Origin of the sequence: Novosphingobium sp. SG919, from assembly GCF_012932495.1 — a bacterium.
GTDB lineage: Bacteria > Pseudomonadota > Alphaproteobacteria > Sphingomonadales > Sphingomonadaceae > Novosphingobium > Novosphingobium rhizosphaerae.
Map to the genome: position 1 here is coordinate 337,675 of NZ_JABCNG010000006.1, position 56,298 is coordinate 393,972.

Below are 56,298 nucleotides of genomic sequence, written 5' to 3' on the forward strand. Positions count from 1 at the left end.
GATAAATTCTAGATTTCATTGCAACATCACCTTTAAGCTCATTTTCCTGGCAAGCAGACTCGCGCCGCAAGGTTCCAAACTGCATTCCGCCGTCATGCCCCCCGCAGAACCGGCACGGTCTGCCACCGCCTGTCTTGCGCGCGAGACTGCCCCTGGACACCGCCGCCCGTTCAGGATCGTGGGAAAGCAAGTTGGACTCTCAACAGAAATCGAGAACGGGCCGATTAGATGGCACCGTTTCAGTGCGATCCCACCATCCCCACGTATTTTCCCTTACTGGTCAATACGGTTACAGCAACGAAGACTGCCACGGCGTCAACCGCGTCTGGAGCGGGCATGTTAAAGGAAAACGGCAAGATTGTGCAGACCGGGCGGCGAATCCCTGCCGCCCTTTGCTGGCAACTTGCAGGACGGCCGCACATGGCGCTTTTTAAGAACACCCGTTTTCGCCAGTCACTGCTGGTCACGGCTGCCATTGTGGCCGCGCCGGCACTGGCGACAACGGTCATCCTCACTGCGGGGAAAGCACCGGCGTCTCAGTCCAGCCAGCCGGTTGCGGCGGTCACGCTTGCCGCCAGCACGGGCACCGCAACCACGGCGGTGGTGGCCGCTTCGGCAGCCGCCACCGCCGCCTCGACCGGGGGCAGCCCGCTGCTGTTGGGCGCGCAGACGCATTTCAGCCAGGGTTGGGCCACTGGAGTGGGCGATCTGGCCGCGCAGGCGCAAGCGCCGCTCTTGCGCGATTCACTGCCCTGGGCGGCGGGCGAGGTGACCAAGGGGCAATATGCGCTGGGCAGCGCAGCGGCGCAGAACCTGATGGCTGCGTGCCAGGCGGGGCGGCGGCTGATCCTGACGGAAATTCCGGTCAACCCGCTTTACGACAATGGCTTGTGGGTTTCGTCCGAACAGGGGCGGACGGCCTATGCCGCCTATCTTGGCGCTCTGAAGGACAAGTTCGGATCGTGCCTTGCCGCGATCGAGCTGGGCAATGAGATCAACGGCAGCCGGGCGATGGTCTTCGCCAGCGGGATCGACAGTGTGGCGGCCTACGTGCGCATTGCCGCCGCCGCGCGCGCGCGTTTGGGCGGCAATCCCGCGCTGCTGGGCGGATCGACCAACATGATCGGCACCGGCTTCCTGCGCCCGCTGTTTGCCGCCGGGCTGCTCTCACAGGTCGACGGCCTGGCCGTGCACCCCTATCGCAACCGGGGCGAAGGGTTGGACGTGGAAATGGCGCAGCTCTGGGCGGCCATGGATGCCTCGGGCCGGCGCGTGCCGGTCTGGGCCACGGAATTCGGACTCGCCACACCAGACCAGGGGCTGGCGGCCGGCGAACTGGTCAAGCAGGCCACGCTGCTGGCGGCAAACGGCGTGGGCCAGGCCAGCTGGTATGCGCTGATCGACCAGACCGGCTTTCCCACCATGGGGCTTTTTGCCGGCACCGCGATCAAGGACCAGGGTCGCGCGTTCCGTTTCCTGCAAGCAAGCGTGCTGCCCAAGGGGCGCCCGGTGCGGCTCGACCTGGGCGATCCGCTGCTGTTTGCCTATCGCTTTGGCAGCGATACCACGGTGGTGTGGGGAAGCCCGCGCGGGCTGGTACTGGGCAATGGCACGCGTGCCTATGGCCCCACCGGCGCCGCGCTCGCCGCGCCCTTGATCGGGGACCAGCCGATCGTGCTGGTGGGCAAGGGCTATACCATCGGGTCTTCGGCCGTGGTGGCCGATACGCTGCTTGGCTGGGGCACGCCGGCCTGGCGCTATTTCGTGCGGGGCAAGACCGGCGCCGATACCGCGCTCGATTGGGTGGACGATACCTGGACCGGCTATTTCGGCAACAAGTTCAGCAAGCCCTTGCGCATCAACGCGACAAGCGCAGCGCCTGCGGGCGATGCCAGCGCACCGCTGCGCGCGGTGTGGCGCTATACGGCACCGGCGGCCCAGGCGGTGGATGTGCGCGGCTGCTTTGCCAAGGCGGCCAACGGCGACGGGGTGGACCTGTCCGTGCTGCGCAATGGCAAGGTCTTGTGGCAAGGCACGGTCACCACCGCGCTCCAACCCGGCCCGGTGGCGGTGGACCTCGCCGCAGGTGACAAGCTCGACCTGGTGGCCGGGCCGAACCAGACCTTTGGCGGCGACGCGTTCTTCTATCGCGTGGTGCTGTTCCGCCGGGGCCAGAGCACGGCGGTACCATGCCCCAACTGATCAAGGCGTGGCTGGGACGGGGGCAGGCGCGGGAACCGTAGCGGGTTGCGGTGCCTGGTTGGGCACCCGGCGCGCGGTGATCACTTTCACCGGCTGGGCCAGCATCTGCCCGCGCATGGCCCCTTCGCCCAGCGTGGGGGAAATCGGCATGTCCCAGATCTTGCGCACCACATCCATGCCCGAAACCACGTGCCCGAACGCGGCATAGCCCAATTGGGTATCAGTAACGGCTTTGGCGGGATCGGCACTGGCCGGATCGGCATCAAGACTGGGAATATCCGACAACAGGATCGAAAAATCCGACGTCGCCGTGCCCGGTGCCAGCCGTGCCAGGGAAAGCGTGCCGGCCTTGTGCAGAATGCCTGTCTGGCTGGTGGGTTCGTGCGCCACCGGCTTGAACAGCTTGGCACCATCACGGATGCCGCCCTGCAAGAGCCCGTTGGGCTGCTGCCCCCATTCAAGGTGCATGGCGCGGTAGAACATCATCCCGTCATAGCGCTTGCTGTCCACGTAGTGCAGGAAATTGCCCACGCTGACCGGCGCATGCTTCCCGTCCAGTTCCACCACGATGGTGCCCTGGTCGGTCACCAGCGCAACGGTCGCGACATCGGGAACCGGGGCCGGTGCCGCTTCGACCGGCGCCTTGGCAGGTGCGGCGCGCAACGCGGGCTTGCGCACAGGGGCCGCACCGGCGGCGGCGAACATCAGGTGGGAAGCGGCCAGGGCCAAGGCCAGGCGAGGGATATGGAAAGCGAATCGCGTGATCATCGGGCAATCCTGCCCGAAGTTGACACGGCCGGACATCCCAAAGGCGCATCCCACGGTCAGGCTGCACACCATGGATCATGGTTAACGCCGGCCTAGCAATCAACCACGGGGGTATGGTTACCAATCCCTGAACGTGCGCAGCCTAGGTTTCCCGGCATATCTGCCCCATCGCCGGAGGCTGCCGCCATGCTTCGTTTGCGTATTTCCGCCAAGTTGATCTCTGCCTTTGCCGTGATGCTGATAACGATCGCGGCCGTCACCGTGGTGGGGGTCGATCGCATCGGCGCTGTCAACGGTGTCGCCACCGAACTGCGCCAACGCTGGCTGCCGGCCACGCAATCGCTGGGCGAGTTGCACAGCCAGCTTGCGCAATACCGCGTCCTGCAGGCCGAACTGGTCGACACGCCGGACCCAAGCACGGCCAAGCGGGCGCGCGATATGCAAGCGGCGGTGGACAAGACCCTGGCTGATTATCGCGCGGCCACCACCGCACCCGAGCAGCAGGCGCTGCTTGCCACGTTCGAGGCCGGGTGGCGCGACATGACGGCAGACACCGATCGCCTCATCGCCGCGTCGGAAAGCGATCCCGCCGCGGCGCGGGCTGCCTTGGGCGGGCCATCGGGCGAACACTACGCCATGCTTGAAGACCTGATGCAGCGCCTCAGCGATGGCCAGGCCAAAGGCATGGCAACGATTTCCGAACAGGGTGCGGCCATCCATACCACTGCCCAAAGCTGGATGGTGGGCACGGCGGTGGCGGCACTGGCCGCGTCGGCGATCCTGTTGACGGTGCTGATCGCCGGTAGGGCAAGCCCGGCCCGGCGCATCCGCCCAGCAGCGGACCGCCCCACCCCCGGCCAGATCGCCCGCGACAGACAGCGCGCGCAGGCGGATCAGGCGCATGGCGAGGCCGAAAACGGCGCCCGCGCGGTGGAAAAACTCGCCAGTGACGGCAATCCAGCACCAGGCGACGCCGGCGATGTGGTGGGCCGCATCATGGCAGGATGCCGCACGATCCAGCAGGGCATCGACGACGTTGCGGCCGCCTCGTCCGATCTGTCCCTGCAGTCCGACCAGCAGCGAAATGCCCTGGCAGACACCGCGCGGACGCTCACCGAATTCACCGGCACCGTCAGGATCACCGCCGAAAATGCCCGCCAGACCAGCGGCCGGCTGCGCGTGGCGCGCGACACTGCCGGCAAGGTGGAAACCATCGCCCACGATGCCGTGGCGGCGATGCGCTCGATCGAGAGCAGCTCGCGCCAGATGGCCGAGATCATTGCCGTGATCGACGGCATCGCGTTCCAGACCAACCTGCTGGCACTGAACGCCGGGGTAGAAGCCGCCCGTGCCGGGGAGGCCGGCAAGGGCTTTGCCGTGGTGGCTGGCGAGGTGCGCGGCCTGGCGCAGCGCAGCGCGAACGCGGCCAAGGACATCGAGAGCTTGATCAATGCCAGTTCTCAACAGATCACCGATGGGGTGGCGCTGGTGGAAAGCAGCGGCGACGCGCTGCGCCAGATCGTGGGCGAAGTGAACGCGGTGTCGGGCCTGGTCGAAGAGATTGCCGACGCGGCCCAGCGCCAGGCCGACGGCATCGGCGCCATTTCGCGCATGGTATCGGGCATGGATGCGGGCCCACGGCGCAAACCGGCCATGGCGGCTCACGATACCGCCGGCGCCCGCGTTCTACCGAGCGAAGCCGACAGCCTGATGGAGCAATTGGCTCGGTTCCGGCTGCATGGCGGCAATGCCTCTCCGGTGCAGGCACCGCGCGTGGCGCCGGCTGCCGAATCCGGCGATTTTGCCTGGACGCCGGTTGCAGGGCCGGCCAGGCCCGCCCTGGGCCTGGCTTCAGAGGCCCGGCGCGCGGCGCCGGCGCAAGGGTTTGCCCTTAAAGGCACCCCCCTGTTTGCGCGCGATCAGTAGCCTGCTTCCACCGCCATGCGGATGGCGTCGGCGCTGGTGCGCACGCCCAGGGTGCGGATCACCGAGGAGCGGTGCATCTTTACCGTGCGTTCCGACAGGCCCAGCTCATAGGCGATCTGTTTGTTGAGCTTGCCCGCGGCCATGTGCACCAGGATTTCGCGCTGCCGGGGCGAAAGCAGCGCCACCGCATCGCGCGCCGCCTGCGATCGCGCAGTGGCCACGTTGTGCCCTGCTTCCAGATCCGCCGCCTTGCTAACATCCACTTGGGAACCAAGGAAATATTCAAGCTCGCCTTGCGCATCGAAGATGGGGGCGACCATCACCGCGTTGCGGAATGGGGTGCCATCTTTCTTGTAGTTGATGATCTCCACCAGCACCGGGCGCCCTTCGCGGATGCCCGCGCGCAGTTCCTCGGTCAGGTCCGCTTCGGTACCGGGCCCGCGCAGGAATCGGCAGTTGCGGCCGATGATCTCGTCCCGCTCATAGCCGGTCAGCGCTTCGAACGCGGCATTGCATTCCACGATCGGGTTGTCGGGCAAGCGGGGGTTGCTGATGACCGCAGCGACCGGGCTTGCCGTTATCATCTCGGATATCAGCATGTTTCCTCATGTGGCACGGTGCGCGCTTCGCTCCAGTGTCCTTTCGGCCATGTTGTAGCTGCGCGCCGCCAACTGCAAGTCCCAAGTACATGCCCGGTCTTGCCCTGATGCGCATCTTCTGCGTGCAGCCTCCCCGGGCCGGAGACTTCCGCCATGAACCTTATCACCCTCGATTTCGCTGCCGACCAAGGCACTCACGATGGTTGCGACCACGCCGCCCATGATCATGTCGCGCATGACAACGCCGTGCGCCACCATGCACCTGCGGCCAAGCCCACGGTGCCCGAGCAGGTGCAGGAAGCAATCCGCACGCTGCTGCGCTTTGCCGGCGAGGATCCCAGCCGCGAGGGACTGATCGACACGCCGGCCCGCGTGGGCCGGGCCTGGCTGGAATATTGCCAGGGCTATCGCGAAGATCCCAGCGTGCACCTGACCCGCACGTTCGAGGAAGTGGGCGGCTATGATGAAATCGTGTTGCTGCGCGACATTCCGTTCCAATCGCACTGCGAGCACCACATGGCGCCGATCACCGGCAAGGCCTCGATCGCCTATCTGCCGCACAACCGCGTGGTGGGCATTTCCAAGCTGGCCCGCGTGCTGCACGGATATGCCCGCCGCCTGCAGGTGCAAGAGCGCCTGACCGCGCAAGTGGCGCAGTGCATCTGGGACCATCTTCAGCCCCAGGGCGTGGCCGTGGTGATCGAAGCGCAGCACGGCTGCATGACGGCACGCGGCGTATGCACGCCGGGCGTGGGCATGGTCACCAGCCGCATGCTCGGCTGCTTCCTCAACGATGCCAGCTCGCGCCGCGAAGTCATGTCCCTGATGGGCCGCAGCTGACGCGGCAGGGAGGGGAAGCGGTGCATTTCGGGATCATCGGGGCCGGGCTTGCCGGGTTGACCTGCGCGGCCAGGCTGGTGGGGGCCGGCCACGCGGTCAGCGCTTTTGACAAAGGGCGCGGACCGGGCGGGCGCATGTCCACGCGGCGGGTCGAAACGCCGCTGGGCCAGGCCCGGTTCGACCATGGCGCGCAGTTCTGTGCGGCCACCACCCCTGGCTTTGCCCGGCAACTGGCCGACTGGGCGGCACGCGGCGTCGCCGCCCCCTGGCCGGCAGCGGGGCCCGATGCCCACGTCGGCGTGCCGGGCATGAATGCCCTGGTGGCCGATCTGGCACAGCAGCACGACGTGACTTTTGGTTGCCTGGTCAAGGGCCTGGTCCACGATGGCCGGCAGTGGTGGCTGGTGCTGGACGGTGAGCGGCGCGGGCCATTTGATGCCGTGATCGTGGCAACGCCGGCCGAACAGGCGGCGCCACTGCTTTCGCTGCATGCCTTTCCGATGGCGCGCGCGGCGGCAGGCACTGCCTCGCAGGCCTGCTGGACCGCGATGTTGGCCTGGGCCGATCCGCTGCCGCTGGACTGGTCGGTGTGGCAGGCCAAGGACGCGAAGGGCAATGGCGCGCTGGCCTGGGCTGCACGCAATTCGGCCAAACCGGGGCGCGGCGGCCCCGCGCTGGGTGATCCCGAATGCTGGGTGGTTCACGCCGGGCCGGATTGGTCGCGTCGCCACCTGGAAATGGAGCCCGACGCCGTGATCGGGCTGATGGTCGAGGAATTCGCCGCGCTGGCCGGGATGGCCCTGCCCGAGCCGCTGGTGGCGCGCGCGCACCGCTGGCGCTTTGCACGCCCCGCCGGCACCGGCAACACCGCGTTGTGGGACCATACGCTGCGCCTGGGCGCTTGCGGCGATTGGTTGACCGAACCGACGATCGAAGGCGCATGGCTTTCGGGCACGGCACTGGCCGACCGCATCCTGGCGCCCGTCGCCGCCTGAAAACAGCGCAAAACTGGGCAGAACCGGACCGGGACGACAGCCCCGGCCCGGTTCTTGCGCTGGTTATTGCGGCAGCACGGGGTGCTTCACAATCGGTGGCGGCTTGGGGAACTGCTGCGGCGGATTGGCCTGGAGCAAGGTAAGCGCCTCGGCGACAGCCCGCTCCAGTTGCGGATCATGGCCCTGGCGGATCAGCGCAGGGTCCTGTTCCACCTCGATATCGGGCGGGATGCCGATCCCTTCCACTTCCCACTGCCCACTGGTGCCATAGATCGCCCAGCGCGGCGCCGTGACACTGCCGCCATCGATCAGCGGCGGGTAATTGCCGATGCCGACCAGGCCGCCCCAGGTGCGCTTGCCCACCAGCGGGCCCACCTTTTCCTTGTGGAACAACCAGGGTAGCGCATCCCCGCCAGACCCCGACATTTCATTGATGACCATCACCTTGGGGCCAAAGATGGCCGCCGCCGGCTCAATCTGGTCGGCCCCTTCCCTGGTCACGTTGACCATCTGCGGCGTGCGCTTCAACTGATCGACGATATAGTCTGCGATCTGCCCGCCATGGTTGAAGCGCTCGTCGATCACCGCGCCCTGCTTGCCCACTTGCGCAAAGTAATAGCGGTTGAAATTGGCAAAGCCACCCGCCGCCGTATCGGGCACATAGACATAGGCAAGCTTGCCGCCCGAAAGGCGATCGACGGTGCGGCGGTTGCCCTCCATCCAGCTGCGCAGGCGCAACTGCCCCTCGCTGGCGATCGGGACCACGGTGACCTTGCGCGCGCCAGCCCCGCTGGCCGTTGTGGCCACGGTCAAGACCGTCTGCTTGCCCGCCGTGCCATCGAGCGCGCGGTCGATCTCGGTATCGGTGGTCACGCTCTGGCCGTTTACCGCCAGGATGAACTCGCCGGCATGGACATTGACGCCGGGCTGGCTGAGCGGGGCTACCAGCTTGGGATTCCAGTTCTCGCCCAGCAGCACGCGGGCAATGCGCCAGCGCCCGTCCACCGCTTCATAATCGGCGCCGAGCAACCCGCCTTTGGCCGTCTGCTGCTCGGGCACGTCGCCGCCGTTGATGAACGTGTGGCCGATCGAGATATGGCCGGTCATCTCTTCCAGCAGCACATTGAGATCCTGCCGCGCGGCCAGGCCCGGCAGGAAGCGGGCATAGAGCGCTTCGGCCCGCGCCAAGTCCAGGCCATGGTGGTTGGGATCGTAGAGGAAGTCACGCTCGATGCGCCAGACCTCGTGGTAGATCTGCTTCCATTCCGCCTGGGGATCGACCCACACGCGCACGTCTTCGAACTTGACCGGCTTGGCGCTGTCGCCGTCCTTCACTTCCTTGTCGGCGTCGGCGACCAGCCAGGTGCCGCTCCGCTGCAGCAGAATCTTGCTGCCGTCGGCGGAAACCGAGAAACTGTCGGGCAGCACGCCTTGCGCCAGTTCCTTGTTCTTGCGTTCCTTCAACTCGAACCGGAACAGCGTGCGCGGCGGGCCGGCCTCGTCGCCTTCCAGGTAATCGGCATCGGTCGCGGCGGGGGGAATGGTCAGGGTGTAGACCACGCCCTCCTTGCCGGTTTCCAGTTGCACGATATTGGCGCGCGGGATCGGCAGGGCGAGGATGCGCTGGTCCAGCCCGTCGAAATCGATGCGCACCGGCGGTGGCGGGGCATCCTTTTCGGTCTTCTCGTCCTTATCGTTCTTGCTGTCCGCCTTTTCATCGGGCTTTTCGGCGGCAGAACTGGCACCGTCGTCCTTGGCGCGGGCCTTGCGCTTGGCCGGCTTGTCGCGGCCGGGCATCGTATCGGCCGCGCTTTCCTCGTCGCTTTCGGGCGCGATCGGCGAGGCGGTGTCCTTGCGCAAGACCATGACATAGGCTGCCCCGTCGATAGCGCGCCCCATGCTCGACATATCGAGCCAGCCCGTCGCCGGCCCGGTGGCGGTGGTGGCCGCGAAATAGAGGTACTTGCCGTTGCGATCGAACCGGGGGGAGATCACGTCGCTCAGCCCGTCGGTGACCTGGGTGTTCTTGCCCGTGGCCAGCGAATGCACCCAGGCGGCGTGCAAGTGGCTGGGCAACTGCCGGGTGTAGACGATCCACTGGCTGTCGGCCGACCAGGCCGCGTCGAAATTTGAACCGGGCGCGTCATACAGATTGGTGTCGATCTTTGCCGGCGCCGCGCCACTGGCGAGGTCGATCAACCACAGGTTGAGGCGCTTGTCCTCGAACACGATCTTCTTGCTGTCGGGCGACCAGCGCGGGTTGTAGAAGAACGACGGCGGCGTTCCCAAGGCGATCTTGCGCACTGGGCCCAGGCCGTCTGCGGCGCCGACATGCAGCGCATATTCGCCCGATTCATCGGAAAACCAGGCGATCTTGCTGCCATCGGGCGATGGCGCCGGATCGCGATCGGCAACGCCGGGCGAGTGGGTGATGTTGCGCACGTCACCCTTTTCGGCCGGCGCCGAAAGCACGTCGCCGCGCGCCTCAAGGATTACGCGCTTGCCCGTGCCGCTCAGCCGCGCATGCGTGACGCCATCAGGCTTGATCTCCACGAAATGGGCCCGCCGCTGCGGCAGATCGGCATCGATCGTCACCGGCACCGGGCTGACCTTGCCACTGGCAATGTCATAGATCTCAAGCCTGCCGAAATGGTCGATCACCACCCCCCCAGGCCCCGCGCCGATCGCCGCCATGTCGAAACCCTGGGCGTTGTCCACCAGCCGTGTTACCGCGCCATTGGCCGGATCATAGCTGTAGAGCGTGACCGGGCCATCGCGATCGGACAGGAAATAGACCTTGTCGCCGATCCATAGCGGGTGCGTGTCATTGCTGTTGGGGCGCGGGATCGGCGTGACCGCGGAATCGGAAAGGCGGGCAATCCAGATGCGAGCGGTCTGCCCGCCACGATATTGCTTCCACGCCGGCTGCCACCGCTCGATCGGGGAATAGGCGATGCGGCTGCCATCGGGGGAAAAGGCGCCTTCCTCGCCGCTGGGCAGCGGCACGGGCGTGGGCGCGCCGCCGCTGGCGGGCACCAGGAACATCTGGTGCGCATCGCGCACCGCCACGCGTGGGGAGCGGAACAGCACGCGGCTGCCATCGGCCGACCAGCCCAGTGCCACGTCGGCACCGGGGTGCCAGGTCAGGCGGCGCGGTTCCCCGCCAAGCGCGGGCACGACATAGACATCGGTATTGCCGTCATAGCGGCCGGTAAACGCGATCTGGCTGCCGTCGGGCGAAAACACCGGGCCCGACAGGGCGCCTTGGCCGCTCACCAATCGCACCGCGCGCCCGCCGCTGCGCGGCACAACCCAGATTTCACCGCCATAGACGAATGCGATCTGCGTGGCCGAAAGCGTGGGTTGTTGCAGCAACAGGGGATCGGTGGCGGCCCGCGCCGCCGGCAGGGCGAAAGTGGTGGTTGCCAGCAAGGCCGAGGCCAGCACAATGAGGTTGCGTCGCATGTTCCCCCCGGGGGCCGAAATGGCCAGCGCGCACGCTAGCGCAGGCAACAGCGGGCCACAATTGCCGAAAACCGGGGCAGCGCATGGTAAAGGATGCGACAAGGCCTAGGCGCCGCGCCTAAATCTTGAGCGCCCGCTGTAGTGCCACAATCGTACGCGTTATTGCAACGGGCGTCCCCACGGTGGGGCGCACCCAGTCGTCAAGCGGCGGGAAGGCCCGCGCAACCTGCATGCCGGCCTCGGCCGGTCTTGCCCGCAAGCCTGTGGCGGGAACCGGACTGGCAAAGAACATGAAATCCGCCTCGCTGGCACCATACCTAAACCCAGCCTGTCGAGCGCGGCACCAGAGCATAAGGCGCGGTCCTGCCGGTGTTCCGACGCACCGGCCTTACGCGCCCTTGCGTTTCGCCAGGTAGGCCGCGATCCGCTTGGCCGTGTCATCGTCGAGGGGGGCGCCATAGACGGTTCGCATCTTGGCGACTTCGGCAGTCCAGAATGCGGCGCCCATGCCCGGAGACTGGTTGACGATATAATCGAGCGAATGGCACGCGGCGCAATGCGCCTCGACCAGCTCGGCCTCGCTGCCGGTGCCCAGCCGCACCGTGGGTTCTGGCGGCGGGCGATAGGTGGCCGCGCAGAGCGTGGCCAGCGCCGCCACGGCCAGGGCTGCGATGCCCAGCCGCCGCATCATGCCCGTGCCTCGATATGCACGGTTTCGACCACATTGCGGCGATAGCCTGCGGGGTTCCATTGCGGCTCCAGCGGCTGGACCTCGCCGTTTTGGCTGGTGGCACGCGCGCCGATGGCATGAACGCCGGGCGGCAAGGCCACTTCTGCCTGCCAGCCGCGAAACGAATAGCGCCCGAGATCTTCACCAAGCTGCGCAGGTTGCCACGTGCTGCCGCCATCGCGGGTGATCGCCACGCTGGCAATGCCGCTGCCCCCGTCGAACGCGATCCCGCGCAGTCGCACCGGCACGTTGGCGCGCACCACCGCGCCATCGGCGTGGCTGGTCACGAAGGAGCGAACGTTGAGCCTGCCGATCGGGCGGGTGCGATCGGGCTTGGCGCCAGGGGCCACGCAGTCGCACGCGGTGTCCGGAATGCGATAGGCCTTGCTCATCCAATAGCCGTCGAACACGCTGTCGGTCACCGTGATGCGGGACAGGTGCTTGATCCAATAGGTGCCGTAATAGCCCGGCACGACCAGCCGCAGCGGATAGCCATTGAGAAAGGGCAGCGCCTGGCCGTTCATGCCCCAGGCGAGCAGCACATCCCCCTCGAGAACATGGTCGAGATCGAGGGCCTTGGCAAAATCGGGCACGGATTGCGCCGGCGGCTGGTCCAGGCCGTCGAACACCACCTGGCGGGCGCCGGCCTTGATCCCAGCGCGCGCCAGCACGTCGCGCAGCGGCACGCCGTGCCAGCGGGCATTGCCCATGGCCCCGTTGCCAAGCTGCCCACCCGCCACGCGTGGGGCAACAAGACCCCGCCCGTTGCCCGAGCACTGGTTCACCGCCACCAGTTCGACCGCCGGAAAATCGCGCTGCAGATCTGCCAGCGACAGCGACAGCGCGCGATCGACCAGGCCGCCCACGTCCACGCGATGGCTGCGCGCATCGAGATCGGTGGGCAGGTCGCTCAGGTGATAGCGCACGAAGAACGCGTCGTTGGGTGTCAGCAGCCCTTCGTCGAACACGGCGAAGGGCGTTTCCAGTTGCGGCGGGCGGCTGGTCTGCAGGATCAGCGGGCGTTTTTGCGGAAAGCGGGTGAGCGGCCGTTCACCATTGGCAAAGGGCAGGTGAGCAGTGCCGTGGGGCACGGCCGCGTGCCCATCCACAGCCATGGCGGCGCCGACAGCGGTTGCCAGCAGGCCAGTCGTCACCGCCCGGCGCGCGAGTGGAACGGCACCGCCCGCCTCTTCGCCATCTGCTTCGGATCGCACCATCGCCTGCTCTTCCCCCGACTATGCCGCAAGAGACTAGCGCGGTTGCCATGCGATGGAAATCGGCATGGCAATGTCCAATATACCATGCAGCAAAACTGGACGATCGCCGCTGCGCTTGGTCGACCAGCTGCATGACGTATCATGAACGCTGAAGCACCCACGTGCCGAACTCGTTTGTCCCGCCACGCCGGCAGCCATAGCCTTGGCCCCCTTGGCTAGGAGTGGTTTCCATGGGTCTATTCGAACCGGGTCGGCTTGGCCGGCTGACGGCGCCCAACCGTATCGTCATGGCGCCGCTCGGCCGTGCCCGCAACGATGCGGACACCCACGAAGCGGGTGACCTGTGGGTTGAATACTATGCCCAGCGCGCCAGCAGGGTGCTCAATCCGCAGGATGAAGCCACTTGGTATAGCGGCGGCGCCCACGGCTGCACCGACTATCCCACCCTGCGCGCAACGCACGGGCCCACGCTGCCCGAACCCGCCTGATCGCGGCACCAAACGCAAACCTGGAGCGAAAACATGCCCGTGCAGTTCATCGGCGCCATCGGCACCAGCGGCGGATCGGAAAGCCGCGCGCCACATGGCCCGGTCGTCGACAAAGTCTATCTGGGCGCGATCGCGCGGGCGCACGAATTGGCCGGTTTCGACCGCGTCCTGATCGGCTATTTCAGCAGCGCCCCGGACGGGTTCCAGATCGCAGCCTATGCCGCGCAGCAAACCGAGCGGCTCCAGTTCCTGCTCGCCCATCGCCCGGGCTTTGTTGCACCGACATTGGCCGCACGCCAACTGGCCACGCTGGACCAGTTCATCGATGGGCGGCTGGCGGTGCATATCATCACCGGCGGCTCTGATGCCGAGCAGCAGCGCGACGGCGATTTCCTGGGCAAGGCTGAACGCTATGCCCGCACCGACGATTATCTGGACGTGGTGAAGCGCACTTGGACCGCGACCGAGGCATTCGATCACGACGGTCCGTTTTACCAGGTCCGCCAAAGCTTTGCTGCAGTAAAGCCGGTGCAGCAACCGCATCTGCCGGTCTATTTCGGCGGCTCGTCGGACGAGGCCATCGCCGTGGCGGGCAAACATGCCGACGTTTTTGCACTGTGGGGCGAAACGCTGGAGCAGACCGCGCAAACCATCGCCCGCGTCCGCGCGGCAGCCGCGCGGCACGGGCGGTCAGACCAGATCGGCTTCAGCCTGTCGCTGCGCCCCGTGCTCGCCCGCACGGAAGACGAAGCCTGGGCGCGGGCCGATCGTATCCTGGCCGCAGCCAAGGCGCAGCGCGCCAAGGCCCAAGGCGCATATCCGGTGCAACTGTTCCGCAATGACGATGGCACAGTGCCCAATGTCGGATCCCAGCGCCTGCTGGACGCCGCCGCCGGCGGCCGTGTGCGCGACAAGCGGCTGTGGACCGAAATTGCCGCGCTGACCGGAGGCAGCGGGAATTCCACCGCGCTGGTCGGTACTGCCGAACAAGTCGCGGAAAGCCTGCTCGACTATTACGATCTGGGCATCGACACTTTCCTTATCCGCGGGTTCGACCCGCTGGAAGATGCCATCGAATATGGCCGCGATCTGCTGCCACTGGTCCGCGCCGCGGTGGCGGAGCGGGACATGGCCCGCGTCGCCGCAGAATGATGGCGGCGATTGGTCGATAACTGCCGATCGCGCCGGCCAGCACGCCCGAGTGCCTGGCACGGCAGGTCGTCCATGAGGCATGCCGCGATCCGATCCAAGCACCGCATGCCGCCGTGAAAACCTGGACATTCAACCACACCGCAGGGCAGATCGCATGAGCGAACAGATTGATCAGGAATGGGCCGACCGGTTGGCCCCAACGCGCCGCGCGGTGCTGGGCGCCGGAATTGCCGGGCTTGGCGCTGCGGCCGCCGGCACCATGCCACAGCAGGCGCAGGCTGCTTCGCCCGGTGGCCAGGCAATCACCGCAGGCAAGCTGCAACCGACCACGACGACAGGCGACAGCGAGTGGGGGTATGAGACCTTTGCCGAGCCTACCGATCGCCCCGGATCGACCCGGCCGGGAGAAGCGCAGTTGTCCGCAGCGCCCCGGCCCTACACCGCGATCAAAAGCTATCACGCGCACGTCTATTTCGACGAGGATACCTATCACAAGGCCGCCTTGCTGCGGAAATGGGCGGCAGAGCGCTTTGCCGTGGAACTGGGCAACTGGAACAAGGAACCTCGCGGGCCGCATGTCACCCCGTCGTTCTATTTCGGTTTTACCGTGGAACAGTTGCCGGTGATCATTCCATGGCTTCAGCTCAACAGCCTGGGCCTGACGATCCTGATCCATCCGAACACCGACAACCCGCGCGCCGATCATCTCGACTATGCGCTGTGGGTCAACCGGTCGCAGCCGGTCAATGCCTATGGCATGGAAACGTCGTTGACGCCGGGCAAGCGCAACGATCTGCCGGTCTATCCCAACACGCGGCCTTCGGTCATCCTCGAGGTCTGATCGCGCGGCACGCTGGAACCGGCCGGCACGATCGGCTTTATCAGTTGACGATCCGTGTCGCTGGTTTCAGGTATCCCGATGAAAAACTTTCTCTTTTCCGCCGCGACTTTGGCTGCTGCGTTTCTTGCCACGGCAAGCGCGCATGCGGGCGTGCAGAGCGCTGGGCAACAGGAAGACCAGGATCCTGCCCTGACGCCCCAGGCGCTGGGCGAGGCGCTGTCGTGCCGATCGCGCGAGGCGCTCGAAGCCTTTGCCGGCGCGCTGTTTCTCGGTGATACCTCGCCGGCCTGGATGCACGAGATCAAGGACGACGACAAACAGACGCAAGGTATGCTGGGCCTCTACGGCTATACGCTGTCGCGGCCGGTCCTGTTGTTGGAGGAGCCGGTCGACCGCGTCTATTTCCTCCAGAACTGGGTGGTCACGCTCTGGCCGCGCAAGAAGGCCAAAGCGTTCATCGCTGCCCAGAAAATGGCGCGGGCGCCGATCAAGGGCACCGAGCAGTATTATCGGTTCATCGATCCGGACAGCGGCCCGATGCTGGGCGCGTTCGAACCGACCGGCAATGCCACGGCCGCCATGCTTGCCAAGGCTTTCGGTGGCGAACTGCCGGACGCCGGGCCAAGCGACAGCCTGTTTGTGGGATGCAATTATACACCCGCATCGCAAGTGGACTTCCTGGAAGCGGCGCGCCAGTCGGATGCCACAGTCCGCGACACGGCCCAAAGCCTGGGCGAGGCGCTGCAGGAGAGAAAGCAGCCATAGCCACGGCAGCCCGGATCACGCGGCCAACGGCGATCCCGGTGCTGCCTGGCGGCGTTGCAAAGTGACCAGCAGAACCAGCGCCGCTGCCACCCCCATGATCCCGGCGGCCACGAAGGCAGGCGCATAGCTGCCGCTCTGTTCGCGGATGACACCGGCAGCAAAGGCCGCGCAGGCCGCGCCGAGTTGATGGCCGGTCTGGATCCAGCCGAACACGATCGGCGCTTCCTGTTCGCCGAAGGCCTGGTTGGCGAGCTTTACGGTGGGCGGCACCGTGGCGATCCAGTCCAGGCCATAGAACACTGCGAAGACGCCCAGGCTGGTGGCATCGAAGCTGAGGAAGGGCAGCGCCAGAAGCGAAAGGCCGCGCAGGCCATAATAGACGATCAGCAACACGCGCGGATTGTAGCGATCGGTCAGCCAACCCGAAGCGGTGGTTCCGAACAAGTCGAAGAAGCCCATGGTCGAAAGCAGGCCGGCCGCCGCCACCGGCGCGATGCCGTGATCACCGCAAAAGGCGATCATGTGCGTGCCGACCAGTCCATTGGTGGTCAAGCCGCAGACGAAGAATGTGCCGAACAGCAGCCAGAACATCGGCCGCCGGCCGGCACGCAACAACACGCTGATCGCCAGGCCGGCCGTGCGCGCCTGCCTGGGTGCAGGTGCCGGCGCACTGTCGGGGCCTTCGCCAAAGCGGCGCGTGCCGATATCGCCGGGATGCTCGGGCAAGACCAGCGCCACGATCGGCACCAAGGCGAGGCAGGCCAGGCTCACGGCCAAGACCACCGGCCGCCAGGCTCCCTCGCGCGATAGCCAGGCCAGCAGGGGCAGGAAGATCAAGGCGCCGGTCGCGGTGCTGGCGCTCAGCAGCCCCATGACCAGCCCCTGCCGCGTGGCGAACCAGCGATTGACCACTGCGGCGCCCAGCACCGATGCGACCGCACCGCTGCCGATGCCCGACAGCACGCCCCAAGTCAGCACATAGTGCCAAGGCTCCCGCATCCACAGGCTCGCGAAAGTGGATGCCGCCATGAGCACGAGGCCAGCCAGCATGGTTCGGCGAATGCCGAAGGACACCATCAGCGCTGCAGCGAACGGACCGACCAGGCCATAGAGGAAAATGCCGATCGCCGCCGACAGGGAAATGGTGGCCCGATCCCAGCCGAAGTGGGCCTGGAGCGGCACCATCAGCACGCCCGGAGTGGCGCGCAACCCTGCAGACACGAGCAACGCAAGGAACGTGGCCGCAACGACGAGGATGATATGCGCGCGGGCACGCACCAGCCCGGTCTTGTGGAGCAGACGGCTCATGCCCGGCCTCCTTGCGAGATTGCCACGAGATCCTGCAGGGCGGCCTCGACATCGGCCCAGCGCTGCAGGCCGAACTGGCCGATCAGCCGCTGCTGTGCCTGGTCCCAGGCATCCTTGGCAGCAGCGATCGCCTCATGGCCCGACGCTGTCAGCCTGGCCTGCTTGGCACGGCCCTTGCCCTCGTCGATGGCAACCCACCCTTCCCGCTCCAACGGTTTGAGCGTGCGATAAAGCGTCGTGCGATCCATCACCAGGATATGCGCGAGGTCCATCAGCGGGACGGGCTCGTGCCGGGCGATGTTTCGCAGGACGGCAAATTGCGCGAGGGAAAGCGCGGTGTCTTCCATCACCTCGTCATAGAAGCGGGTGACCGCGCGCGACGCCTTGCGCAGCGCATTGCACGCGCAGGCAAGGCCATCGATGGGGATCGAATCTTGATGCATATGCATCATATGCCGCCGACCATCAGGACCTGTCAACGCCGCACGCCACGGCGTGCGGCGCGGCGTGGCGCGGCGCGGCGCATCAGATAATAGAACGTGGTGGCCGGCCGGCGCGCACGCCTATCGAGCTTGGCCTGTCATGTGATGCCCTGCTTGCCGGGCGAGAGAATGTGGTTGGGATCGAGCGCCTGCTTGAGCCGGGCATTGAGCGCGCGGTTCGCCTCGCCATACTGGCTGGCCACCAAGTCCATCGTCGCCACGCCGGTGCGATAGGCCGCCCAACCGCGCTCGCCGAACGTCGTCACCATCTCGCGGATGCAGGCATCGGCCTTGCGCTCTTCCTCGGGCACCGATTTGTCATAGAGGATGAAGATCAGGTGGTGCAGTTCGCGCCCGCCGATTGCATAGGCCACGGAATAGTCGAGATCGTATTTGCCCAGAATCTGCTTGGCCAGTTCGGTCTGCGCGCTGGTTTCCTCGCCCTTGGCCGGGGCCACCGGGGCAAAGCAGGTCATCCCGCCGCCGCGCCAGCGCATGATGCCCTTTTCCTCCAGCGAGAGTTGGCCGCTCATCAGGTTCTTGTGGTGGTTGAACCACTTGTTGCCACCCATCTCCTGCTCGGTCAGCACTTCGCCACCCGAACTCTCGAACGCGTGGCGCACGATCGGTTCGACCGCAGCGATGATCTCTTCGGTGCCGTAGAGGGCAAAGTAGGTATTCCACATGCCCAGGCCTTGGCGGCGGGCGAAGTCATGGATCACCGCATCGGGCACCGAGCCGGGTTTGTCCCAGATTTCCTCGCGCCGGTGGAACATCGCCAGTTGATAGGCCGCGCCCATCATCAGCACGACATTGGGGATGAGATTGTTCATGCGGAACGGGCGCATGGCATCCACGATCCGGGCCACATCGCCCATTGCATCGTGGCGCACCATGAACGGCTTGAACGCCGGCGGCTTGGGCATCAGCCAGAAGCCCAGCTTCGTCACCACGCCAAAGTTCGACTGGGTGAAAATGCCATCGACATAAGGCCCATAGCCCCACTTGAACGCCTGCCAGGTGGTGGAGTTCTTGACCGAACCCATCCCGGTGCGCACCAGCGTGCCATCGGCCAGCACGACTTCCATCCCGCACTGCATGAAGAAGTGATCGCCATAGGGGGTATAGCCGACCCCGCGCTCCAGCGTATTGCCGAGCGGCGAGACGATCGGCCCAACCGTCGGCACGTCGATCCAGAACGGCAGGTCGTGCGCCACCAGGTAATCGTGCAGGTCCTGGTAGGTCACGCCCGGTTCGACCAGGGCGGTGCCAAGGTCTGCATCGATCGCGATGATCCGGTTCATCCGCTTGAGATCGAGGATCATCTGGCCGCTGCTGGCCGGCGTGGCACAGCCATAACCCATGTTCTTGCCGGTGCTGACCGTCCACAGCGGCAGCTTGTGGCGATTGGCCACTTTCAGGATCGCCTGGACCTGCTCGACCGATGCAGGCGCCACTGCCCCGCTCGGGATATGCTCGCCACGCGGATCGGGGGTAAAGCTCTTGGCATAGGGCAACGTGCTTTCGGGATCGGCAAAGACCCATTCCGCCCCCACGATCGCCCGCAATTCGGCCACGACCGAAGCAAAAGCCGCACGATCGAGATGGACTGGCAGCACCCGCGGCCCATCGAGCGGGGAGGCTATCGCCGGCGTTGCCAGCGCGGCGGCACCGGCCACGCCGGCACGCATCATGTCACGTCGGGACAGGCTGCTCATTGCGCCAACTCCTTGGGATCGGCTTTGGCCCGGCTCACCCAGACGGACAGCGCCCGCAATTCCGCGTCGGTGATTTCGGTGGGACGAAACGCGGGCATGGCACGCGGCCCGGAACGGACCATTTGCGCGATGTAGGACGCAGGCAGCTTGCGGCCCCGGATAATCGGGGCCACATGGGCGCCGTGGCAATAGCCGCAGGTCGTGGCATAGATTCGCTCGGGCGGACGCGGCGTTTCCTGTGCCGAGGCACTGGCGCCCGCTCCGCACAGGCCGGCCGCCACCATAGTCCTGACCATGAGCAAGGCTGCCCTGCGTGCAGCCCGCACGCAGGAACCCTCGCCGCTCCATTTCGGCATCATCCCGTCTCCCAATCGTCAGATTTTGTTCTGATCGCTGCCGCGCCAACTCAAATCAGACGCTTCGCAAGATTGGTGATGGCTAGGCACAATCTTTCATTGTGTCAAGTTTCAGTCTGCAGGACTGAGCGTCACGCAAAGGCGCGGCAGGGGGCGGCCGGCGATCTGTGCTGCCAGCACCTGATCAACCCCAAGAGATACAAGGATGATTTCAACGATCTGCTCGGGATAGTCAGGCAGCACGAGGCCGCGCAGCATCGATCCCATTGCCGCCAGCGAGGTTCCCAGGATGCAATCGCGCGCGATGGCGCTGCTGACCGGACGCAGCAGCCCCGCCTTGATTCCATCGATCGCGGTCAGTTCGGCCTGCTTGTAGGTTTCCGCACCGAAAATGATGCCGTTGGCGCTGAGATTGACCATCGACCAACCCCAGCGCGGATCCTCGCGCGTCTTGTGCAGATAGAAGCGAATGGCGGCGGCGGCCCGCTCGCGCGGATCTTCCAGCATGGAAACCGCGTTATTCACCGCCGTCAGGAAATCGTGCGTCACTTCATAAGTGACCGCCTCGCGCAGTTCCGCCATGCCGGTGAAATGATCGTAAAACGTGGCCCGGGTAATGCCGGCACGCTGCGAAACTTCCTCGACGCGAACCTGAAGGCCATCCTGGCTGCCGAACAGTTCGAAGGCGGCCGCGATGATGCGGGCGCGGGTCTTTGCCCGGCGCACTTGCCCGATTTCGATCCGCCGTTCGCTCGAATGCTTGGGGTCGGCCACGCTTGCTTCCTGTTGCTGATGCCCTTTTGCGTCTATCGCCGGCGCCGCCGGGGCGACAGGCGTAAAATGTGCCGCCACCCTTGGGCGAATAGGCTTCTATGCCGCCCTCGCCACCCGCTTCAGCAACGCTGGCATTGCCAATCCGAGTGCGATCGCGCGATAGGCATAGCTTGCCAGGAGCGCGAGCCAGATGCCCATGTCGCCAAGCGGTTTCAGCGCAAAATCGGTCAGCAGGTAAAGCACCAGCGCCACCAACGCAGCGTTGCGCAAGATGCTGCCCGCGACGGCGCCGATGAAGATGCCGTCAAGCAGCCAGCTGGCCACGCCGACCGTGGGGATCGCCGCGCACAACGGCAACATCGCCTCGGCCAATGCGCGGATGGCCGCGTCGGGGGTGAGGAATGCGATCGCATCGTTTCCGAAGATCAGGATCAACACCGAAAACAGCACGCCGCCAGCCAGCGAAAACTCGCCGGTCAACCGGATCGCGCGCAACAGGGCCGGCCGGGAGCCCGCGCCGATTGCAGCACCGACCCGCGCCTCGGCCGTGAAGGCGAATCCGTCAAGCACGAAGGCACTGATGCTGACGAACTGCATGAGCACGTGGTTGGCCGCCAGCGGAACCGGCCCCAACATGGCGGCCGACCGCGTGAACCATGTGAAGATGCCCAGCATGGCGAGCGTTCGCACCATGATGTCGGCATTGACCACGACCAGACGCCGGATTGCCGCTGCCTCGAGCAGTCGTGCCTGGCCAATGGCGCCCATCTGCCCCCGCCACGCCGGGCCAAGCACGAGGCGGATCGCAACGATGCCACCGCCCAGTGCGCTCCATTCGGCCAGCGTCGTACCGAGGCCAACGCCGCGCGCGCCCAGGCCCAGCCCGCCAACGAACAGCAGGTCGAGCCCGATGTTCACCCCGTTCATCACCGCCTGCACACCCAGCGCCAAGCGCGTGCGCCCAAGGCCCAGCAGCCAGCCGTTGATGGCGTAGAATCCCAGCGCTGCAGGCGCACCGAACAGGCGCATGGTGAGAAACGCCCGCGCCGCAGCGCCCACGCCGCCCGGCGGCGCCATGATTGACAGACTCATCGGCACGATCACCGGCGAGAGCGCCAGCACCACCGCGCCCAGCGCGAGGCCGAGGCCGAGCCCGCGCAGGATGGTGGCGAGGATTTCCGTTTCGTCACGCGCTCCGTGCGCCTGCGCGGTGATGCCCGTAACCCCCATCCTCAAGAATCCGAAGGTCCAGAACACGAGGTTGAGGATGGTCGCCCCGAGCGCGACGCCGCCGAGGTTGCGCGCATCACTGAGCCGGCCGATCACCGCCACATCAACGATGCCGACCAAGGGCACCAGCGCCTGTCCAACAATGATCGGCCAGGCCTGGGCAAAAATGGCGCGCCTGCTAATCGTGGTCATGGCGTCGATCGGATCATGCTGCCGTCGGTTCCCCAAATGGCGTTTACGGCCGCGCCCTTGGCAGCGCCGGGCCGGCCATGCTCATGAACCGACGCGAGCTCTTGAGCAATCTCCACCGCCTGCGCGGCGAGCGTCCGCCTTCAAACTTTACGACTGCGCAAAGACTTCCGCAGCATTTTCCAGGACGTCCGCTTCCCTGCTGCACCGCCAATCGTGCCTGGCTATTGCGGGTCTTCGAGGCTGAACTGGTCGTCGTCCTCGTGGTAGGTAAAGACTTCGGCATAGCGGCCCCAGTTGGTGACGGTCTTGAGCGTTTCGCTGGCGAAGTCGGGGCTCATGTGGTCTTCGAGCTCGTCGCGGAAGCGGCGGGCGGGCGCCTTGTGGCTGGCGCGTTCATCCAGGATGCGGCGGATGTGGCCGGCCAGCGGAACGTGGGCGAGCAGGGCTTCGCCGAACATCGCCTTGCGGTGATCGACATCGGCCTGGGCATAGCGGCGCGCGGCAGGGGTGAGCAGCAGTTGCGCGCCGCGCAGTTCGGCAAAGCGCAGCAGTTGCAGGGTTTCGGCCATGGGAAACAGATCGTCGATCTCGAAATTGAGCGAGTCGGCCAGTTCGGCCATGCTGGCTTGGCCATTGAACGGGGTGCCGTCCACTTCCTCGATCAACCCGGCGAGCGTGTTGGTGGAAACGTGCGGCAGCACCATGGCGATGCCGGTGCCGGGGAACACCCCTTCCCGCAAAGGCGCGGCATCAGACGGGCGCGCGGTCATGCGGGCATAGATATCGTCGACCAAGGCGCGGAACGGGGGATCGAGGCGGTCGCGCGGGCGCGGGATATCCACCTTGATTTCCGCCACGACCCGGCCGGGATTGGACGAGAACACCAGGATGCGGTCGCACATCTGGACCGCCTCCTCGATATTGTGGGTGACGATCAGGATCGACTGGATCGGCATGCGCCCTTCCGACCACAGATCGAGCAGATCGGTGCGCAGGGTTTCGGCGGTGAGCACGTCGAGCGCGGAAAACGGTTCGTCCATCAACAGCAGCGCGGGATTGACGACCAGCGCACGCGCAAGTCCGACGCGCTGCCGCATGCCGCCCGACAGTTCCTTGGGATAGGCGTTTTCAAAGCCGTCGAGGCCGATCAGGTCGATCGCGGCGAGCGCGCGGGTGCGGCGTTCGGGTGCGGGCACCTTTTGTGCTTCCAGCCCGAGTTCCACGTTTTGCAGCACGGTGAGCCAGGGGAACAGGGCGAAGGTCTGAAACACCATGGCCACGCTGGGATCGGGGCAATCCGGGCTGGCGATGCGCGTGACGGTGCCCTGGCGCGGCTGGATCAGGCCGGCGATGGAGCGCAAGAGCGTGGACTTGCCCGAGCCCGAGCGGCCGAGCAGGCCGACAACCTCGTTCTGATAAAGCGTGAGATCCACGTTTTCGAGCACGAGATGGCCGCCCGGTGGCGGACCGTAGAAATGGTTGAGGCCCTTGACCTCGATCAGCGGCTGAGCCGGCACGATGGTTGCCATGGCGGATACTCCGGAGAAAGTAGGGTCAGGAAAGGCGCAGGCGACGTTCGCCGAAGGCATAGAGCGGACGCCAGACCAGGCGGTTGAAGCCCAGCACGAACAGGCTCATCACGGCGATGCCCAAGGCCACCTGGCGATAGTTTCCGGCCGTGGTGGCATCGGCAATATAGGCACCCAGGCCATGGGCGCGAAGATGATGGTCGCCCCAGGTGACCACTTCGGCGACGATCGAGGCGTTCCACGAGCCGCCCGAGGCGGTGAGCGCACCGGTAACGTAATAGGGGAATACGCCCGGCAGCGCGACCTGGCGCCACCATTGCCAGCCTTTCACGCCGAACATGCCAGCCGCCTCGCGCAGGTCATTGGGGATGGCGCTGGCCCCGGCGATCACGTTGAACAGGATATACCACTGGGTACCCAGGATCATCAGCGGCGAAAGCCAGACATCGGGCGCGAGATCGAAGCGGACGATGGCGATGACCGCAAAGGGGAACAGGACGTTGGCCGGAAAGGCGGCCAAGAACTGCGCGACGGGCTGGACGCGCTCCGCCAGCCGCGGGCGCAGGCCGATCATGACGCCGAGCGGCACCCACACCAGGCTGGCAAGCGCGATCAGCACGATCACGCGCAGCATCGTGATCAGCGCATCGCCCAGGGCCTGCGTGAGATCGGCCATGGTCAACCAGCTGAGCAGGTAATGGCCGGTCCAGCCCAGCGCCACCGCCACGCCGAGCCAAACCCCGAGTTGCCAGGCCCGCTCTGCCCAATGGCCAGGCTGACGCACCCGCGCTGCCCCTGAACGACGCGGCCGCGGTTCGAGCGTGAGGAGCAGGCGGCCAAGCGCACCAAGCGGCGCCAGCACCACCGGCAGCAACCGGGTGCGGCGCAGCAGGCCATGGAACCAGCTGCGCGGGGCATCGGCACCGGCGGTCTGTTCGAACCGGAAGCGATCGGCCCAGGCCACGATGGGGCGGAAGAACAATTGGTCGTAGGCCAGGATCACCACCGCCATCGCCCCCACCGCCCAGCCGACTGCGCGGAAATCCTGCTGCTGGATCGCCAGGGCAAGGTAGGACCCGATCCCTGGCAGCGTGGCGGTGGTGTTGCCCACCGTGATGGCTTCGGATGCGACGACGAAGAACCAGCCACCCGACATCGACATCATCGCGTTCCACACCAATGCCGGCGTGGCATAGGGCAGATCGAGGCGCAGGAAGCGGCGCAGCGGTGACAGCCCAAAGCCGTAGCACACCTCTTCCAGGTCATCAGGCACGCTGCGCAGCGACTGATAGAAGCTGAACGCCATGTTCCACGCCTGCGAGGTAAAGATGGCAAAGACGCTGGCCAGTTCCACCCCCAGAACGCTGCCGGGAAACAGGTTCATGAAGAACGTGACCGTGAACGTGAGGAAGCCCAGGATCGGTACCGATTGCAGGATGTCGAGCGCAGGGACGATCAAGCGACCGGCATGCCGGCTGCGCGCGGCCAGCGTGGCCACCACCAGGGTGAACACGGTGGAGGCGAACAGCGCGGCGAACATGCGCAACACCGTGCGCAAGGCGTAATAGGGCAGATGCGCCGGATCGAGCGTGACCGGTTCGAGGTCCAGGCTGGAGAGCGGCGCCACCACGCCCTCGGCCGTGCGAAACACCAGCACGGCGAGCCCCGAAAGAATGGCGAAGGCAATCGCATCCTCCCGGTTGGGCCGGGAGAGACGCAACATGCGCGAAAAGCTGGGCAGGCGGGTGGACGTCATGATCCTGAGGCCCTTTTAGAAGCCGGCGTGGACGCGCAGGGCAAAGACATTGGCCGGGCCGCGATCGCGGTTGTAGCCCGGATTGGCGATGTGCTGGTAATCGAACGTCAATGAACCCCACCCGACCGGGCGGAACGCGTAATAGGCCTCCACGATCTGCTCGTTGCCGGGATCGGGCAGCGCGCCATCACCGACCAGCACACCCAGCCCGCCGGCGGCGAGCCAGCGCTGGTGCGCGGACGAGATGCCGTTGACCACGCCGGCCAGGGCCACGGTGTCCTGCGGGCGGCCCCAGGCCTTGCCCTGCAGCGCTGCACCCAACGCGACGGTGCGATCGATATCGGTGAAATCATACGTTTCGATGGTGCCGTCGCTGTATCCCGCGCGCAGGAACAGGCCGAGGTTGGCAGTAATTTCCTGTTCGGCATTCATGGCGATGCCGAGGCGATCGCGCATGGTGCGCACCGGTGCCAGATCGGGCGCCTGGCCGGTGGCGCGGGCCAGGGCCAGGGCATCGTCGAAGCGGGCAAAGAGGCCCCGATTGCGAAACGCGGTGACGCGAACCGCACCGGGATGGCCACCCAGGGAAAAACGCCGCTCCCCTTCCACGATGATGGCGTTCTGCCGAAAATCGCTTTCCAGCGCGATGCCGTTGGGGACCTTGGACAAGTTGTAGAGCCCGGCCCGCAGGGTCCAGGGGCCCTGGTACCATTCCGCGGCGACGCCGTAAGTATAGCCCCAAGCGTTGGCGGCGTAATCGAAGCTGCCGGTATCGACGAGGGACCAATTGAGGAAATCGCCGCGCGGATCGTGGGCATAGCGGTTGGTGTCGAATACATCGCCAACGCCCATCTTGCCGGCCGTGATCACCACACGGTTGGCCGTGGTGACGCCGCGCAGCTGGTTGATCCCGGCATCGAGCGCAAGGGCACTGCCGCCGAGCGCAATCGTCTGCCGCAGGAACGCCCGCTGCAGCTTGAAATAGGGGCTGAACTGGCCAACCTTGTAGGCCTCTGCACTGGGAAACCCGCCGGCGCCCAGCGTGTTCGACAGGCCAAAGCCCTGGTCGATTTCGGGATTCACCCAGATTTCCGCGCCCTGCCAGGGCCGCGCGCCAAGATAGAGCGTGACATCGTTGGTGGCCTTGACCTGGCGCGGCGCCAGGCTGTTATCCCCCATATAGGGCGAGGCAAAGCTGCCGACGCCCTGGGCCACCAGGGTATACTGGCCATGGATAGCGGCAGCCTGATCCGAGGCTTGATCTGGCGTGCCGGCAAATGCCGGCGCGTGGGCCAGGCCACATGCGGCAGCGCCGGCAAGAGCCAGCCGGCCAGCCCTGCAGCCATCAATCCATGCAGCCATCACGCGCGTCACCGCCGCGTGCCTAGCGGCGGAATGTGACAAGCCAATGTTGCGAAGAGCGGACGCGCGCAGGGCGCGCGCCACGAGCGGGAAAACGATTCCGGTCATTCATTCGGTCCTTGGTCGGGAAGCAGTCACCCGACCGGACCGAAGACACATCACACGACGTGCCGCGCAATCCGGTTGGGCAAGCTGCCGGCCGCAACGCAAGCGCCAGTGAGGCTTTCGAGCCTACTGTCGCCCTCGTCGGCGGCATGTTTGCAACTTCGCGGCATCATGAGATTCCTTGGAGATCATCGGGCCAGCCCCACCCCGCTGATGCGGGATCGCAGCGACTCTACTTGGGCGCCCCTATACCCTAGGGGAGTATGGTATCAAGTTAAAAAAGGGACAGGATCGTGAGCCACGTGGCCGCCGAGAAACAGAAACTGCTCAACCGTCTCAAGCGCATCAAGGGACAACTCGACGCGCTGGAGCGGGCGGTAAGCGCCGAGGTGGAATGCGCCCGCGTGCTGCAGCAGGCGACGGCGTGCCGCGGCGCATTGGAAGGGTTCATTGCCGAAGTAATCGAGGACCATATTCGCGAGCACATGGTCGATCCCAGCCTGCCTGGAAGCGACCCCAAGACCCAGGCCGCCGAAGAACTGGTGGCGATCATCAAGGCCTATCTGCGCTGAGCCCTGGGCTGCCGGCCCGGCAGGATGACCCCGTGTTGTTTGCAATTGGCTACGCCGATGCTGCGGTATAGGGTGCCGCCGATGAACCCGTCGCGTCCTCTGGCCACAGCCGAAACCGTTACCACGCCACCTGCCACGCCCGCCCCGAGAGACGGCCGCTCCCGCGTGCGCCCGGACCGGCCGCTGCGCCCGCGCGAACTGCAGGACTGGCTCAACAGCCGGATCTATCACCCCCTGTCATGGCGCATGGCCTGGGCGCTGGCGCCCACGCCGATCACGCCCAACATGGTCTCGGTCTTTGGCGCAGCGATGGTGGTGGCAGCGGGCATCGCCTATTGCCAGCCGGGCTGGCCCTGGACCACACTGCTCGGCCTGGTGCTGCACATGAGCTGGCACGTGGTGGACGGCGCCGACGGCGACCTTGCGCGGCTGACCAAGCGCAGCGGACCCAACGGTGAGATGGTCGACGGGCTGTGCGATTATGGCAGCCATACCGTGGTCTATCTGATGCTCGGCTGGTGGCTGCAGCAGCATGTCAGCGCCTGGTGCTGGATCGCCGTGGTGGCTGCGGGGCTAAGCCGGATCGTGCAGGCCAATCATTACGAAGTGCAACGCCGGCAGTATCAGTGGTGGGCCTATGGCAACGCCTGGCTGCGGCAGGATGACGTGCCGATCACCGGGCCCGGCACTGCGCTGGCACGGCTTTACCTGCTATTGGGCCGTGCCCTGGCGCCGGGCGGCGCCGAGGTGGATGCCGCGTTCGACCGGCTTGCGAGCGACCCGACGCGTGCCGGCAGGGCGCACGACATCGCCCGCGCGCATGCGGCAGACCTTTTGCCGTCGTGGCGCATCCTGGGCGCGAACAGCCGCACGATCCTGCTGGGCCTGGCCGTTCTGGCCGGATCGCCGCTTTATTACTTCCTGTTCGAGGCGGTGCTGCTCAATCTGGTGCTGATCGCCTCGATCCATCATGCGGGCAGCGCGGCAAAGCGGCTTGAAAAAGATTTTGTCGCCTCGCGGGGTGACGCCTGAAAAAGCCGGTGAGAGCGGTGAAGCGTTGCAAGAGAGCGGCGAAGCGAGCGCTTGATTGCAACATAGATGCAGCACGGCAGTCATAATGTAACAAGTGCTCCACCCTCCATTGCCATGTTCCCAGTATTGCTCTATTTTGGCCATTCCGGTCCGGACCGTCCGGGTTCCACCCATTCCACCCTGTGCAGGGGCACGATGGGCAGCACCGCGAAAAGGCAGTTTCGTTTGAGTGTCAGGCAGGCATCTCGCTGAAAATCAGCTGGGGGTGCCGGTCTGGCCGCAGGAGAATTACCTAAAATGCCATCGATCAAAGTCGCGGTTATTGGCGTCGGGAACTGCGCCAGTTCACTGGTTCAGGGTGTTTTCTATTACAAGAACAACAACTCTTCCCAAGGCCTGATCCACGATGTCATCGGCGATTACGTGCCCGGTGACGTGGAATTCGTTCTGGGGATCGATGTCGATGCCCGCAAGGTGGGCAAGGACCTGGGCGAGGCGATCTTTGCCGCACCCAACAACACCACCGTGTTCTACAAGGACGTGCCGACCATCGGCACCAAGGTGATGCGCGGGCGCGTGCTGGACGGCGTGGCCGACCACATGACCGTGGCCGGCGAACGCGGGTTCATCGTGGCCGAGGGCGAAGACCCCAGCCAGGCGGACATCGTGGCAGCGCTCAAGGCGTCGGGCGCTGAAATCCTGCTCAACTTCCTGCCCGTGGGTTCGCAGAAGGCCAGCGAATTCTACATGGAATGCGCGCTGGAAGCCGGCGTTGCCGTGGTCAACTGCATCCCCGTGTTCATCGCCAGCAACCCGGAATGGGAAGCGCGTTTCCGCGCGGCCGGCCTGCCGATCGTGGGCGACGACATCAAGGCCCAGGTGGGCGCCACCATCGTGCACCGCACGCTGTCCACGCTGTTTTCGGCGCGCGGCGTGACCACCGAGCGCACTTACCAGCTCAACACCGGCGGCAACACCGACTTCCTCAACATGCTCGACCGCCATCGCCTGTCGAGCAAGAAGGAATCGAAGACCGAAGCCGTGCAGGCCATGCTGGCCCAGCGCCTGGCCGAGGAAAATATCCTGATCGGCCCGTCGGAATACGTTCCGTGGCAGAAGGACAACAAGATTTGCTTCCTGCGCATGGAAGGCGTTCAGTGGGGCAACGTTCCGGTGAACCTGGAACTGCGTCTCTCGGTGGAAGACAGCCCCAACGCTGCAGCTTGCGTGATGGATGCGATCCGTTGCTGCAAGGTGGCGCTGGAACGCGGTGAAGGTGGCGCGCTGATCGGCCCGTCGGCCTATTTCTGCAAGCACCCGCCGCAGCAGTTCATCGACGATGTCGCCCTGCGCATGGTCGACGAATATATCGCGGCGGTGCCGCAGGCTGCCGAATAAGCATGGATACCGCTGCCGGGCTGCGGCCCGCTGATGGCATTGCCCATGGCGCAGTTGCGCCCCGGCATGCGGTTATCCTGGCTGCTGGACTGGGATCGCGCTTGCGCGATCTCAGCCAGTCGAAACCGCTGACCCCGGTTTGCGGTTTCCCCTTGCTGGAACTGGGCGTGCGCCAAGCCGCCGCTGCCGGCATTGCCCATATCGTGGTGGTGACCGGGCACGAGGCGGCCCGCGTGGAAGCCGCCCTGCCCGATCTTGCCGCCCGCTGCGGCGTGTCGATCACGGCCGCCCGCGTGGCGGACTGGACCCTGCCCAACGGCCATTCGGTGATCGCCGGCGCTGCACTGGTGGATGGTCCGTTCCTGCTGATGATGGCAGACCACATCTTTTCCGCTGAAATCCTGCAACGCCTGACGGGCGAAGGGGCAGACACGCGCGATGTGACGCTGGCGATCGATCGGCGGCTGGACAATCCCCTGGTCGATCCTGATGATGCCACTTGGGTGCGCACGCGCCCAGACGGCACGATTGCCGCGATCGGCAAGACCATCTTTCCCTATGACGCCGTCGATTGCGGCGCATTCCTGGCCACGGCTGCCTTGCCGGCCGCAATTGCCCAGGCCGTTGCCCAGGGCAAGCCGGGATCGCTGTCTGACGGGATGCAGGTCTTGGCCGATGCCGGCCGCGCCGCGACTATGGAAATCGACGGCGCCTGGTGGATCGACGTGGATGACCCACGCGCCCATGCCCAGGCCGAAGCCGACCTGCCCCAGGCAATTCCCGCGCTGTTCAGCCCGGCGATCTGATCGCCAGACGCGCACGCACGCGCCGGTTCACCCGGCGGTGTGGTGCAACGCGAAGGCGTGAGTGACGGCAATCAACCCCGCGCAACCAGCAAGAGCGAGCCAGGGCAGCCAACCGGCACGGCGCGTCATGCTGCCGTCCGCATTGCGGGCATAGTCTTCGACCAAGGCGTGCGGGAACACGCCCTTGTCCTGGACATAATGACGCCAGGCGAAGACCGGCACGATCAGCAGCAGGGCGATAAGACCGTTACGCAGGGTACCCGCGCCCCAGACGTCGGCGCCCGCCCCCATGAAAGCCATGTTGACGAAGCCGAAAGTGCAACCCAGCGCCAGGAGCCAGGTGGGGCAGCGAAACGGACGTTCCCGCTCTCCGCGATCGATGCGATGAATCCAGCCGGCCTGGAGATTGAGGAAATTGAACGCCAGGTAGCAGACGTTGCTGATCATCAGCACGGCGAAATAGTCTGATGCCAGGAGCAGGATGAGGTTGAAGCCCAGGTCCGTCCACATCGCGGCGGTGGGGGCACCGTGGCTGTTCACGCGCGAGAGATAGCGCGGCAGCCAGCCATCGACCGAAGCCTGGTACAGCGTGCGCGACGAGCCCATCATCGACGTCATCACGATGAGCAGCAACGACAGGATCAGCATGGCGATGAACAGGTTGGCGATCAGCACGCCGGCATGGCTGGAGGCGACCAGCCCCAGCCCCTTGACCACGATGGCCGCCAGTGCCTGCGCCACGCCAGAGCCATCGTAGATCGAGGGCGATAGCATCGCATCGAGGCCGAGCGATGCCTGGAAAGCCAGCGGCACCAGCGCGAAGACGAGGATGCACAGCACGCCCGAGGCGATGATCGCGCGCGGCGTATCGCGCGCCGGGTTGCGGAATTCGCGGGTGTAGCACACCGCCGTTTCAAAGCCGTAGGTGGACCAGCCAGCCCCGAACATGGCACCCATGAGCAGAACGAGGCCATAGCCGTTCCACGAACCGAAACCGGCGTGGCCCGCGGCATCACGCAGCATCGGCAGGAGCGGGAAGAGATGCTCGCGCGGCAGGTTGCCGGTGAAAACCGGAATGAGGCCAACCAGGATCAGCGGGGCAAGACACACCAGGCCCAGAATCTTTTGCGCGTGCGCCGCGCGCGCGGCGCCGCCATGCTGCAGGGCAAATGTCAGCAGCAGGAACGCGGTGGCGATGAGCGAGACCGCGTTGATGCGCAAGCTTAGGCCGGGGCGCACGAAGCCGAGATCCACCAGCTTGATCTGCCAGGTCATGATCGCAGCGTCGGGCGCGAACAGGCTGGCCATGATGTACCCAGCGGCCAGGCTGGTGGCGAGGGTAAGCACCGGGGACCAGGCGAGCCAGTTGGCCCAGATGGAAATGGGCGCGACAAAGCGGCTGTAAGGCAGCCAGGCGGCCGCGCCATAGACCGAGGCGCCGCCCGACTTGTGCGGATAGAGCCCGGCGATTTCGGCGTAGACGAAGCTTTGGATGAAACCCATCAGGATCGAGGCGATCCACACCACCCAACTGGGCTGGCCGATCGTGGCGGCGATGCCCCCCATGGTGAGCAGCACGCCGGCCGGCACGCCCGAGGAGGCCCAGAACGCCCCTTTCCAATCGAGCGAGCGGTGCAGCTCGCCGGCGGGGGCGGCCAGGGCCGCGGCGTGGTCTTGACCGCTCATCGCTGCTGCGTCTCCCATTGGGGGTGGACGTAATAGGGTTCGTTGGAAGCCGGGAGCAACGGCTTGCCCAGGATGTGATCGGCCGCCTTTTCCCCGATCATGATCGTGGGCGCGTTGAGATTGCCGGTGGTGATCGAGGGCATCACCGAGCTATCGACCACGCGCAGGCCGGAGACGCCGATCACGCGCAGTTCGGGATCAACCACCGCCAGGGGATCATCAGGGCGGCCCATCCTCGCGGTGCACGAGGGGTGCAGCGCGCTTTCCACTTTGTCGGCGATGAAAGCATCGATCTGTTCGTCGGTAACACAATCGGCGCCGGGCTGGATTTCCCGGCCACGGAACGGGGCAAAGGCGGGCTGCTGGAAGATTTCGCGCGTCAGGCGCACGCAGGCGCGCATTTCGGCCCAATCATCCGGGTGGCTCATGTAGTTGAAGCGGATCGCCGGCTTTTCGCGCGGGTCGGCGCTGCGCAGCGTGACCGTGCCGCGACTTTTCGAGCGCATCGGGCCAACGTGGGCCTGGAAGCCATGCTCCGTGGCGAGCGAGGAGCCGTCGTAATTGATGGCCATCGGGAAGAAGTGGTACTGGATATCAGGATAGCGGATGCCCGCGCGGCTGCGGATGAAACCGCAGGATTCAAAGTGGTTGGACGCGCCAAGACCGGTGCGGCGGAGCAGCCATTCGAGGCCCACCTTGGCTTTCCCGACCAGATTGGCATGGCCGAACAGGGTGATCGGCTGGGTGCAAGCCATCTGGAAATAGAATTCCAGGTGATCCTGCAGATTGGCGCCGACCCCGGCGCGATCGGCCAGGACGGGAATGCCATGGCTGGCGAGTTCATCGGCCGGGCCGATGCCCGACAGCTTGAGCAACTGGACCGAATTGATCGGGCCGCCCGACAGAATGACTTCGAGGCTGGCGCGCACGGTATGGAGGGTGCCGCCACGCTCGTATTCCAGGCCCACGGCCCGCGTGCCTTCGAACAGGATGCGGGTGGCCAGCGCGTGTTGTTCGACTTTCAGGTTCGGGCGCTTGACCGCGTCATAGAGGTGCGCCTTGGCCGACGAACAACGTTCGCCGTTGCGCACGGTCATGTCCATGCGGCCAAAGCCTTCCTGCTGGAAGCCGTTGTAATCCTCGGTCAACTGGTAGCCAGCCTGGCGCGCGGCCTCCATCCAGGCGTGGTGGAGCGGATTGTCGAGCGTGCCATAGGTGGTGGAAAGCGGGCCATCCCCTCCCCGATAGGCGTTGCCGCCTTCGGCGCGGGTTTCCGCGCGCTTGAAATAGGGCAGCACGTTGGCATAGCCCCAACCATGCGCGCCCTGTTCCTGCCACTCTTCGAAATCGAGCGGATTGCCGCGCACATAGACGAGGCCGTTGATCGAGGAGGAGCCGCCCAGCCCCTTGCCGCGCGGGCAATGCAGGCGGCGGTTGTTGAGGTGGGGTTCGGGTTCGGATTCGTAGCGCCAGTTCCACCGCGTGGTGTTCATGGGATAGGCCAGCGCGGCGGGCATCTGGATGAAGATCGAGCGATCCGAGCCGCCGAATTCGAGCAGCAGCACGCGGTGGCGGCCGTCGGCGGTGAGCCGGTTGGCCAGGACGCAGCCGGCCGAACCTGCCCCCACGATCACATAGTCGAAGGTTTCGGGATCAGTAGGGAGCATCGATCGGCTCCATGGCGACATAGACGCTCTTGAGGCGCGTATAATGCTCGATGGCGGCGCGGCTGTTTTCGCGGCCGAGGCCTGATTGCTTGACCCCGCCGAACGGCAGTTCGATCGGCGTGATGTTGTAGGTATTGATCCAGCAGGTACCGGCATCGAGCGCCGCCACCACGCGGTGAGCGCGCGTGATGTCTTGCGTGAACACAGCGCCGGCGAGGCCGAACTCGGTGGCGTTGGCACGCTCGACCACCTCGGCTTCTTCGGTGAAAGGCAGCACGGCCATGACCGGGCCGAAGATTTCCTCCTGCACGATGGTCATGCCATCGTGGCAGGCGGCAAAGACCGTGGGCGCGACGAACGCGCCCTTGTCGCAGCCGTTGGCCGTAACGCGGTGGCCGCCTGTGACAAGCGTAGCGCCTTCGGCCTTGCCCTTTTCGATATAGCCCAGGACCTTGTCCATGTGGGCCTGGCTGATCAGCGCGCCGACGTGGGTGGCCGGATCGGCGGGATCGCCCACCACCATCGCTTCGGTGCGCGCCTTCAACCGGGCAAGGAAATCATCGATGACCGAGGCGTGGACGAACACGCGGGTACCGTTGGAGCAGACTTCGCCGGCGGAATAGAAATTGGCCAGGAGTGCGCCAGACACCGCATTGTCGAGATCGGCATCGGGAAACACGATGAGTGGGCTCTTGCCGCCCAGTTCCAGCGTGACCTGCTTGAGCGTGGCGGCGGCATCAGCCATGACCTTGCGGCCGGTGCCGACTTCGCCCGTCAGAGAAATCTTGGCGATGCCGGGATGACGCGAGAGCAACTGGCCAGTGGCGGCAAAGCCCTGAACCACCTGAAACACGCCTTCGGGGACGCCGGCCTCGATATAGATCTTTTCCAACTCGATCGCGGTGAGCGGGGTGAGTTCGGCAGGCTTGAAGATCATGGCATTGCCGCAGGCCAGCGCAGGCGCCGATTTCCAGCAGGCGATCTGCAGGGGATAGTTCCACGCGCCGATACCGGCGGTGACTCCCAGCGGTTCGCGCCGGGTATAGCCGAATGCGCCAGGACCAAGATCGACATGCTCTCCGGCAATTGTGGCCGCAACATTGGCATAGTATTCGATGCAATCGGCGCCCGAGAGCACGTCGACGGCAATGGTTTCCTGGATCGGCTTGCCGGTATCACGGGTTTCCAGCAGGGCAAGTTCATCGTTGCGCGCGCGCAGGATTTCCACGGCTCGGCGCAGGATGCGGCCGCGCTCGGTTCCGGTAAGACGGGCCCATTGCTTCTGCGCGACTTTGGCGCGAGCCACGGCGGCATCGATTTCCACCGCCCCGGCAATGGGGATCGTGGCGAGCACTTCACCCGTGGCGGGATTGATCGTTTCGAAGGTAGCCGGTGCCATCATGCCCTCTGTCTGGCGTCACAAGCCCACAGAATACGTGATGGCGCGGCGGAATCAATTTTTCCGAACTGTTCGCGATTCCGAGCCTTCTGGAAATTATTATAAAAAACAATTATTTATTTTGCTAAGCCTATCACTGGCCCCGATGTGACGCATTAAGTTTACTTATGCGACAGGTCAGGCAGGCAACGCATCTACCGCACCGCGCCACAACCGCAGGCGCAGTTGTTGCCACTGCGGCACACCCCATTCGTGGGGGCATGCATGGCCAACGATGCTGTCGAGGGGATTGGTGTCGTCGAGAAGCATGTCCTGCGGGGGGAGCGCTTCGCGTTCGCGTGTGCAGAAGAAGGCCGTAACGTGGGGACCGGTATCCTGTCGGCGGCCGGGCTGGACCAGTGCGAGCCGATTGGAACGCAAGCGCACGACCATGCCAGGCGGAAAGACGCCGATGCTTTGCATGAACGTGAACAGCAGGTCGCGATCGAAGTGGCCCTCCCAACTCCACATCGCGGCCAGGGCCTGGGGCGGTGACCACGCCTGCTTGTAGATGCGATCCGACGTCAGCGCATCATAGCAATCGCAGATCGCGCCAAGCGCGGCGGCGCGGCTGATCTGGTGGGCAGCCAGGCCCAGAGGATAGCCGTTGCCATCCTGCCGTTCATGATGATGACGGCAGACATCGAGCGCCGTGGCACATACGTCCCCCGAAGCCTGGAGCAGGCGAAATCCGTGTTCGGGATGATCGCGAACCACGGCGAACTCTTCCCGCGTGAGCATGTCGGGCTTGTTGAGCACGTCTTGCGGGATGCCGATCTTGCCCAGATCGTGCAGCAACCCGGCTTGGCCATAGTCGCGCGTTTCCGCCTCGCTCAATCCCAGGAACGTGGCAACGTTGATCATCAGCGTGCACACCGCCACCGAATGGGCGAAGGTATATTCATCCTTGCTCTTGAGCCGGACGATATCGAGCACGGTGCGCGGACTGTTGGCCACCGCCTGGGCGATATCGTCAACCAGCTGGTGGGTATCGGCCACGCGCACTGCACGGCCCATCCGCGCATCGTCAAACAGGCCACGCATGGTTTGCCGCGCCTGGCCGACCATCTGCTGGACCTGGCGACGGCGCTGGCGAGCGATGCTTTGTGCCAACGCGCCGGAACGATCGGGTGGGGGAACGGGCACGCGGCGGCAATGCCTGGGAGCAGGTGCCGGGATTGCCGGCGGGCGGGCGGCAGCTGGCGCGGCATCTGACGCTGCGCCTTCGTGCTTGGCGCCGCGCGACTCATCGATGATGACGTAGGGCACGTCGGCGGCGTGCACCTTTTCGAGATCGTCATGGCTCGCGATGACGAAGCGCGTCCGCCAGAACGGATGATCGAACCACGATCCGCCGAATCCGCATATGAACATGCCAAGCTTGACGTGTTCGGGAGGAATCTGGCGGATCATGCCGGACAGAATGCGCGGGCCGGCTTCCCGCGTGGCTAAGCGGGCGACAGGGAAAACCCGCAAGAACAAGGTTAAACGCGACGAACGGTTGCCCGGCCCACCGTGACGTGGTGAGAGACGCACGATGAATCACCCAGCCGACCTTGCCATCCGCCTGCGCCGCGCCGCATTCAACCGGGCCTTGGCCGACGCCGATCTGGCCGCGATCGGGCCGTTGCTGGCACCCGACGTGGTAATGGTGACGGGAAGCGACAGTGCGATTCTTGCCGGTCGCAAGGCGCAACTGCTGGCCTGGAAGCGCGAATTCTCGGCGCGGACGCGCAGCATCTATGTGCGAACGCCCACCACGATCGTGCCATCACCAGTGGCGCCCATCGCCCTGGAACACGGGGCGTGGCAAGGCCGCGACGCCCAGAGCGGCACGATCCAGGCGGCAGGCCAATATAGCGCGAAGTGGCGCGAGATCGGTGGTGCCTGGGTGATCGTGGCCGAAATCTTCGTCACAATGGAATGAAGCGATCAACCTGTTCCATAGCTGCCTGCACCGAAAGGCCAGGCGCCAGGAAACGACCATCGCGGCCCGCGCGCGCCGGCGACCAGATTGCCCAGGCCCGCGCCAGCAATGCGGCGTGATCGTCTGAAACGGCGTGGGCAAAGCGATGCTGGCGACCATCGGGCAACCGGGCATCATACCAGATCCAGCCGGGCGGAAGGCTAGGCGGGCGGCTGGGCACGGACGAATCGGCCATGGTTCACCTTGGCAAAAATGCCGCACGAGCGGACGAAATTTACCGCTTCGGTTAAAGGAAATTTCCTTTTATTGAATCGCCGTTTAGCGATTTTGACGCGGATTTGGCAGCATCTCGACTGGATATTTAGGATTTTTCCTATATTCAGTTCCTATGCCCGCTGAGCCCGGCGCCCTTTCCGCCCAGCCCTCTCCCGCCAAGGGGCAACGGCGGCAAGCTGGCCAAGCACACGCCGGGCAAGAGCACAAATCCTTGATTTAAAGCCTGCATCCACACCGCAGAAAACAGAACGGCGCGGGGCGTCGGCCTGCTTGGAGTGTTGCGGATGCTGCAGCGAAATCAACCGTCAAAGGAAAAGTCCTGATGACCGATGCCATCGCCACCGTTGCTGCCGATGCCCCCGCCAAGGTTTCGCTGGCCGGCCTGACCTGGACCGAACGAACCACCTATCGCGCACTGGCCGAAGCCGCACAGACCGGGCTGCCCTGCCCTACCAACATCGATATCGAAATGCTGTGCGGGTACAATTCGTGCTCGATGGGGCCGGTCATGGTCAAGCGCCTGGAACGCAAGGGACTGATCCGGGTGGAGCGATACCAGCGGTTTCGCATCGTGGAAATCGTGGCCACGGGTGAGCGCACGGCGCGTGCGGCCAACATGCGCGACGACACCCCGCATGTGCCCAAGGGCACCCACACGCCGCCGCCCGCGCGCCTGCCGACCAGTGCAACGCCGCGTCCGACCGACCGCAAGCCCTACAAGACCGGAAAGGGCCTGCGCTGATGACGCGCGCGCGCAAGGCGGGGCGCGATCCGGCGCTGGAAGACCTGCTGCTCGCCGGGCTGGCCGAAGGCATCACGCTACGCAAGCTGTGCCGGCGGCACCAGGTGGCACCGGGATTGGTGCAGCGCTGGCGGCTGGAAGACAAGGACTTTGCCCGCCGCTTTTCCCTGGCGCGCGAAGCGGGGTTCGAGGCGATCGCGGAGGAAACCCTGGAAATTGCCGACGACGATGCCGGCGACGTGATCTGCAAAGAAAAGGCCGACGGCACGGTTTCCGCCACCAAGAACCCGGACAACGTGGCCCGTGCCCGGCTGCGGGTGGAGACGCGATTGAAACTGCTCTCGAAATGGGCACCGGGGAAATACGGCGAAAGCGCGGGGCCAGGCGAAAGCCAGGACTGGAGCGAGCGGTTGGCGGCGGCGCGAGCGCGGGTATTGAAGGGGCGGTAAATGGCGGGGAAATTGTCGAGAACGGCGGATCTGGCCGAGGCGATCGGCGCGTTTACCCACGATCCGCTGGGACACGCGTTGTTTGCCTATCCCTGGGGCCAGGGGCCGTTGGCAGGCATGGCCGGGCCGCGCCGCTGGCAACGCGACGTGCTGGAGGAGATCGGCGCGCATCTGGCCGATCCGGTCACGCGGCATACCCCGTTGCGCCTGGCGCGGGCATCGGGACATGGCATCGGCAAATCGGCACTGGTGGCAATGATCGTCAAGTGGGCGCTGGACACCTGCCCCGATGCGCGCGTGCTGGTGACCGCCAACACCGAAAGCCAACTCGATACCAAGACAGCACCGGAAATCGCCAAGTGGGCGGGCCTCGCGCTGACGGCCGACTGGTTTGTCCAGACCCGGCGGGCACTGGCCTCGACCGCGCAGGGCCGGGGCCCATCATGGCGGGCCGACCTGGTGACGTGGAGTGAGCACAACACCGAGGCCTTTGCCGGCCTGCACAACATGGGCCGGCGCATCGTGCTGATCTTCGACGAGGCGTCGGGCATTGCCGACAAAGTGTGGGAAGTGGCGCTGGGCGCCCTGACCGATGCCGATACCGAATTGATCTGGCTGGCATTCGGCAATCCGACGCAGAACACTGGCGCGTTCCGCGAATGCTTTGGCAAGCATCGCAACCTGTGGCGCACCGCGCAGATCGACGCGCGCGAAGTGGAAGGCGTGAACGCCGATTACCTCAACGAGCTAGTGGCGGCCTACGGCGCAGATAGTGACGTGGTGCGCGTGCGCGTGCGGGGCCAGTTCCCATCGAGCAGCACGATGCAGTTCATCCCGCAGGACCTGGCCGAAGCCGCGCGACGGCGCGTGGTGCCCGCCGGATTGCCGACCGACCCGGTGATCTTTGGCGTGGACTGTGCGCGGTTTGGCGACGATGAAAGCGTGCTGGCGATCCGCTGTGGCCGCGATGCGCGCAGCCGGCCGTGGAAGAACTGGCGCGGGGTGGATGCCATGCAACTGGCCGGCGACATCGCCCTGGAGGCGGCGCGACACCGGCCCGATGCGATCTTTGTGGACGCGGGCAACGTGGGCGCGGCGGTGGTCGATCGCCTGCGCCAGTTGCTGGGCGATACGCCAGTGATCGAGGTGTGGTTTGGCGGCAAGGGGCGCGAGGCCGAACTGGAACCCGGCGTTTCCGTGCCGACAGCCAACAAACGTGCCGAGATCTGGACGCGGATGCGCGCGTGGCTGGGCCAGGGCGCGGTGCCCGACAGCGACCGCCTGCGCGACGACCTGATCGGACCGACCTATTCCTTCGCCGCCGACGACACCCGCGTGCAGCTGGAAAAGAAGCCCGAGATGAAGCGGCGCGGATTGCCCAGTCCGGACTGGGCCGATGCACTGGCCTGCACCTTTGCCGAAGCCGTGGGCCCGCGCGCGCTGCCGGCCTGGCTGGAACCCGAAGCCCAGGCCGATGACGGAGCGGGACGCTATGGCGAGCTGGGTTGAGCGGCTGCGATTTAACTTGCCATCACAGAATATATTCAGAAATATACAAATATAAATCGGCGCGATTCGCTTCGGGACAGCACAAAACGCGCCTCCATCTTGCCCATATCCAATAATTCATTGTGGAACATCTGCTGCCACAAACGCGTCTCTGCGCCTGGAATATTGGTAAATGCCGGCGCAGGCATGATGAGGGAGGGATCGATCATGAAACTACCCGCAGCTTATGCCTATCTGGGAAATATTGCCAATCCGCCCAAGATGATAGTCGAAGCTCTCAAGCTGTTCGGCACCAAGGAGCAGCCGGGGCCGGGTGACAATCCGGTCATCATAAAATGGGCTGAAGAAGTCGGCACGCAAGTGGCGCATGACTATTATGCAGACTCTGTACCATGGTGCGGCCTGTTCATGGCCGTGGTGGCCAAGCGGGCGGGCAAGCCGCTGCCGCCCAATCCGCTGTGGGCGCTGAACTGGGCTAAATTCGGCGAACAGGCCGGCCAGCCGATGCTGGGGGACACACTGGTGTTTATCCGCCCCGGCGGCGGGCACGTTGGGCTCTACGTGGGCGAGGACAACGCCAATTTTCACGTGCTGGGCGGCAACCAGAGCGATCAGGTCTGCATTCGCAGCGTGCCGCGCGAGCGTCTCTATGCCGCGCGACGGCCGATCTACACCAATGCACCACCTTCGATGAAAGTCATCCGCCTGGCCAGGAACGGTGACGTTTCGATCAAGGAAGCATAACCCACTATCAACAGGACGCTTTTAAAGGCCCTGTCCCAGTTCGGGCGGGGCCTTTTTCATGCGCGTTTCATTGCGATCATGGAGCTCTGCACCAGCGATTCAAGCTGGTGCGTCCCCGGCTTACAAGCGCCTTCAATCCATGGAGGTGCCTAGATGTGCAGCACGCCCACCGTTCCCACCGCGCCCGAGCGGCAAAGCCTGAAACTGCCTGACCAGGGGGCGCCAGCCGGCGCCATGGACAACAGTCGCTGGCGCCGCGCGATCCTGGCCGGGATGGTCACTTCGCCGCTGGGCCTGACCGGCGCAGCGCGGATTTCTTCCACCACGCTTGGTTCGGCCACTCTCGGTTCGGGAGGCACTCTTGGCTGATCACAAATCGATCCGCGCCCATTGCGAGGCACGTCTGGCCGGGATGAAATCCGTTCGCCAGGATTATGAAGCCGAAGCCGAGCAGATCGCCCGCTTTGCCCAGCCAGCCCGTTCGCGGTTCCTGGCCGGGAGCAAAGATCGTTCGGGCGCGCGGCGCCGACAGTGGAACCGCACGCTGTTCGACCCTCACGGGATCGAGGCATTCCGCACGCTGACCAACGGGATGACATCGGGCCTTTCCAGTGCATCGCGCCCTTGGTTTACCCTCAAGACCGCCGACGACGACCTGATGGACGCGGAAGGCGTGCGCGCCTGGCTTTCGGCGGTGGAGCGTCGGCTCTATGCCTTTCTGGCATCGACCAACTTCTATGGGGCGGCCAAGGCCGGCTATGGCGAGATGGGTCTGTTCGGCACCGAGGCCTGCGTGATGGTGGAGCATCCGCTGGCAGGCGCGGTGTGCCACGCGCTGACCTTTGGCGAATACTGGATCGCGCTGTCTGACGCGCTGGTGCCCGATACGCTTTATCGCACCTGCCCGATGAGCGTGCGCCAGGCGGTGGAAACCTTTGGGCCCACCGTCTCTCCGGCCGTGCGCGCGCTCTATGATCGCAGCCAGTACGAGACGGTGGTGGAAGTGTTCCACGCCATCGAGCCGGACCCGGACCACGATCCGCATCGCTTCGGCTCCAAGGCCTGGCGCAGCGTCTATTGGGAAGCGGGCGCACGCGGTGACAGCCTGCTCAAGCTTGCGGGCTATAACGAGCAGCCGTTCTGGGCCCCGCGCTGGGACGTGGTGGGTGGCGACACTTACGGCCATTCGCCCGGCATGGAAGCCCTGCCGGCGCTGCGCGAATTGCAGATGCAGGCCAAGCGCCGCAACGAGGCCATCGACCAGATGGTCAAGCCCGAGAAGATCGTGCCGCCGGGCGTGCGCCTGACCGGCGAACCGGGGCGCACGGTAACGGCATCTGGGCTGGACCGCGACGGCGTGGTGATCCCCTACCAGATGCCCTACCAAGCCGTGGCGGCGATCGGCGAGGAAATGGACAAATGCCGCCGCCAGATCGACGGCTTGAGCTTTGCCGACCTGTTCAACGCCATCACCAACATGCGCGGCGTGCAGCCCCGCAATGTTGAGGAAATCGTCAGCCGCAACGAGGAAAAGCTGACACAGCTTGGCCCCGTGATCGAACGCGTGGCCAACGAAAAGCTGCAAGTGGCGATCGATCGCGCCTTTGCGATCCTGAGCCGCGGGGCCATGTTGCCGCCTGCTCCGCCAGCCCTCCACGGGCGCGGAGTGCGCGTGGAATTCGTGAGCATCCTGCAGCAGATGCAGCGCATGGTCGGCATCGGCCAGATCGAGCGGGTAGTGGGCTTTGTCGGCAATCTGGCGGCCGCCCATCCCGAAGTTCTGGACAAGATCGACTTCGACGAAGCGGTGGACGAATACGCCTGGCGCGCCGGTACCCCAGCGCGGATCATGCGACCGGCCGCCCAAGTGGCGCACTTGCGCACCCAGCGGGGAGAGGCGGCCCATGCCGCCCAGGCGGCCGCGCAGATCAGCCAGATGGTGCCCGCGATGAAAGACGCGGCCGCCGCAGCAGAACTGCTCTCGCGCGCCGACGTGGGCGGCGAAAACCTGCTCAAGCGACTGATCCAACCGTGAGCGTTACCGGTGAAGATGCCGCCGCCCTGCTGGGCCGCCTCGAATTCCGCCGCTTCCTGCACGCAGCGATTCAAGCGGCGGGGCTGCTGGGGCAACAGACAATGGCCAGCGGGGCCGATGGTACCCTGCTCGCCTTCCTCGAAGGGCGGCGCAGCTTGGGTTTCGACCTGATCGCGCTGGCCCATCGCGGCCAGGACGAGGCGACCCGCGCCCAGGATCCGCTGGGCCTGACGACCATGCAGGCCGTGCTCGATGCTGCCCTTAGTGCAAAGGAAAACCGCCTTGAGCGACCCCATCCCCGCACCCGATACGACGAGCTTCCCGACGATGAACCCGGCGCCGACGGGCCAGCCGGCAACGGCCCCGGCCAGCGCCGGTTCGACCGCCCAGCCGGGCGCCGCTGAACCGGCCCACTCCCCTTCTGTCGCAACCGAACCGACGCAGGCGGGCGTTCCCGAACGCTATGACCTGGCACTCGACGGCATGGCGCTGGACTCCCAACTGGTGGAAAGCGCCGAGCCGGTGCTGCGCGAGTTGGGCCTTTCCAACGAGCAGGCCGGCAAGCTGCTGCCTTTGGCGCAAGGCGTGATGCAGCGCACGCAGGAAAGCCTGCTGGCCCATTTCGCCGATGCTGCCGCCGCGCAGAAGCGCGCCTGGGCCGAGGAGTTTGCCGCCGATCCCGAAATCGGCGGTGCCCGGCGCGCGCAGAGCGAGCACCTGGCCGCACGCGGCCTGGATGCCCTGGGTTTCAACGAGGGGCACCCGTTCCGCCAGGCGCTGGCCGACAGCGGCTTTGGCAACCACCCCGACATGATCCGCGCGTTCCGCCGCCTGGGCGAATTGCTCAGCGAGGACAGCGGCTTTGCCCGTGCCCATGCCGGCAGCGCCAACCAGCGCCCCGTCTGGGAACGTCTCTACCCCCAAGAAGCGAAGTAAGGAGATAGCTTCATGGCCATTCTCGGCTCGAGTTACTGGAACCTGATCGATGTGCTCAAGGCCGGCGGCGACGGCCTGGGCGACGTGGTGGAGGCGCTGACCCAGCTGACGCCCTTCATGAAGGACGCCAACGTGGTGAGCTGCAACAGCGGCACCGAGCATCGTTCGACGATCCGCACTGGCCTGCCCAGCGTTTCATGGGGCGCGCTCTACCAAGGCATCGCCCAGTCCAAGGGCAACTACACCGAAGTGAAGGACACGACTGGCTTCGTCGAAGGTCTTTCGTCGGTGGACGAGCGCCTGCTCAACCTCAAGCCCGCCGAAGCGGCCAAGCTGCGGCTGGTGGAAGGCCAGGGCTTCCTGGAATCGATCGCCCAGACGGTGGAAAGCGCGATCTGGTATTCCGACGTCAAGGTGAACGGCAAGCAGTTCCACGGCCTGGCGCCGCGCTACAACTCGCTGTCGAACGCCAACGTGGTGAATGCCGGCGGCGCACAGGCCGACAACGCCTCGATCTGGTTCGTCACCCATGGTGACATGCAGACCAGCGTGATCGTGCCGGATTCGGTGCCGGCCGGCGTGCAGCGCGAAGACATGGGGCGCCAGCGCGTGCTCGATGGCAATGGCAACCCCTATTACGTCAAGGAAGAGAAGTTCACCCAGCACATGGGGCTGTGCGTGAAGGACTGGCGCTTCAACGGGCGCATCGCAAACATCGACGTGTCGGACGTGGTGGCCGGCACGGTGGCGCTCAACCCGCTGCTGCGCAAGCTGTACTACAAGCTCCAGGGCCGCCGCGCCTATCACATGGAGCGCGAAGGCCAGGTCAGCCCGGGCCGCACCGTGATCTACATGAACCGCGTGTTGCTTGAAGCGCTGGACGCCGAAACCAGCAATGGCCGCAGCGGCGTGGACAACTTCGTGCGCCTGACGCCCATGGAAATCCAGGGCGAGGAAGTGATGACCTGGCGCGGCATCCCCATTCGCGAAACCGACGCCCTCGTCACCAACGAAGCGCTCGTCGCCTGACGCGCAAGCTCCGGTTCCGGCGCCGTAAAGGGCGCTGGAGCCGGGGCGACGCTCCTCTCCCAATCCGGAGTATTCCCGCATGATTTTCGACAATTCGCTGTTGCTGAGCGATGCCCAGGCGGTGACCGCCTCGGCCGCTTCGGCCAATGTCATCGACTTGGGCACCACCGGGACCCCTTATGGCGCCAGTGCCGCCCTGGTGCGCGATCTGGGCCGTGGCCAGGAAGTGGATCTGGCCGTGACCGTTTCGCAGACCTTTGCCGGGCTGACCAACCTGCAGGTGAGCGTGCAGGTTTCGCCCGACAATGCCACGTGGACGACCGTTTCCAGCGGCGCGGTGGTGCCGCTGGCCAGCCTGGCAGCCGGATACCAGTTCAAGGTGCCCGGCAGCATCGAGGAAGGTGTCAACGCCCGCTACCTGCGGCTGTACTACACCGTGGGCGGCAGCAATGCCACCGCCGGCAAGATCACCGCCGCGGTGGTGGCCAGCCGCCAGACCAACCTGGGCGTGGGCGGCCAGTAAAGGCCCTGCCGGGCGCGCCCCGCCGCGGGCGGACCGAGGCGTGCCCGGCACCTTGCCCCTTCCCCTTCCGCTTTCCAAGGAGACGCAGATGGCAGCCGCCACCCAGAGCAGCTTTGCCGCGAACGGCACCTGGCAGGATATTGCCGCCACCCTTACCGCTGCGGCGAATGCCGACGTGCTGTTGCAGAACATCGGCCAGCAGCCGGTGAAAGTATGCTTTGGCGGCGCGACCGCGCCCGTCAGCGACCTGGCCGGAGTGACTGTCTATCGCCAGGGCACGATCGTCGGCAATGCCGCCAACGTGTGGGTTCGCTCTCCCGGAGGCACGGCCCTGGCCGTGACGGTGGGCTATTCGGGCGGTGTTTCGGGCAATGTGGCCAGCCTGGGCAACGTGCCTGCCGGCGCCAGCGACAGTGGCAATCCGGTGAAGATCGGCGGCGTCTACAACGCCACCCAGCCAACCCTGGCCGACGGCCAGCGTGGGAACCTGCAGCTTTCCTCGCGCGGCGAAGTGATCACTTCGATCGGGTCATCTGGCAACGTCGCCAGCGTGGTGACGGGCGTGGGCGCCGATGCCGGCGGCAGCGTGAACGGCGTGAACGTCTATGCGCGGCCAGGCGTGTTCAACGGGGCCACGTGGGACCGCGCCAAGAAGCCGTCGAGCACGACGCGCCTGCTTTCTGCCGCGGCCACCACGAACGCCACCAGCGTGAAGACCAGCATGGCCGACCTGTTTCGCGTGCGCGGGCACAATGCGAGTGCATCGGCCCGCTACCTCAAGCTCTACAACAAGGCCAGCGCGCCGACCGTGGGCACCGACACCCCGGTGGCGACCTATTACCTGCCGCCATCCAGCCCGTTCGAGATCGCTTTCGACACGCCGCTCTATTTCAGCACCGGCCTGGGCTTTGCCCTGACCGGCGCGGCGGTGGACAGCGACACCACGGCCATCGCGGCGGGCGATATCCTGTGCCTTAACATCCACTACGCCTGAAGGAGCAGATTCCATGGCGATCTGGCGCCGCGACGACGACACCTTGGGCGAGCTGTTCGACGACGGGCTGGACTTGAAGCCGGGCGAGGACGGCTTCACCCGCGCGCTGGCACAGGCGCACTTTGGCACCAAGGCCTTCAGCTATGTCGGCACGCCCGACTGGCAGGTGGTGAGCGAATAGCCACCCCTTCCCCTTCCTCCCGCCAGGAAGGGGCACCCTTTCGCCTGGCAGCAAGGACAAGCCCATGGCCCAACTGATCGACATCTGTAACCGCGCCTTGGCGCAGATTGCCGCTGGGCAGATCGCCGATTTTGCCGAAGGCAGCATCGAGGCCCGCGAAGCGACGCGCTTTGCCAAACCTCTGCTGGCCGAACTGGCGGAATGGGCGCCCTGGCCCTGGGCGCGCACGCGCGTGGTGCTGGCCGAGGTGAGCAACGACCGCCCGGCCGAATGGCTGCACGCCTATGCCGCCCCCACGAACCTGGCACAGCCGATCGCCGTGCGCGCGGTGGAGGACGACGCCACCACGCTGCCGAGCGGTGGCCCGTTTCCCTTTCCGCTCCAGGACGCGGCGCCGCTGGCGTTCCTCTACGAGGGTGGGCGCATCTACGCCAACGTGGCCAACGCCACGCTGGTGTTCGTGCGCAACAACGTGACTGCCCCGGATCTGCCGCCGCTGGTGGCGCGCGCATTCGAGCTGGAACTGGCCGCGCGACTGGCCCTGCCGGTGAAGAAGGACGCAACCGCCGCGCAGACGCTGGCCCGCGCCGCTGAAATCGCGCGGATGCGCGCGATCGCCGACGAGGCGAACAAGAGCGGCGAGCGCCCGGCGCGGTATGTCAGCGAAGCGGAACTGGCCCGCGCCGGCCTTGCCTTTCCAGGAGACGCGGCATGATCGGCGGGCGCACGGCGCAAGCCAATTTCTGCCGTGGCGAGCTGGGTCCGCAGCTGTACGGCCGGTTCGACGTCGACGCATGGGGCACCGCCCTGCGCAAGGCGCGCAACGTCATCGTGCTCAAGTACGGCGGCGTGACCAAGCGACCGGGCACCGAAATGGTGGCCGAAGTGCTTGATCCCACGCAGCCCGTGCGACTGGTGCCGTTCCAGTTCTCGCTCAGCCAGACATATGCGCTGGAAATGGGCCAAGGCTATATGAGCCCCTGCGCAGGCGGCGGCCGCATCCTGGAAGAGGAACTGGCGATCACCGCGATCAGCAATGCCGCGCAGGCCGTGGTGGAAGTGGCCTATCACGGCTTTGCCGTGGGCGACCGGTTCTACATTGCCGGATGCGCGGGCGAGATGGGCAGCCTGCTCAACGGCCGCGCCTGGACCGTGGTGGCCGTGATCGACGACAGCCATTTTCGCATCGATGCCGATACCAGCGGGGTGGCCACCTTTGCAGGCTGCAGTGGCGGGACGACCCGCAGCGCACCGCCTGTGGCCCCCGCCGCGCCGGTGGTGCCCCCCGTAACCCCCGCCCCCACGCGCCCGGCGATCTATTTCGGCGGTTCGGGGCAATTTGGCGGAAAGGCCTGGTTCTGATGGGCGGAGCACGCATCTACAAGGTGGGTTCGCCCTACAACGGGGTGGAACTGGCCGAGCTCGATTTTGAGCAGACCGCCGATACCATGTATCTGGCGCATATCGACCACGCGCCCGCCAAGCTGGTGCGTGCGGGCCATACCGACTGGTCGTTTCGCACTGTCGCCTTTGCGCCCACGGTGGATGCGCCCGCAGGCTGCTATGCCTGGCCAACAGTGGCGAACACCGACAGCAGCAATGGCAACGCGGCCTATTTCCCGCAGCCGGCAAGCTATTGCGTGACGGCGGTGAACGACGACACCGGCATGGAAAGTCGCGCCAGCACGGCATCGACCGCCACCAACGACCTGACGCTCAAACGCAATTTCAACACGATAACCTGGACAGCGGCGCCCGGGGCCACGCGGTACAACGTCTACAAGGCGGATAACTCGCAGTTCTTCGGCTATATCGGCACGACCGAGACCACGAACTTTCGCGACGACAATATCGCGCCGGCGCTGGATCGCGCCCCGCCCCAGGCGGCCAACCCGTTTTCCGGGCCGAATGACTATCCCTCCACCGTCACGCTGTTCGAACAGCGCGCGGTGTGGGCCCGCACGCGCAACGTGCCGCACGGCATCTGGACCACGCGCAGCGGCCAACTGGAGAACATGGATCGTTCGCGGCCATTGCGCGCCGATGACTCCATGGCGTTCACCATCGTGGCCGGCCGCGTCAATTCGGTGAACCAGCTGGTCACCACCACCAGCCTGCTGGCGCTGACATCGGACAGCGTGTTTCACATCGATGGCGATGGATCGGGTGGCGTGCTCGATGCCACGCGCGCGCCGGCCACGCGGCGCCAGATCGGGCGTGGATCGTCGCGGATCTCGCCGCTGGTGATCGACAATGTGGTGTTCTACCAGCCAAGCGTTGGCCGTACGGTGCGCACGATCGGCTATGATTTCACCATCGACGGGCTGAAATCCAACGACGTCTCGATCTTCTCGCCGCATTTCTTCGACGGAATGAGCATCGTTTCCTGGTGCTATGCCCAGGAGCCGCGCAGCGTGATCTGGGCGGTGCGCGAGGATGGCAAGCTCGTCTGCTTCACTTGGGAGCAGGAACAGAACGTGTGGGGCTGGACCCTGTGCGAAACCGACGGGAAGGTCCTGTCGGTGTGCTGCATCTCCGAAGAGGGCGAGGATCGCGTCTACCTGGTGGTGGAGCGCGACATCGCCGGAGCGACCCGCCGCTTCGTGGAGCGCATGGCGCGCCATGCATGGTCGGACATCGCGGATGCCTGCTATCTCGATTGCGCAGTCAAAGGTCGGTTCGATGAACCACGCACCAGCTTTACCGGATTGTGGCACCTTGAAGGGCGCACCGATATTGCCGGGCTGGTCGATGGCGTGGCCATTTCGGGGCTGACCGTCACGAACGGCACGATCACCCTGCCAGCCGGCATGGGCGGCGCCACGCAAGTCACCTTCGGCATCCCGTATCAGGTGGATGTGGAAACATTGCCGCTGCGCCTGTCCACCACGACGGGTAGCAGCGTGGGCCGGATCTGCCAGGCAAGCCAGGCCGTGCTGACCCTGGCCGACACACGCCAGATCGAAGCCGGGATCGACGCCGATCACCTGTTCCCGGTCAAATCGCGCAAGGACGAGGCATGGAACGCGCCCGATGCGCTGATGAATGGCGAATACCTGGTCAACCTGGACAACCGGGCGCGCGACGATTGCGCCATCTGGATGCGACAGACCGCGCCCTTGCCGTTCACCCTGCTGGGCGTGGCGATCGATCCGGTGCTGGGCGGATGATCCTGCCCAACCAGACCCACGTGGAAATCGTGCCGGCCCATGCCCGCCATGTGGGTTTCCTGGCGCGACACATGCGCGCCATCGACAAGGCCGAATGCCGCGCCATGGGCCGCGAACCCAAGGCCGCCCTGCGCCACGGCCTGATCGCATCGACCCATTGCTGGACCGCGATGGTGGCTGGCCAGCCGCACGCGATGTTCGGCGTGGTGGTCGAATCGGCGCTCGCCGGCCGCGGCGTGCCCTGGTTCCTGGGCACGGACGAGGTTTGGCGACACGGCCGCACCTTGCTGCGCCTGGGCCCCCCGATCCTGGCGGCAATGCACGATTCAAGCGCGGTGCTGGCCAACCTAGTGTCTGCCGGCAACACCCGGGCGATCCGCCTGCTCGAACGATGGGGTTTTACCGTGGACGAAGACACCATGCTGGTGGGCGACCTGGCCTTTCGCCGATTTGCCCGCCGCCGCCCCGCCCTTTCCACCCTGCAACAGGAGAATGCCTGATGTGTGGCCCCGCACTTCCGATCATTGCCGCTGGCCTTGCCGTGGCCGGCCAAGGCATCAGCACCGTCAGCGCCATGCACCAGGCGCAGTATCAGCGCCAGGCCGCGCTGCGCCAGGCCGAACTGGAACGCAGCGCAGCCCGCGATGCCCAGGATGAAACCACCCGCGCGATCCAGGATCAGTATCGCCAGATGGCAGCCGAGGAAGGGCGCCAGCGCGTGGCTGCCGCAGCCGGCGGTGTGGGCGTGGATTTCGGTACCGCAGCCGATGCGGTGGACAGCACTCGCCTGGTTGGCGGCGCGCGGGTGACCGATCTGGCCGCGCAGGGCACGCGCGCCGTGCGCCAGGCCGATGCCGGGGCGGCCTTTGCCATGGGCCGTGCCAGCGCCGCTTCAGCCCAACGCCAGACCGCATTGCTGAGCGGCCTGGTCGACATGAGCCAGTCGGTGCTTTCGGGCGCGCGCCAATATGGCGCGATGCGCGCCCGTATCGGCTGACCAGGGCAGCCCTTCCACCTTTCCTTTTCGTTTGCGCGTTGCCCCGCCCGCTTGGGCGGCCCACCCCCGCGCGCCTTGCAGGGACACCTTTCCATGGCCGTTTCCACCACCAACGCCTATGATGGGCCGTTCAGCGCCAATGGCGTAACGCTTTCATTTCCCTTCACGTTTACAGCGCAGAGCACCGCCGACGTGGCCGTGCTGCTGGATGACCAGCCGATCACCGCGGGCTACACCGTGGAGCTGTACGAAGGCGGCGGCGGCACCGTGACCTTCGCTGCGGCCCCTGGCCCGGGCAAACTGGTGGTGTGGCTGGATCCCGATTTCACCCAGACCACGGCCTTCGAGAACGGATCGGCGTGGCTGGCAGCGCCAGTGAACCTGGCCAACGACCGCGCTGCGCTGCGCGACCAGGCGCTGTCGCGCGACCTCAAGCGCTGCATGCGCATTCCCTTGGGCGAGAACGCCGGCACGCTGCCTTCGGCGGCCAAGCGCAAGGGCAAGTTCTTTGCCTTTTCGCCGATCGACGGCACCGCCGTGCTGGCCGACGCGGTCAACAGCGATGCGTTGCTGCGCTCAGACATGGCCAGCACCGATGCCAACAAAGGCGCCACGCTCGTGGGCATTCCCGGCGGTGGCACGCTGAACGACGTGATCGTGCCATGCGCCACGCGCAGCGCGCTGGCCACGCGCACCAATCGCGCGGTCATGGCCTATCTGCTGGAAACCGGGCGGCAGGGGTATTTCTATTTCTCCACGGATAACCTGGCGAGCGCGGTTACGGCCGATACGGCGCAGGCGTTCTATATCCCGCCCAGCACCGACCGGACCGGCGCCAGCGGCGCATGGGTGCGTGCGGCAACCCGCACGGGTACCGCCGATCTCATGTGGTTCGGCGCCAAGGGCGACGGGGTGGACGATACAGCCGCGCTGCAGGCCGCCATTTCGTGGCTCAACGCCGTGCGCGGGCGCACACTGCAAGTGCCGGTGGGCACGTTCACGTTCACGTCTGACCTGCTGATCACGATGAGTTCCTCGCGCATCGAGGCATTGGGTGGCGGCCAGTGCCGCCTGCGCGGCAGCAATGGCGCGCGCATCGTCCTTGGCCAGGCCATTCCCACCGTGGACGCCGCTGGCAAGGTGACCAAGACCGGAACCAAGGTCAGCGATTGTTCGCTCGCGGGCCTCTCCATCCAACCGGCAGACAACCACGCGGGCGAATGCGTGCTGGTCGACTATGCGGACAGCACGCTGATCGAAAAGTGCAATATTGGCCCGTTCAACAACAATGGGTCCGCCGTCACGATCGGCATCAAGACCAACTGGGTCCAGTGGTTGTATATCGATCGCAACCAGATCAACGTGAATGGCGTCTGCCTGTGGTTGCGCCAGCCGGCCACGCGCACGCAGAACGAGGATCATTACCACATCACGCGCAACTTGCTGTACAACGGCAAGGTTCCGCCCACCAACGGCTTCACCCCCGCGAACATCGTGGTGGATTCCGAAGCCGGCTCGACCTATTCGATCTTTGAATTCGAACTGCGCGGCAACCACATCGGCAAGTTCATGAGCGGCAGCACCGCTGCCACCACGATGACCGGTGGCCTTCGCTTGCTGGGCGCGGATACCACCGGGGATTCACGCGCGTTCCATGCCTGCTCGATCCGCGACAATTTCTTCGAATACGTCAATTATCCGATCGACATGCAGCGCGGCCTCTCGGGCGCGACCGATACCAGCGCGATCGACTTTTCCGGCAACGCCGTGCTTTCGGCCACCGTCGTGCTGCATGGCTCGGGCACGACCAAGGCCGTGGCCACGCTCGACGCGAACTATTTCCTGCAGTGCGACACGCTGGTGGACGGCATCAAGTGCCTGTTCAACGGATACAACCGCTATTCGGCGATCGGCACTCTGGCGGCGCAGTCCATCAGCCAGCACCGCATCACCCACAAGCAGACCGGCGGCGGTTCGCTGCCCGGCGTGCGGCTTGAAGCGCGCGGCACTGCCGCGGTTGCGGCCGGGCAGACCTATCTGGATATTTCGCATGGCCTCTCGCTGACGCCCACCGATTTCAACGTCATTCCCACGTCATCGGGATGGGCGCCGAATTTTTGGATCAGCGCAGCCGGCGCCACCACGTTCCGCATCAATTTTACCGATCCGGGCGCGTCCAAGTACCTGCGCTGGACCGCCAGCGTTGCCGACGCCTGATCCAAGGGAGCCTGCCATGCTGATCGAAACGCCGGCCCTTCTTGCCGACCTTGCCGCCATCAATGCAGCCGTCAACGCCGACCCTGCGTTCACCAACGATACCACCCACTTCTACCTGGGTCGCAGCCTGATGGCTGACGATCGGACCGTGGCCTATGCCGAATTGCTGCCGCCCAGCCGGATCGATTGGACCGGCCAGGCCGTGGCGGAAAAGCGCCGTCGCCTGATCGCGGCCGGGCATGGGCCGGCCGGGTTGCTGATCGCGCTTGCGACGCTGCCCGACGGCACCACACACCCCGTTCTGACAGCGGACATCTCGGCCCCGCAGGCGCCTTATACGCTGCTGCTCGACAGCACGAGCGCCGCGCCCAAGGCGTGGTCGTCCGTCGCCAACCTGCAGTTCCGGGAATGCCCCGAGGACGACAGCTGGGGGCTGCTGTGCACGGCATCGGCCGCATGACCACGAGCCACGAGGACCTGCACCGCGATATGGGACGCATGGAGGGAAGGCTCGACGCCATGGAGGACAGCCTTGATCGGATGGCCACCGCGCTGGAAAGAATCGATGCTCGCCTGGCCAAGATCGAAGCGCGCGAAAGTGCCCGGCGCGGCGCCTTTGCCGCGCTGACCGCGCTGGCCGGCGGGCTGTCTGCCTTCATCGCCTGGGCGGTGAGCACCTTTTCGCGCTGAATCGAAAGCCACAACCATGATCGACATCACCAGGCTGCAAAAGCGGCTGCTGGCGGCTGGCCACGACATTGGCACAGCGGACGGCCAGATGGGTACACGCACCATGGCCGCGCTGATGGCTGCGGTGGCAGGACGTCCCATGGCCGCGCTGCGCCCACTGGCGGCGGCAGCCGCGATTCACTTGCCAGCCGCCGGCCTGTTGGACACGCCTGCCCGCCTCGCCCATTTCCTGGGCCAGGCGGCGCACGAAAGTGGCGGCTTTCGCAACCTGGTCGAAATCTGGGGCCCCACCCCGGCCCAGGCCGGATATGACGGTCGCACCGATCTGGGCAACGTGAAGCCGGGTGATGGCTTTGCCTATCGCGGGCGCGGGCTATTCCAGATCACCGGGCGCGCCGTCTATCGCGCGATGGGCGAAGCGCTGCAGCTGCCCTTGGAAACCGAGCCGGGCCTTGCCGCCACGGCGGAAGGCGCCGTGCGGACCGCCATCGCCTTTTGGGCAGCACGCCATCTCTCCGCCCTGGCCGATGCCGGCCAGGACGATGCCATCACCCACCGCATCAACGGCGGCACCAACGGCCTCGACAGCCGCCGCCGGCTGGTCGCCCGTGCAAAAGGATTGCTGCTGTGACCGAATCCGTCCCGCTCCAGATCGATGCCTCGCCGGTGCCCTATCAGTTGGTCAGCCTGGTGCGCCAGGCGCTGCCGCCGCTTGTTGCCTTCGCCGTCGGGCGCGGCTGGCTGGCCGATGACAGCGCCACGTTGCTGCTGGCCCTGGTGGCGATTGCCCTGCCCATCATCCAGGGGCAGCGCCACAGCCTGCAGCGCAGCCGGGCGCTGGCGCGGCTGGGGGCCATCGTGCCCGATGCCGTGGCGGTGGTGCGGTGATCCCCGCCCCCTGGCTGGCGCGCTTGGCGCGTCATGCCCTGCCCTGGATCGCGGCGCTGATCCTGGCGCTGGCGTGCCGGCATTACGCAGTGCTGGCTCACGCAAGGGCCGAGGCCCTGTTGCAACAGCAAGCCAGCTTCCGCGCCGCCCAGGCCCGGGCCGAAACCACCGCCCGCGCCGCCCTTGCCCAACAACAACGTCGCTTGCGGCAGTTGGCGCAGAACGAGGAAACCCGCCATGATCACGAACTGGAAACGGCCCGCGCTGCTGCTTTGCGCTATGGCGCCGCTCATCGCGTGCAGCCCGCAAACAGTGCGCGTGCTGCCGGCCCACCCCCTGCCCCCACCACGGATCACGCTGCCAGCATTCGCCCGCCAGTGCCCGCCGCTGGTGTCGTGGTATCCGACCAGGACGTGCAGGCCTGTAGCGAAGTGACGGCCTATGCCCTGGCCTTGCGCACTTGGGCCCTTGGCCTGGACACCGCCGTCACACTATCGGAAGCGGCCGAGCGCTGAGGTTACCAGCTGCCGGTGTTGGGCATGCTGGCCCAGGGTTCGGCTGGATCGAGACGGCCATTCTGCAGCAGTTCGATCGAGATGCCGTCAGGCGTCTTCACGAAGGCCATGTGGCCATCGCGCGGCGGCCGATTGATCGTGACGCCCGCATCAAGCAGCGTCTGGCACGTGGCGTAGATATCGTCCACGCGGAACGCCAGGTGGCCGAAATTGCGCCCACCGGTATAGGTTTCGGCGCTGCCGTCTTCGGCCGGCCAGTTATAGGTCAGTTCCACTTCATAGTCCTGCCCGGGCGCGGCCAGGTAGATCAGGGTGAAGCGGCCTTGCTCGCTGGAAAAGCGGCGCGTTTCCTCAACGCCCAGCAGCTTGAAAAAGGCGACCGTCGCGTCCGGATCGGTTACGCGGATCATGGTGTGCAGAAACTCGGTCATTGTCTGGCAGCTCCGTTCAAAACGATATGTCCGTTGCAGTCAGGCCAAGGCCGTCACGGCCGGTCGGCCTGGCCATTGAGCTGGGCAAAAAGATGGTCGAAATGCCCGTCCCGCTCGGCATTGCGGAAAGCCAGCGTATTGGGCACGCAGATTTCTGCCGGGGTCGGCACTTGGTCGAACAGTGCCATCACCTGGGCGATATAAGTATCGAGCGGCAAGTAGCCTTCGCGGGTTTCCTGCCCCGGCGTCAATCCGGTCTGCACCGCGGGCGGGGCCAATTCGATGACTTCCACCCGCCCCCCCAACTGCGCGCGCAGCGATTGGCTGTAGGAATGCATCGCCGCCTTGCTGGCGCTGTAAGTGGGCGCCGCGGCCAACGGCACGAAGGCGAGGCCCGAAGTGACATTGACGATCGCCGCATCGGCCTGTGCGGCCAGATGGTCGACCAGTGCATCGATCATGCGGATCGGGCCAAGCAGGTTGGTCACCACCGTCGCTTGCGCGTCGGCCAGGTCACGCGACCCGCTCAGGTCTTCAAAGCGCATGATGCCGGCATTGTTGACCAGCACGTTGAGCGCGGGAAAGCGGGTAACGACGTCGGCTGCAAAGCCCGCGATGGCGTCGGCATCGGTCACGTCCAGTGCCA

Annotated in this window: 57 protein-coding genes (1 of these 57 only partly in view); 35 read left to right on the forward strand and 22 right to left on the reverse strand. The window is 65.7% G+C overall.

Features of this window, described 5'->3' with window-relative positions; all coding sequences use genetic code 11:
* The first annotated feature begins 420 nt into the window (after positions 1–420).
* Positions 421–2,202 carry a hypothetical protein gene (locus FHT19_RS21680; RefSeq protein ID WP_169476759.1) on the forward strand — a complete coding sequence of 594 codons (1,782 nt, stop codon included), beginning with the start codon at positions 421–423 and terminating at the stop codon, positions 2,200–2,202.
* Here the strand turns inward: FHT19_RS21680 and FHT19_RS21685 are convergent, their stop codons facing one another.
* The gene (locus tag FHT19_RS21685) at positions 2,203–2,970 is read right to left on the reverse strand and encodes a peptidylprolyl isomerase (RefSeq protein ID WP_168556231.1); all 768 of its coding nucleotides are present in this window, start codon (positions 2,968–2,970) and stop codon (positions 2,203–2,205) included.
* Between the two features lie 186 nt (positions 2,971–3,156).
* Between FHT19_RS21685 and FHT19_RS21690 the strand changes: the two genes are divergently transcribed.
* Complete coding sequence (locus tag FHT19_RS21690) at positions 3,157–4,896, forward strand: methyl-accepting chemotaxis protein (protein WP_248290597.1); 1,740 nt, start codon at positions 3,157–3,159, stop codon at positions 4,894–4,896.
* Here the strand turns inward: FHT19_RS21690 and FHT19_RS21695 are convergent.
* Positions 4,890–5,495: a PAS domain-containing protein gene (locus FHT19_RS21695; protein WP_168556230.1), complete on the reverse strand. Its 606-nt coding sequence runs from the start codon at positions 5,493–5,495 to the stop codon at positions 4,890–4,892. The genes FHT19_RS21690 and FHT19_RS21695 overlap by 7 nt on opposite strands.
* A 153-nt stretch (positions 5,496–5,648) precedes the next feature.
* Here FHT19_RS21695 and folE point away from each other — a divergent pair, with 153 nt between their 5' ends.
* Positions 5,649–6,335, forward strand: coding sequence for a GTP cyclohydrolase I FolE (gene folE, locus FHT19_RS21700; protein ID WP_169476760.1), 687 nt, complete (start codon positions 5,649–5,651; stop codon positions 6,333–6,335).
* A gap of 20 nt (positions 6,336–6,355) precedes the next feature.
* Positions 6,356–7,330 carry an FAD-dependent oxidoreductase gene (locus FHT19_RS21705; protein ID WP_169476761.1) on the forward strand — a complete coding sequence of 325 codons (975 nt, stop codon included), beginning with the start codon at positions 6,356–6,358 and terminating at the stop codon, positions 7,328–7,330.
* 63 nt (positions 7,331–7,393) lie between these two features.
* On the opposite strand, the gene FHT19_RS21710 is transcribed toward FHT19_RS21705, so the two are convergent.
* From FHT19_RS21710 to FHT19_RS21720, 3 genes are all read right to left on the reverse strand, one after another.
* Positions 7,394–10,795, reverse strand: coding sequence for a S41 family peptidase (locus FHT19_RS21710; RefSeq protein WP_169476762.1), 3,402 nt, complete (start codon positions 10,793–10,795; stop codon positions 7,394–7,396).
* A gap of 388 nt (positions 10,796–11,183) precedes the next feature.
* Positions 11,184–11,486 carry a cytochrome C gene (locus FHT19_RS21715; RefSeq protein WP_248290598.1) on the reverse strand — a complete coding sequence of 101 codons (303 nt, stop codon included), beginning with the start codon at positions 11,484–11,486 and terminating at the stop codon, positions 11,184–11,186.
* Complete coding sequence (locus FHT19_RS21720; RefSeq protein WP_169476763.1) at positions 11,483–12,742, reverse strand: molybdopterin-dependent oxidoreductase; 1,260 nt, start codon at positions 12,740–12,742, stop codon at positions 11,483–11,485. Before FHT19_RS21720 ends, FHT19_RS21715 begins: the two co-directional genes overlap by 4 nt.
* Before the next feature lie 230 nt (positions 12,743–12,972).
* Between FHT19_RS21720 and FHT19_RS24490 the strand changes: the two genes are divergently transcribed.
* The 4 genes from FHT19_RS24490 to FHT19_RS21740 all read left to right on the forward strand — a co-directional run bounded on the left by FHT19_RS24490 (position 12,973) and on the right by FHT19_RS21740 (position 15,988).
* Positions 12,973–13,230: a hypothetical protein gene (locus tag FHT19_RS24490; RefSeq protein ID WP_248290599.1), complete on the forward strand. Its 258-nt coding sequence runs from the start codon at positions 12,973–12,975 to the stop codon at positions 13,228–13,230.
* A gap of 33 nt (positions 13,231–13,263) precedes the next feature.
* On the forward strand, positions 13,264–14,382 hold the full coding sequence (locus tag FHT19_RS21730) for an LLM class flavin-dependent oxidoreductase (protein ID WP_169476764.1): 1,119 nt from the start codon (positions 13,264–13,266) through the stop codon (positions 14,380–14,382).
* 154 nt (positions 14,383–14,536) lie between these two features.
* Positions 14,537–15,223 (forward strand): DOPA 4,5-dioxygenase family protein, encoded by a 687-nt coding sequence (locus FHT19_RS21735; RefSeq protein WP_169476765.1) that lies wholly within the window; start codon positions 14,537–14,539, stop codon positions 15,221–15,223.
* Positions 15,224–15,301: 78 nt separating this feature from the next.
* The gene (locus FHT19_RS21740) at positions 15,302–15,988 is read left to right on the forward strand and encodes a hypothetical protein (protein ID WP_169476766.1); all 687 of its coding nucleotides are present in this window, start codon (positions 15,302–15,304) and stop codon (positions 15,986–15,988) included.
* A 15-nt stretch (positions 15,989–16,003) separates the two neighbouring features.
* Here the strand turns inward: FHT19_RS21740 and FHT19_RS21745 are convergent, their stop codons facing one another.
* The 9 genes from FHT19_RS21745 to FHT19_RS21785 form a co-directional block, all read right to left on the reverse strand.
* Complete coding sequence (locus FHT19_RS21745) at positions 16,004–17,296, reverse strand: MFS transporter (RefSeq protein WP_169476767.1); 1,293 nt, start codon at positions 17,294–17,296, stop codon at positions 16,004–16,006.
* Positions 17,293–17,739, reverse strand: coding sequence for a MarR family winged helix-turn-helix transcriptional regulator (locus FHT19_RS21750; RefSeq protein ID WP_169476768.1), 447 nt, complete (start codon positions 17,737–17,739; stop codon positions 17,293–17,295). The genes FHT19_RS21745 and FHT19_RS21750 overlap by 4 nt, the downstream gene beginning before the upstream one ends.
* A gap of 137 nt (positions 17,740–17,876) precedes the next feature.
* Positions 17,877–19,496, reverse strand: coding sequence for an FAD-binding oxidoreductase (locus tag FHT19_RS21755; protein WP_169476769.1), 1,620 nt, complete (start codon positions 19,494–19,496; stop codon positions 17,877–17,879).
* The gene (locus tag FHT19_RS21760; RefSeq protein WP_169476770.1) at positions 19,493–19,792 is read right to left on the reverse strand and encodes a cytochrome c; all 300 of its coding nucleotides are present in this window, start codon (positions 19,790–19,792) and stop codon (positions 19,493–19,495) included. Before FHT19_RS21760 ends, FHT19_RS21755 begins: the two co-directional genes overlap by 4 nt.
* Before the next feature lie 171 nt (positions 19,793–19,963).
* Positions 19,964–20,626: a TetR/AcrR family transcriptional regulator gene (locus FHT19_RS21765; RefSeq protein WP_169476771.1), complete on the reverse strand. Its 663-nt coding sequence runs from the start codon at positions 20,624–20,626 to the stop codon at positions 19,964–19,966.
* Between the two features lie 96 nt (positions 20,627–20,722).
* Positions 20,723–22,048 (reverse strand): MATE family efflux transporter, encoded by a 1,326-nt coding sequence (locus FHT19_RS21770; protein ID WP_169476772.1) that lies wholly within the window; start codon positions 22,046–22,048, stop codon positions 20,723–20,725.
* Positions 22,049–22,269: 221 nt separating this feature from the next.
* Entirely contained in the window at positions 22,270–23,577 is a 1,308-nt protein-coding gene (locus tag FHT19_RS21775; RefSeq protein ID WP_169476773.1) for a nitrate/sulfonate/bicarbonate ABC transporter ATP-binding protein, read from the reverse strand.
* 25 nt (positions 23,578–23,602) lie between these two features.
* Positions 23,603–25,333 carry an ABC transporter permease subunit gene (locus FHT19_RS21780; protein ID WP_169476774.1) on the reverse strand — a complete coding sequence of 577 codons (1,731 nt, stop codon included), beginning with the start codon at positions 25,331–25,333 and terminating at the stop codon, positions 23,603–23,605.
* 15 nt (positions 25,334–25,348) lie between these two features.
* Complete coding sequence (locus tag FHT19_RS21785) at positions 25,349–26,695, reverse strand: carbohydrate porin (protein ID WP_169476775.1); 1,347 nt, start codon at positions 26,693–26,695, stop codon at positions 25,349–25,351.
* A gap of 398 nt (positions 26,696–27,093) precedes the next feature.
* On the opposite strand from FHT19_RS21785, the gene FHT19_RS21790 reads away from it, so the two are divergent.
* The 4 genes from FHT19_RS21790 to FHT19_RS21805 all read left to right on the forward strand — a co-directional run bounded on the left by FHT19_RS21790 (position 27,094) and on the right by FHT19_RS21805 (position 30,608).
* On the forward strand, positions 27,094–27,372 hold the full coding sequence (locus FHT19_RS21790; protein ID WP_169476776.1) for a metal/formaldehyde-sensitive transcriptional repressor: 279 nt from the start codon (positions 27,094–27,096) through the stop codon (positions 27,370–27,372).
* A 57-nt stretch (positions 27,373–27,429) separates the two neighbouring features.
* Positions 27,430–28,404, forward strand: coding sequence for a CDP-alcohol phosphatidyltransferase family protein (locus tag FHT19_RS21795; RefSeq protein WP_248290601.1), 975 nt, complete (start codon positions 27,430–27,432; stop codon positions 28,402–28,404).
* A 297-nt stretch (positions 28,405–28,701) separates the two neighbouring features.
* Positions 28,702–29,802 carry an inositol-3-phosphate synthase gene (locus tag FHT19_RS21800; protein WP_169476777.1) on the forward strand — a complete coding sequence of 367 codons (1,101 nt, stop codon included), beginning with the start codon at positions 28,702–28,704 and terminating at the stop codon, positions 29,800–29,802.
* Between the two features lie 2 nt (positions 29,803–29,804).
* Positions 29,805–30,608, forward strand: coding sequence for an NTP transferase domain-containing protein (locus FHT19_RS21805; RefSeq protein ID WP_169476778.1), 804 nt, complete (start codon positions 29,805–29,807; stop codon positions 30,606–30,608).
* Positions 30,609–30,635: 27 nt separating this feature from the next.
* On the opposite strand, the gene FHT19_RS21810 is transcribed toward FHT19_RS21805, so the two are convergent.
* The 4 genes from FHT19_RS21810 to FHT19_RS21825 form a co-directional block, all read right to left on the reverse strand.
* Positions 30,636–32,294 (reverse strand): APC family permease, encoded by a 1,659-nt coding sequence (locus FHT19_RS21810; protein WP_248290602.1) that lies wholly within the window; start codon positions 32,292–32,294, stop codon positions 30,636–30,638.
* Positions 32,291–33,961: a choline dehydrogenase gene (gene betA, locus FHT19_RS21815; RefSeq protein WP_169476780.1), complete on the reverse strand. Its 1,671-nt coding sequence runs from the start codon at positions 33,959–33,961 to the stop codon at positions 32,291–32,293. The genes FHT19_RS21810 and betA overlap by 4 nt, the downstream gene beginning before the upstream one ends.
* Positions 33,948–35,363, reverse strand: coding sequence for a betaine-aldehyde dehydrogenase (betB, locus tag FHT19_RS21820; protein ID WP_169476781.1), 1,416 nt, complete (start codon positions 35,361–35,363; stop codon positions 33,948–33,950). Before betB ends, betA begins: the two co-directional genes overlap by 14 nt.
* 174 nt (positions 35,364–35,537) lie before the next feature.
* A complete protein-coding gene (locus tag FHT19_RS21825) occupies positions 35,538–36,812 on the reverse strand; it encodes an HD-GYP domain-containing protein (protein ID WP_169476782.1) in 1,275 nt (424 codons plus the stop codon).
* Positions 36,813–36,936: 124 nt separating this feature from the next.
* Here FHT19_RS21825 and FHT19_RS21830 point away from each other — a divergent pair, with 124 nt between their 5' ends.
* Positions 36,937–37,326: a DUF4440 domain-containing protein gene (locus FHT19_RS21830; RefSeq protein ID WP_169476783.1), complete on the forward strand. Its 390-nt coding sequence runs from the start codon at positions 36,937–36,939 to the stop codon at positions 37,324–37,326.
* On the opposite strand, the gene FHT19_RS21835 is transcribed toward FHT19_RS21830, so the two are convergent.
* Positions 37,313–37,561, reverse strand: coding sequence for a hypothetical protein (locus tag FHT19_RS21835; protein ID WP_169476784.1), 249 nt, complete (start codon positions 37,559–37,561; stop codon positions 37,313–37,315). The two genes, FHT19_RS21830 and FHT19_RS21835, sit on opposite strands and share 14 nt — an antisense overlap.
* 363 nt (positions 37,562–37,924) lie before the next feature.
* Here FHT19_RS21835 and FHT19_RS21840 point away from each other — a divergent pair, with 363 nt between their 5' ends.
* From FHT19_RS21840 to FHT19_RS21850, 3 genes are read left to right on the forward strand one after another with little or no spacing between them, the layout of a single operon-like run.
* Positions 37,925–38,344 carry a hypothetical protein gene (locus tag FHT19_RS21840; protein ID WP_169476785.1) on the forward strand — a complete coding sequence of 140 codons (420 nt, stop codon included), beginning with the start codon at positions 37,925–37,927 and terminating at the stop codon, positions 38,342–38,344.
* On the forward strand, positions 38,344–38,793 hold the full coding sequence (locus FHT19_RS21845) for a hypothetical protein (protein WP_169476786.1): 450 nt from the start codon (positions 38,344–38,346) through the stop codon (positions 38,791–38,793). Before FHT19_RS21840 ends, FHT19_RS21845 begins: the two co-directional genes overlap by 1 nt.
* A 12-nt stretch (positions 38,794–38,805) precedes the next feature.
* Positions 38,806–40,302 carry a terminase gene (locus tag FHT19_RS21850; protein WP_248290603.1) on the forward strand — a complete coding sequence of 499 codons (1,497 nt, stop codon included), beginning with the start codon at positions 38,806–38,808 and terminating at the stop codon, positions 40,300–40,302.
* 35 nt (positions 40,303–40,337) lie between these two features.
* Here FHT19_RS21850 and FHT19_RS21855 read toward each other — a convergent pair whose 3' ends face one another.
* On the reverse strand, positions 40,338–40,511 hold the full coding sequence (locus FHT19_RS21855) for a hypothetical protein (RefSeq protein WP_169476788.1): 174 nt from the start codon (positions 40,509–40,511) through the stop codon (positions 40,338–40,340).
* Between FHT19_RS21855 and FHT19_RS21860 the strand changes: the two genes are divergently transcribed.
* The 19 genes from FHT19_RS21860 (at position 40,510) to FHT19_RS21950 (ending at position 55,221) form a co-directional block, all read left to right on the forward strand.
* Positions 40,510–41,046 (forward strand): TIGR02594 family protein, encoded by a 537-nt coding sequence (locus FHT19_RS21860; protein WP_169476789.1) that lies wholly within the window; start codon positions 40,510–40,512, stop codon positions 41,044–41,046. The genes FHT19_RS21855 and FHT19_RS21860 overlap by 2 nt on opposite strands.
* Positions 41,047–41,199: 153 nt before the next feature.
* Positions 41,200–41,415, forward strand: a complete 216-nt coding sequence (locus FHT19_RS21865; protein WP_168556199.1) for a hypothetical protein — start codon at positions 41,200–41,202, stop codon at positions 41,413–41,415.
* Complete coding sequence (locus tag FHT19_RS21870) at positions 41,408–43,081, forward strand: portal protein (protein ID WP_248290604.1); 1,674 nt, start codon at positions 41,408–41,410, stop codon at positions 43,079–43,081. Before FHT19_RS21865 ends, FHT19_RS21870 begins: the two co-directional genes overlap by 8 nt.
* A 282-nt stretch (positions 43,082–43,363) precedes the next feature.
* Positions 43,364–44,017, forward strand: a complete 654-nt coding sequence (locus tag FHT19_RS21875; protein ID WP_168556198.1) for a hypothetical protein — start codon at positions 43,364–43,366, stop codon at positions 44,015–44,017.
* 12 nt (positions 44,018–44,029) lie between these two features.
* A complete protein-coding gene (locus FHT19_RS21880; RefSeq protein ID WP_168556197.1) occupies positions 44,030–45,046 on the forward strand; it encodes a major capsid protein in 1,017 nt (338 codons plus the stop codon).
* Positions 45,047–45,125: 79 nt separating this feature from the next.
* Positions 45,126–45,569, forward strand: a complete 444-nt coding sequence (locus tag FHT19_RS21885; RefSeq protein ID WP_169476790.1) for a Bbp16 family capsid cement protein — start codon at positions 45,126–45,128, stop codon at positions 45,567–45,569.
* Between the two features lie 88 nt (positions 45,570–45,657).
* Positions 45,658–46,563, forward strand: a complete 906-nt coding sequence (locus tag FHT19_RS21890) for a hypothetical protein (RefSeq protein WP_169476791.1) — start codon at positions 45,658–45,660, stop codon at positions 46,561–46,563.
* A gap of 13 nt (positions 46,564–46,576) precedes the next feature.
* Positions 46,577–46,744, forward strand: coding sequence for a hypothetical protein (locus FHT19_RS21895; protein WP_168556194.1), 168 nt, complete (start codon positions 46,577–46,579; stop codon positions 46,742–46,744).
* A gap of 64 nt (positions 46,745–46,808) precedes the next feature.
* Complete coding sequence (locus FHT19_RS21900) at positions 46,809–47,459, forward strand: hypothetical protein (protein ID WP_169476792.1); 651 nt, start codon at positions 46,809–46,811, stop codon at positions 47,457–47,459.
* A complete protein-coding gene (locus FHT19_RS21905; RefSeq protein WP_169476793.1) occupies positions 47,456–48,106 on the forward strand; it encodes a hypothetical protein in 651 nt (216 codons plus the stop codon). Before FHT19_RS21900 ends, FHT19_RS21905 begins: the two co-directional genes overlap by 4 nt.
* Entirely contained in the window at positions 48,106–49,914 is a 1,809-nt protein-coding gene (locus FHT19_RS21910; protein WP_169476794.1) for a hypothetical protein, read from the forward strand. The genes FHT19_RS21905 and FHT19_RS21910 overlap by 1 nt, the downstream gene beginning before the upstream one ends.
* On the forward strand, positions 49,911–50,414 hold the full coding sequence (locus FHT19_RS21915; RefSeq protein WP_169476795.1) for a hypothetical protein: 504 nt from the start codon (positions 49,911–49,913) through the stop codon (positions 50,412–50,414). Before FHT19_RS21910 ends, FHT19_RS21915 begins: the two co-directional genes overlap by 4 nt.
* On the forward strand, positions 50,414–50,911 hold the full coding sequence (locus FHT19_RS21920) for a hypothetical protein (protein ID WP_168556189.1): 498 nt from the start codon (positions 50,414–50,416) through the stop codon (positions 50,909–50,911). Before FHT19_RS21915 ends, FHT19_RS21920 begins: the two co-directional genes overlap by 1 nt.
* A 93-nt stretch (positions 50,912–51,004) precedes the next feature.
* A complete protein-coding gene (locus FHT19_RS21925; protein ID WP_169476796.1) occupies positions 51,005–53,128 on the forward strand; it encodes a hypothetical protein in 2,124 nt (707 codons plus the stop codon).
* A gap of 16 nt (positions 53,129–53,144) precedes the next feature.
* Positions 53,145–53,588 (forward strand): transglutaminase-like cysteine peptidase, encoded by a 444-nt coding sequence (locus FHT19_RS21930; protein ID WP_169476797.1) that lies wholly within the window; start codon positions 53,145–53,147, stop codon positions 53,586–53,588.
* A complete protein-coding gene (locus tag FHT19_RS21935; RefSeq protein ID WP_168556186.1) occupies positions 53,585–53,818 on the forward strand; it encodes a hypothetical protein in 234 nt (77 codons plus the stop codon). The genes FHT19_RS21930 and FHT19_RS21935 overlap by 4 nt, the downstream gene beginning before the upstream one ends.
* 16 nt (positions 53,819–53,834) lie before the next feature.
* Positions 53,835–54,449: a glycoside hydrolase family 19 protein gene (locus FHT19_RS21940; protein WP_211185031.1), complete on the forward strand. Its 615-nt coding sequence runs from the start codon at positions 53,835–53,837 to the stop codon at positions 54,447–54,449.
* Complete coding sequence (locus FHT19_RS21945; RefSeq protein ID WP_169476798.1) at positions 54,446–54,706, forward strand: hypothetical protein; 261 nt, start codon at positions 54,446–54,448, stop codon at positions 54,704–54,706. Before FHT19_RS21940 ends, FHT19_RS21945 begins: the two co-directional genes overlap by 4 nt.
* Positions 54,703–55,221 (forward strand): hypothetical protein, encoded by a 519-nt coding sequence (locus tag FHT19_RS21950; protein ID WP_169476799.1) that lies wholly within the window; start codon positions 54,703–54,705, stop codon positions 55,219–55,221. The genes FHT19_RS21945 and FHT19_RS21950 overlap by 4 nt, the downstream gene beginning before the upstream one ends.
* Before the next feature lie 2 nt (positions 55,222–55,223).
* On the opposite strand, the gene FHT19_RS21955 is transcribed toward FHT19_RS21950, so the two are convergent.
* Both FHT19_RS21955 and FHT19_RS21960 read right to left on the reverse strand, forming a co-directional pair.
* Positions 55,224–55,652 (reverse strand): VOC family protein, encoded by a 429-nt coding sequence (locus FHT19_RS21955; RefSeq protein ID WP_169476800.1) that lies wholly within the window; start codon positions 55,650–55,652, stop codon positions 55,224–55,226.
* A gap of 53 nt (positions 55,653–55,705) precedes the next feature.
* Positions 55,706–56,298, reverse strand: partial view of an SDR family oxidoreductase gene (locus tag FHT19_RS21960; protein WP_169476801.1) — the 3' portion only. It continues 163 nt past the right edge of the window; only the last 593 of its 756 coding nucleotides appear in the window; the start codon falls outside the window, past its right edge — the gene reads right to left on this strand; its stop codon occupies positions 55,706–55,708.

Bases quoted from the DNA above. Each gene is read 5' to 3' on its own strand.
- FHT19_RS21680 (WP_169476759.1), top strand. From the start codon at position 421: ATGGCGCTTTTTAAGAACACCCGTTTTCGCCAGTCACTGCTGGTCACG.
- FHT19_RS21685 (WP_168556231.1), bottom strand. From the start codon at position 2,970: ATGATCACGCGATTCGCTTTCCATATCCCTCGCCTGGCCTTGGCCCTG.
- FHT19_RS21690 (WP_248290597.1), top strand. From the start codon at position 3,157: ATGCTTCGTTTGCGTATTTCCGCCAAGTTGATCTCTGCCTTTGCCGTG.
- FHT19_RS21695 (WP_168556230.1), bottom strand. From the start codon at position 5,495: ATGCTGATATCCGAGATGATAACGGCAAGCCCGGTCGCTGCGGTCATC.
- folE (WP_169476760.1), top strand. From the start codon at position 5,649: ATGAACCTTATCACCCTCGATTTCGCTGCCGACCAAGGCACTCACGAT.
- FHT19_RS21710 (WP_169476762.1), bottom strand. From the start codon at position 10,795: ATGCGACGCAACCTCATTGTGCTGGCCTCGGCCTTGCTGGCAACCACC.
- FHT19_RS21715 (WP_248290598.1), bottom strand. From the start codon at position 11,486: ATGATGCGGCGGCTGGGCATCGCAGCCCTGGCCGTGGCGGCGCTGGCC.
- FHT19_RS21720 (WP_169476763.1), bottom strand. From the start codon at position 12,742: ATGGTGCGATCCGAAGCAGATGGCGAAGAGGCGGGCGGTGCCGTTCCA.
- FHT19_RS24490 (WP_248290599.1), top strand. From the start codon at position 12,973: ATGGGTCTATTCGAACCGGGTCGGCTTGGCCGGCTGACGGCGCCCAAC.
- FHT19_RS21730 (WP_169476764.1), top strand. From the start codon at position 13,264: ATGCCCGTGCAGTTCATCGGCGCCATCGGCACCAGCGGCGGATCGGAA.
- FHT19_RS21735 (WP_169476765.1), top strand. From the start codon at position 14,537: ATGAGCGAACAGATTGATCAGGAATGGGCCGACCGGTTGGCCCCAACG.
- FHT19_RS21740 (WP_169476766.1), top strand. From the start codon at position 15,302: ATGAAAAACTTTCTCTTTTCCGCCGCGACTTTGGCTGCTGCGTTTCTT.
- FHT19_RS21745 (WP_169476767.1), bottom strand. From the start codon at position 17,296: ATGAGCCGTCTGCTCCACAAGACCGGGCTGGTGCGTGCCCGCGCGCAT.
- FHT19_RS21750 (WP_169476768.1), bottom strand. From the start codon at position 17,739: ATGCATCAAGATTCGATCCCCATCGATGGCCTTGCCTGCGCGTGCAAT.
- FHT19_RS21755 (WP_169476769.1), bottom strand. From the start codon at position 19,496: ATGAGCAGCCTGTCCCGACGTGACATGATGCGTGCCGGCGTGGCCGGT.
- FHT19_RS21760 (WP_169476770.1), bottom strand. From the start codon at position 19,792: ATGGTCAGGACTATGGTGGCGGCCGGCCTGTGCGGAGCGGGCGCCAGT.
- FHT19_RS21770 (WP_169476772.1), bottom strand. From the start codon at position 22,048: ATGACCACGATTAGCAGGCGCGCCATTTTTGCCCAGGCCTGGCCGATC.
- FHT19_RS21775 (WP_169476773.1), bottom strand. From the start codon at position 23,577: ATGGCAACCATCGTGCCGGCTCAGCCGCTGATCGAGGTCAAGGGCCTC.
- FHT19_RS21780 (WP_169476774.1), bottom strand. From the start codon at position 25,333: ATGACGTCCACCCGCCTGCCCAGCTTTTCGCGCATGTTGCGTCTCTCC.
- FHT19_RS21785 (WP_169476775.1), bottom strand. From the start codon at position 26,695: ATGGCTGCATGGATTGATGGCTGCAGGGCTGGCCGGCTGGCTCTTGCC.
- FHT19_RS21795 (WP_248290601.1), top strand. From the start codon at position 27,430: ATGCTGCGGTATAGGGTGCCGCCGATGAACCCGTCGCGTCCTCTGGCC.
- FHT19_RS21800 (WP_169476777.1), top strand. From the start codon at position 28,702: ATGCCATCGATCAAAGTCGCGGTTATTGGCGTCGGGAACTGCGCCAGT.
- FHT19_RS21805 (WP_169476778.1), top strand. From the start codon at position 29,805: ATGGATACCGCTGCCGGGCTGCGGCCCGCTGATGGCATTGCCCATGGC.
- FHT19_RS21810 (WP_248290602.1), bottom strand. From the start codon at position 32,294: ATGAGCGGTCAAGACCACGCCGCGGCCCTGGCCGCCCCCGCCGGCGAG.
- betA (WP_169476780.1), bottom strand. From the start codon at position 33,961: ATGCTCCCTACTGATCCCGAAACCTTCGACTATGTGATCGTGGGGGCA.
- betB (WP_169476781.1), bottom strand. From the start codon at position 35,363: ATGATGGCACCGGCTACCTTCGAAACGATCAATCCCGCCACGGGTGAA.
- FHT19_RS21825 (WP_169476782.1), bottom strand. From the start codon at position 36,812: ATGATCCGCCAGATTCCTCCCGAACACGTCAAGCTTGGCATGTTCATA.
- FHT19_RS21830 (WP_169476783.1), top strand. From the start codon at position 36,937: ATGAATCACCCAGCCGACCTTGCCATCCGCCTGCGCCGCGCCGCATTC.
- FHT19_RS21835 (WP_169476784.1), bottom strand. From the start codon at position 37,561: ATGGCCGATTCGTCCGTGCCCAGCCGCCCGCCTAGCCTTCCGCCCGGC.
- FHT19_RS21840 (WP_169476785.1), top strand. From the start codon at position 37,925: ATGACCGATGCCATCGCCACCGTTGCTGCCGATGCCCCCGCCAAGGTT.
- FHT19_RS21845 (WP_169476786.1), top strand. From the start codon at position 38,344: ATGACGCGCGCGCGCAAGGCGGGGCGCGATCCGGCGCTGGAAGACCTG.
- FHT19_RS21860 (WP_169476789.1), top strand. From the start codon at position 40,510: ATGAAACTACCCGCAGCTTATGCCTATCTGGGAAATATTGCCAATCCG.
- FHT19_RS21855 (WP_169476788.1), bottom strand. From the start codon at position 40,511: ATGATCGATCCCTCCCTCATCATGCCTGCGCCGGCATTTACCAATATT.
- FHT19_RS21865 (WP_168556199.1), top strand. From the start codon at position 41,200: ATGTGCAGCACGCCCACCGTTCCCACCGCGCCCGAGCGGCAAAGCCTG.
- FHT19_RS21880 (WP_168556197.1), top strand. From the start codon at position 44,030: ATGGCCATTCTCGGCTCGAGTTACTGGAACCTGATCGATGTGCTCAAG.
- FHT19_RS21885 (WP_169476790.1), top strand. From the start codon at position 45,126: ATGATTTTCGACAATTCGCTGTTGCTGAGCGATGCCCAGGCGGTGACC.
- FHT19_RS21890 (WP_169476791.1), top strand. From the start codon at position 45,658: ATGGCAGCCGCCACCCAGAGCAGCTTTGCCGCGAACGGCACCTGGCAG.
- FHT19_RS21895 (WP_168556194.1), top strand. From the start codon at position 46,577: ATGGCGATCTGGCGCCGCGACGACGACACCTTGGGCGAGCTGTTCGAC.
- FHT19_RS21900 (WP_169476792.1), top strand. From the start codon at position 46,809: ATGGCCCAACTGATCGACATCTGTAACCGCGCCTTGGCGCAGATTGCC.
- FHT19_RS21905 (WP_169476793.1), top strand. From the start codon at position 47,456: ATGATCGGCGGGCGCACGGCGCAAGCCAATTTCTGCCGTGGCGAGCTG.
- FHT19_RS21910 (WP_169476794.1), top strand. From the start codon at position 48,106: ATGGGCGGAGCACGCATCTACAAGGTGGGTTCGCCCTACAACGGGGTG.
- FHT19_RS21915 (WP_169476795.1), top strand. From the start codon at position 49,911: ATGATCCTGCCCAACCAGACCCACGTGGAAATCGTGCCGGCCCATGCC.
- FHT19_RS21920 (WP_168556189.1), top strand. From the start codon at position 50,414: ATGTGTGGCCCCGCACTTCCGATCATTGCCGCTGGCCTTGCCGTGGCC.
- FHT19_RS21925 (WP_169476796.1), top strand. From the start codon at position 51,005: ATGGCCGTTTCCACCACCAACGCCTATGATGGGCCGTTCAGCGCCAAT.
- FHT19_RS21930 (WP_169476797.1), top strand. From the start codon at position 53,145: ATGCTGATCGAAACGCCGGCCCTTCTTGCCGACCTTGCCGCCATCAAT.
- FHT19_RS21935 (WP_168556186.1), top strand. From the start codon at position 53,585: ATGACCACGAGCCACGAGGACCTGCACCGCGATATGGGACGCATGGAG.
- FHT19_RS21940 (WP_211185031.1), top strand. From the start codon at position 53,835: ATGATCGACATCACCAGGCTGCAAAAGCGGCTGCTGGCGGCTGGCCAC.
- FHT19_RS21955 (WP_169476800.1), bottom strand. From the start codon at position 55,652: ATGACCGAGTTTCTGCACACCATGATCCGCGTAACCGATCCGGACGCG.